This window comes from Candidatus Persebacteraceae bacterium Df01 (assembly GCA_030386295.1).
GTDB lineage: Bacteria > Pseudomonadota > Gammaproteobacteria > Tethybacterales > Persebacteraceae > Doriopsillibacter > Doriopsillibacter californiensis.
The window spans coordinates 287646-345186 of sequence record JANQAO010000003.1; the positions used below are offsets into that span (position 1 = coordinate 287646).

At 44.2% G+C, this 57541-nt stretch carries 65 protein-coding genes, 1 tRNA gene and 1 pseudogene (2 of these 67 only partly in view); 29 read left to right on the top strand and 38 right to left on the bottom strand.

Annotated features, from left to right (window positions below; translation table 11 throughout):
* A protein-coding gene (locus NQX30_06090) for a M48 family metallopeptidase (GenBank protein ID MDM5147937.1) crosses the window boundary here: on the bottom strand, window positions 1-244 show its beginning. The gene continues 1706 nt to the left of window position 1, outside the view; the window shows 244 of its 1950 coding nt (coding positions 1-244); the start codon lies at window positions 242-244; its stop codon lies off the left edge, out of view.
* Between the two features lie 195 nt (window positions 245-439).
* Here NQX30_06090 and iscU point away from each other — a divergent pair, with 195 nt between their 5' ends.
* The 10 genes from iscU (at window position 440) to hisH (ending at window position 6891) form a co-directional block, all read left to right on the top strand.
* The gene (iscU, locus tag NQX30_06095) at window positions 440-838 is read left to right on the top strand and encodes a Fe-S cluster assembly scaffold IscU (protein ID MDM5147938.1); all 399 of its coding nucleotides are present in this window, start codon (window positions 440-442) and stop codon (window positions 836-838) included.
* 12 nt (window positions 839-850) lie between these two features.
* Window positions 851-1177: an iron-sulfur cluster assembly accessory protein gene (locus NQX30_06100; GenBank protein MDM5147939.1), complete on the top strand. Its 327-nt coding sequence runs from the start codon at window positions 851-853 to the stop codon at window positions 1175-1177.
* Between the two features lie 149 nt (window positions 1178-1326).
* Window positions 1327-1836, top strand: coding sequence for a Fe-S protein assembly co-chaperone HscB (gene hscB / locus NQX30_06105; protein MDM5147940.1), 510 nt, complete (start codon window positions 1327-1329; stop codon window positions 1834-1836).
* Window positions 1833-3689, top strand: coding sequence for a Fe-S protein assembly chaperone HscA (hscA, locus tag NQX30_06110; protein MDM5147941.1), 1857 nt, complete (start codon window positions 1833-1835; stop codon window positions 3687-3689). Before hscB ends, hscA begins: the two co-directional genes overlap by 4 nt.
* Before the next feature lie 39 nt (window positions 3690-3728).
* On the top strand, window positions 3729-4067 hold the full coding sequence (gene fdx / locus NQX30_06115) for an ISC system 2Fe-2S type ferredoxin (protein ID MDM5147942.1): 339 nt from the start codon (window positions 3729-3731) through the stop codon (window positions 4065-4067).
* Window positions 4067-4261, top strand: a complete 195-nt coding sequence (gene iscX, locus NQX30_06120; GenBank protein MDM5147943.1) for a Fe-S cluster assembly protein IscX — start codon at window positions 4067-4069, stop codon at window positions 4259-4261. Before fdx ends, iscX begins: the two co-directional genes overlap by 1 nt.
* A gap of 27 nt (window positions 4262-4288) precedes the next feature.
* Window positions 4289-5089: a prepilin peptidase gene (locus tag NQX30_06125; GenBank protein ID MDM5147944.1), complete on the top strand. Its 801-nt coding sequence runs from the start codon at window positions 4289-4291 to the stop codon at window positions 5087-5089.
* Window positions 5090-5102: 13 nt separating this feature from the next.
* A complete protein-coding gene (coaE, locus tag NQX30_06130; GenBank protein MDM5147945.1) occupies window positions 5103-5711 on the top strand; it encodes a dephospho-CoA kinase in 609 nt (202 codons plus the stop codon).
* Window positions 5708-6301, top strand: coding sequence for an imidazoleglycerol-phosphate dehydratase HisB (gene hisB / locus NQX30_06135; protein ID MDM5147946.1), 594 nt, complete (start codon window positions 5708-5710; stop codon window positions 6299-6301). Before coaE ends, hisB begins: the two co-directional genes overlap by 4 nt.
* A complete protein-coding gene (hisH, locus tag NQX30_06140; GenBank protein MDM5147947.1) occupies window positions 6298-6891 on the top strand; it encodes an imidazole glycerol phosphate synthase subunit HisH in 594 nt (197 codons plus the stop codon). The genes hisB and hisH overlap by 4 nt, the downstream gene beginning before the upstream one ends.
* A 113-nt stretch (window positions 6892-7004) precedes the next feature.
* Here hisH and NQX30_06145 read toward each other — a convergent pair whose 3' ends face one another.
* The 3 genes from NQX30_06145 to trxA form a co-directional block, all read right to left on the bottom strand.
* Entirely contained in the window at window positions 7005-8531 is a 1527-nt protein-coding gene (locus NQX30_06145) for a hypothetical protein (GenBank protein MDM5147948.1), read from the bottom strand.
* Window positions 8532-8634: 103 nt separating this feature from the next.
* On the bottom strand, window positions 8635-9903 hold the full coding sequence (gene rho / locus NQX30_06150) for a transcription termination factor Rho (protein MDM5147949.1): 1269 nt from the start codon (window positions 9901-9903) through the stop codon (window positions 8635-8637).
* Between the two features lie 167 nt (window positions 9904-10070).
* The gene (gene trxA / locus NQX30_06155) at window positions 10071-10406 is read right to left on the bottom strand and encodes a thioredoxin (protein ID MDM5147950.1); all 336 of its coding nucleotides are present in this window, start codon (window positions 10404-10406) and stop codon (window positions 10071-10073) included.
* A gap of 180 nt (window positions 10407-10586) precedes the next feature.
* On the opposite strand from trxA, the gene NQX30_06160 reads away from it, so the two are divergent.
* From NQX30_06160 to NQX30_06185, 6 genes are all read left to right on the top strand, one after another.
* Window positions 10587-11051 (top strand): YkgJ family cysteine cluster protein, encoded by a 465-nt coding sequence (locus NQX30_06160; protein MDM5147951.1) that lies wholly within the window; start codon window positions 10587-10589, stop codon window positions 11049-11051.
* Between the two features lie 41 nt (window positions 11052-11092).
* A complete protein-coding gene (locus tag NQX30_06165; GenBank protein ID MDM5147952.1) occupies window positions 11093-11482 on the top strand; it encodes a Rid family detoxifying hydrolase in 390 nt (129 codons plus the stop codon).
* Between the two features lie 10 nt (window positions 11483-11492).
* Entirely contained in the window at window positions 11493-12479 is a 987-nt protein-coding gene (locus NQX30_06170) for a glycosyltransferase family 9 protein (GenBank protein MDM5147953.1), read from the top strand.
* Window positions 12479-13780, top strand: a complete 1302-nt coding sequence (locus NQX30_06175; protein ID MDM5147954.1) for a 3-deoxy-D-manno-octulosonic acid transferase — start codon at window positions 12479-12481, stop codon at window positions 13778-13780. The genes NQX30_06170 and NQX30_06175 overlap by 1 nt, the downstream gene beginning before the upstream one ends.
* A 140-nt stretch (window positions 13781-13920) precedes the next feature.
* Window positions 13921-15162 (top strand): aspartate kinase, encoded by a 1242-nt coding sequence (locus NQX30_06180; GenBank protein MDM5147955.1) that lies wholly within the window; start codon window positions 13921-13923, stop codon window positions 15160-15162.
* Between the two features lie 11 nt (window positions 15163-15173).
* Window positions 15174-15266 (top strand) — tRNA-Ser (locus NQX30_06185).
* A gap of 203 nt (window positions 15267-15469) precedes the next feature.
* Here NQX30_06185 and NQX30_06190 read toward each other — a convergent pair.
* The 7 genes from NQX30_06190 to NQX30_06220 all read right to left on the bottom strand — a co-directional run bounded on the left by NQX30_06190 (window position 15470) and on the right by NQX30_06220 (window position 22029).
* Window positions 15470-15913 carry a hypothetical protein gene (locus NQX30_06190; protein MDM5147956.1) on the bottom strand — a complete coding sequence of 148 codons (444 nt, stop codon included), beginning with the start codon at window positions 15911-15913 and terminating at the stop codon, window positions 15470-15472.
* A gap of 212 nt (window positions 15914-16125) precedes the next feature.
* Window positions 16126-16707, bottom strand: coding sequence for a hypothetical protein (locus NQX30_06195; GenBank protein ID MDM5147957.1), 582 nt, complete (start codon window positions 16705-16707; stop codon window positions 16126-16128).
* A gap of 108 nt (window positions 16708-16815) precedes the next feature.
* Window positions 16816-18087: an aminotransferase class I/II-fold pyridoxal phosphate-dependent enzyme gene (locus NQX30_06200; GenBank protein MDM5147958.1), complete on the bottom strand. Its 1272-nt coding sequence runs from the start codon at window positions 18085-18087 to the stop codon at window positions 16816-16818.
* A gap of 153 nt (window positions 18088-18240) precedes the next feature.
* A complete protein-coding gene (locus NQX30_06205; protein ID MDM5147959.1) occupies window positions 18241-20319 on the bottom strand; it encodes a DUF262 domain-containing protein in 2079 nt (692 codons plus the stop codon).
* 28 nt (window positions 20320-20347) lie between these two features.
* Entirely contained in the window at window positions 20348-21016 is a 669-nt protein-coding gene (locus tag NQX30_06210; GenBank protein MDM5147960.1) for an IS1595 family transposase, read from the bottom strand.
* 377 nt (window positions 21017-21393) lie between these two features.
* A complete protein-coding gene (locus NQX30_06215) occupies window positions 21394-21576 on the bottom strand; it encodes a hypothetical protein (GenBank protein MDM5147961.1) in 183 nt (60 codons plus the stop codon).
* Between the two features lie 123 nt (window positions 21577-21699).
* The gene (locus NQX30_06220; protein MDM5147962.1) at window positions 21700-22029 is read right to left on the bottom strand and encodes a DUF3192 domain-containing protein; all 330 of its coding nucleotides are present in this window, start codon (window positions 22027-22029) and stop codon (window positions 21700-21702) included.
* A gap of 348 nt (window positions 22030-22377) precedes the next feature.
* Between NQX30_06220 and NQX30_06225 the strand changes: the two genes are divergently transcribed.
* The 7 genes and pseudogenes from NQX30_06225 to NQX30_06255 all read left to right on the top strand — a co-directional run bounded on the left by NQX30_06225 (window position 22378) and on the right by NQX30_06255 (window position 28884).
* On the top strand, window positions 22378-23721 hold the full coding sequence (locus NQX30_06225; GenBank protein MDM5147963.1) for an NAD(P)/FAD-dependent oxidoreductase: 1344 nt from the start codon (window positions 22378-22380) through the stop codon (window positions 23719-23721).
* Window positions 23722-23831: 110 nt separating this feature from the next.
* The gene (locus NQX30_06230) at window positions 23832-25097 is read left to right on the top strand and encodes an ABC transporter substrate-binding protein (GenBank protein ID MDM5147964.1); all 1266 of its coding nucleotides are present in this window, start codon (window positions 23832-23834) and stop codon (window positions 25095-25097) included.
* Between the two features lie 189 nt (window positions 25098-25286).
* On the top strand, window positions 25287-26156 hold the full coding sequence (locus NQX30_06235; protein MDM5147965.1) for a branched-chain amino acid ABC transporter permease: 870 nt from the start codon (window positions 25287-25289) through the stop codon (window positions 26154-26156).
* Window positions 26157-26161: 5 nt separating this feature from the next.
* Window positions 26162-27115 (top strand): branched-chain amino acid ABC transporter permease, encoded by a 954-nt coding sequence (locus NQX30_06240; GenBank protein ID MDM5147966.1) that lies wholly within the window; start codon window positions 26162-26164, stop codon window positions 27113-27115.
* Window positions 27105-27872: an ABC transporter ATP-binding protein gene (locus tag NQX30_06245; GenBank protein MDM5147967.1), complete on the top strand. Its 768-nt coding sequence runs from the start codon at window positions 27105-27107 to the stop codon at window positions 27870-27872. Before NQX30_06240 ends, NQX30_06245 begins: the two co-directional genes overlap by 11 nt.
* Window positions 27872-28579, top strand: a complete 708-nt coding sequence (locus NQX30_06250) for an ABC transporter ATP-binding protein (GenBank protein ID MDM5147968.1) — start codon at window positions 27872-27874, stop codon at window positions 28577-28579. The genes NQX30_06245 and NQX30_06250 overlap by 1 nt, the downstream gene beginning before the upstream one ends.
* A 129-nt stretch (window positions 28580-28708) precedes the next feature.
* A pseudogene (locus NQX30_06255) lies at window positions 28709-28884 on the top strand (AIR carboxylase family protein).
* Between the two features lie 21 nt (window positions 28885-28905).
* Here the strand turns inward: NQX30_06255 and NQX30_06260 are convergent.
* The 18 genes from NQX30_06260 to NQX30_06345 form a co-directional block, all read right to left on the bottom strand.
* Window positions 28906-29628 carry an amino acid ABC transporter ATP-binding protein gene (locus NQX30_06260; protein ID MDM5147969.1) on the bottom strand — a complete coding sequence of 241 codons (723 nt, stop codon included), beginning with the start codon at window positions 29626-29628 and terminating at the stop codon, window positions 28906-28908.
* 38 nt (window positions 29629-29666) lie between these two features.
* Window positions 29667-30530, bottom strand: a complete 864-nt coding sequence (locus NQX30_06265; GenBank protein MDM5147970.1) for an amino acid ABC transporter permease — start codon at window positions 30528-30530, stop codon at window positions 29667-29669.
* The gene (locus NQX30_06270) at window positions 30527-31273 is read right to left on the bottom strand and encodes an amino acid ABC transporter permease (protein ID MDM5147971.1); all 747 of its coding nucleotides are present in this window, start codon (window positions 31271-31273) and stop codon (window positions 30527-30529) included. The genes NQX30_06265 and NQX30_06270 overlap by 4 nt, the downstream gene beginning before the upstream one ends.
* 66 nt (window positions 31274-31339) lie before the next feature.
* The gene (locus NQX30_06275; GenBank protein MDM5147972.1) at window positions 31340-32152 is read right to left on the bottom strand and encodes a transporter substrate-binding domain-containing protein; all 813 of its coding nucleotides are present in this window, start codon (window positions 32150-32152) and stop codon (window positions 31340-31342) included.
* Window positions 32153-32472: 320 nt separating this feature from the next.
* Complete coding sequence (locus tag NQX30_06280; GenBank protein ID MDM5147973.1) at window positions 32473-33285, bottom strand: SDR family NAD(P)-dependent oxidoreductase; 813 nt, start codon at window positions 33283-33285, stop codon at window positions 32473-32475.
* A gap of 129 nt (window positions 33286-33414) precedes the next feature.
* Window positions 33415-33675 (bottom strand): MoaD/ThiS family protein, encoded by a 261-nt coding sequence (locus tag NQX30_06285; protein MDM5147974.1) that lies wholly within the window; start codon window positions 33673-33675, stop codon window positions 33415-33417.
* The gene (mobB, locus tag NQX30_06290; GenBank protein MDM5147975.1) at window positions 33668-34177 is read right to left on the bottom strand and encodes a molybdopterin-guanine dinucleotide biosynthesis protein B; all 510 of its coding nucleotides are present in this window, start codon (window positions 34175-34177) and stop codon (window positions 33668-33670) included. The genes NQX30_06285 and mobB overlap by 8 nt, the downstream gene beginning before the upstream one ends.
* Window positions 34174-34641 carry a Smr/MutS family protein gene (locus NQX30_06295; GenBank protein MDM5147976.1) on the bottom strand — a complete coding sequence of 156 codons (468 nt, stop codon included), beginning with the start codon at window positions 34639-34641 and terminating at the stop codon, window positions 34174-34176. Before NQX30_06295 ends, mobB begins: the two co-directional genes overlap by 4 nt.
* Before the next feature lies 1 nt (window position 34642).
* Entirely contained in the window at window positions 34643-35584 is a 942-nt protein-coding gene (gene trxB, locus NQX30_06300) for a thioredoxin-disulfide reductase (GenBank protein ID MDM5147977.1), read from the bottom strand.
* Window positions 35585-35793: 209 nt separating this feature from the next.
* Window positions 35794-36363 (bottom strand): molecular chaperone TorD family protein, encoded by a 570-nt coding sequence (locus NQX30_06305; protein ID MDM5147978.1) that lies wholly within the window; start codon window positions 36361-36363, stop codon window positions 35794-35796.
* Entirely contained in the window at window positions 36363-37880 is a 1518-nt protein-coding gene (locus tag NQX30_06310) for a 4Fe-4S binding protein (protein ID MDM5147979.1), read from the bottom strand. Before NQX30_06310 ends, NQX30_06305 begins: the two co-directional genes overlap by 1 nt.
* On the bottom strand, window positions 37877-38410 hold the full coding sequence (locus NQX30_06315; GenBank protein ID MDM5147980.1) for a DUF3306 domain-containing protein: 534 nt from the start codon (window positions 38408-38410) through the stop codon (window positions 37877-37879). Before NQX30_06315 ends, NQX30_06310 begins: the two co-directional genes overlap by 4 nt.
* On the bottom strand, window positions 38407-38982 hold the full coding sequence (locus tag NQX30_06320; GenBank protein ID MDM5147981.1) for a DUF3305 domain-containing protein: 576 nt from the start codon (window positions 38980-38982) through the stop codon (window positions 38407-38409). Before NQX30_06320 ends, NQX30_06315 begins: the two co-directional genes overlap by 4 nt.
* Window positions 38966-40003, bottom strand: coding sequence for a formate dehydrogenase subunit gamma (locus NQX30_06325; GenBank protein ID MDM5147982.1), 1038 nt, complete (start codon window positions 40001-40003; stop codon window positions 38966-38968). Before NQX30_06325 ends, NQX30_06320 begins: the two co-directional genes overlap by 17 nt.
* Before the next feature lie 12 nt (window positions 40004-40015).
* A complete protein-coding gene (locus NQX30_06330; GenBank protein ID MDM5147983.1) occupies window positions 40016-40222 on the bottom strand; it encodes a hypothetical protein in 207 nt (68 codons plus the stop codon).
* Complete coding sequence (gene fdh3B, locus NQX30_06335; protein ID MDM5147984.1) at window positions 40222-40818, bottom strand: formate dehydrogenase FDH3 subunit beta; 597 nt, start codon at window positions 40816-40818, stop codon at window positions 40222-40224. The genes NQX30_06330 and fdh3B overlap by 1 nt, the downstream gene beginning before the upstream one ends.
* 18 nt (window positions 40819-40836) lie before the next feature.
* Window positions 40837-43710 carry a formate dehydrogenase subunit alpha gene (locus tag NQX30_06340; protein ID MDM5147985.1) on the bottom strand — a complete coding sequence of 958 codons (2874 nt, stop codon included), beginning with the start codon at window positions 43708-43710 and terminating at the stop codon, window positions 40837-40839.
* Between the two features lie 47 nt (window positions 43711-43757).
* Complete coding sequence (locus tag NQX30_06345) at window positions 43758-43979, bottom strand: twin-arginine translocation signal domain-containing protein (GenBank protein MDM5147986.1); 222 nt, start codon at window positions 43977-43979, stop codon at window positions 43758-43760.
* 279 nt (window positions 43980-44258) lie between these two features.
* Here NQX30_06345 and NQX30_06350 point away from each other — a divergent pair, with 279 nt between their 5' ends.
* From NQX30_06350 to NQX30_06360, 3 genes are read left to right on the top strand one after another with little or no spacing between them, the layout of a single operon-like run.
* Window positions 44259-45188: an ABC transporter substrate-binding protein gene (locus NQX30_06350; protein ID MDM5147987.1), complete on the top strand. Its 930-nt coding sequence runs from the start codon at window positions 44259-44261 to the stop codon at window positions 45186-45188.
* 41 nt (window positions 45189-45229) lie between these two features.
* A complete protein-coding gene (locus NQX30_06355) occupies window positions 45230-46297 on the top strand; it encodes a glycine betaine/L-proline ABC transporter ATP-binding protein (protein ID MDM5147988.1) in 1068 nt (355 codons plus the stop codon).
* A gap of 2 nt (window positions 46298-46299) precedes the next feature.
* A complete protein-coding gene (locus NQX30_06360; protein MDM5147989.1) occupies window positions 46300-48240 on the top strand; it encodes an ABC transporter permease subunit in 1941 nt (646 codons plus the stop codon).
* 532 nt (window positions 48241-48772) lie between these two features.
* Here NQX30_06360 and ychF read toward each other — a convergent pair.
* Window positions 48773-49864: a redox-regulated ATPase YchF gene (ychF, locus tag NQX30_06365; protein ID MDM5147990.1), complete on the bottom strand. Its 1092-nt coding sequence runs from the start codon at window positions 49862-49864 to the stop codon at window positions 48773-48775.
* A complete protein-coding gene (gene pth, locus NQX30_06370) occupies window positions 49865-50431 on the bottom strand; it encodes an aminoacyl-tRNA hydrolase (GenBank protein ID MDM5147991.1) in 567 nt (188 codons plus the stop codon).
* Between the two features lie 63 nt (window positions 50432-50494).
* On the opposite strand from pth, the gene NQX30_06375 reads away from it, so the two are divergent.
* The 3 genes from NQX30_06375 to NQX30_06385 all read left to right on the top strand — a co-directional run bounded on the left by NQX30_06375 (window position 50495) and on the right by NQX30_06385 (window position 52417).
* Entirely contained in the window at window positions 50495-50680 is a 186-nt protein-coding gene (locus tag NQX30_06375) for a hypothetical protein (GenBank protein ID MDM5147992.1), read from the top strand.
* A gap of 63 nt (window positions 50681-50743) precedes the next feature.
* Window positions 50744-51670 (top strand): aspartate carbamoyltransferase catalytic subunit, encoded by a 927-nt coding sequence (locus NQX30_06380; GenBank protein MDM5147993.1) that lies wholly within the window; start codon window positions 50744-50746, stop codon window positions 51668-51670.
* A 3-nt stretch (window positions 51671-51673) separates the two neighbouring features.
* Window positions 51674-52417, top strand: coding sequence for an amino acid ABC transporter ATP-binding protein (locus NQX30_06385; GenBank protein MDM5147994.1), 744 nt, complete (start codon window positions 51674-51676; stop codon window positions 52415-52417).
* 83 nt (window positions 52418-52500) lie between these two features.
* Here NQX30_06385 and NQX30_06390 read toward each other — a convergent pair whose 3' ends face one another.
* From NQX30_06390 to NQX30_06420, 7 genes are all read right to left on the bottom strand, one after another.
* A complete protein-coding gene (locus tag NQX30_06390) occupies window positions 52501-53811 on the bottom strand; it encodes a citrate synthase (protein ID MDM5147995.1) in 1311 nt (436 codons plus the stop codon).
* Window positions 53808-54080 (bottom strand): succinate dehydrogenase assembly factor 2, encoded by a 273-nt coding sequence (locus NQX30_06395; GenBank protein MDM5147996.1) that lies wholly within the window; start codon window positions 54078-54080, stop codon window positions 53808-53810. Before NQX30_06395 ends, NQX30_06390 begins: the two co-directional genes overlap by 4 nt.
* 2 nt (window positions 54081-54082) lie before the next feature.
* Window positions 54083-54781 carry a succinate dehydrogenase iron-sulfur subunit gene (locus NQX30_06400; GenBank protein ID MDM5147997.1) on the bottom strand — a complete coding sequence of 233 codons (699 nt, stop codon included), beginning with the start codon at window positions 54779-54781 and terminating at the stop codon, window positions 54083-54085.
* Window positions 54782-54845: 64 nt separating this feature from the next.
* Window positions 54846-56600 carry a succinate dehydrogenase flavoprotein subunit gene (gene sdhA / locus NQX30_06405; protein MDM5147998.1) on the bottom strand — a complete coding sequence of 585 codons (1755 nt, stop codon included), beginning with the start codon at window positions 56598-56600 and terminating at the stop codon, window positions 54846-54848.
* An 11-nt stretch (window positions 56601-56611) separates the two neighbouring features.
* Window positions 56612-56953: a succinate dehydrogenase, hydrophobic membrane anchor protein gene (gene sdhD, locus NQX30_06410; protein ID MDM5147999.1), complete on the bottom strand. Its 342-nt coding sequence runs from the start codon at window positions 56951-56953 to the stop codon at window positions 56612-56614.
* Window positions 56947-57318: a succinate dehydrogenase, cytochrome b556 subunit gene (gene sdhC, locus NQX30_06415; GenBank protein MDM5148000.1), complete on the bottom strand. Its 372-nt coding sequence runs from the start codon at window positions 57316-57318 to the stop codon at window positions 56947-56949. The genes sdhD and sdhC overlap by 7 nt, the downstream gene beginning before the upstream one ends.
* A gap of 3 nt (window positions 57319-57321) precedes the next feature.
* Window positions 57322-57541 carry the final stretch of a malate dehydrogenase gene (locus NQX30_06420; GenBank protein MDM5148001.1) on the bottom strand. It continues 1043 nt past the right edge of the window, so 220 of the gene's 1263 nt are visible here — the last part of the coding sequence; the start codon falls outside the window, past its right edge — the gene reads right to left on this strand; the stop codon is at window positions 57322-57324.

Consider the following 57541-nt stretch of genomic DNA (forward strand, 5'->3'; position numbering starts at 1 on the left):
CGCCACCAGTATTGAGGGCAATAATTTTGTATATGGAACCGATACTCACCAGCGCCAAAACTCCGACGGCAACATCTACCAGTAACGGTTTATCTAACGTCGTCGGCGAAGGTGGCTGCCCTAGCATAAGCCAATGCACACCAGCGTAAAGCAACGTAACAAGCCCCAGCAAAGCGAAAACAAACATCAATACCAGCCAGCTAGTGTTACGTTTAGCTCGATCCTGTGATTCAAAGAAATTCATGAATTTTGTTATTTTACGCCAAATTTTATTTTGCCACCACGAGAAAGTATGGCTTGTCCTATAGCCAAAGGAAGCAAAACTTGCTAAAAACAGCCTGCTTGTTTTTAACTTAATTGTAGATATTTAATGGCATTATTACAGTTATGCGTGTGATACAATAGATTAGATAAAAGTTTCATAAATAGGAGAAACACTATGGCATACAGTCAAAAAGTAATGGATCATTATGAAAACCCGCGTAATGTGGGATCTTTTGGTAAAGACGATAAAAACGTGGGCACTGGTATGGTTGGAGCACCAGCTTGTGGCGATGTAATGAAATTACAAATTAAGGTTAACGAACAAGGCTTGATTGAAGACGCTAAATTCAAAACCTATGGTTGCGGTTCGGCTATTGCTTCATCTTCACTTATCACCGAGTGGGTGCGTGGCAAATCTTTAGACGCTGCCGCCAGCATTAAAAACACCGAAATTGCACAAGAGTTAACCCTACCACCGGTCAAAATTCACTGCTCTATCCTTGCCGAAGACGCCATCAAAGCAGCTGTTGCCGATTACCGCAAAAAGCACCCCGAAACCGCATCTGCTTCATAATTTGCCGCTTACATGGCCATTTCGCTTACCGCCAGTGCAGCTGAGCACGTTCGCCGCTGTCTTGGCGATCGCACCAAACAAGCCGTTGGTATTCGATTGGGTGTCAGATCCTCGGGTTGCTCCGGCTTAGCATACGTAGTGGAATACGCCAATAGTTTACAAGATGGTGACTTAACCTTTGATTCTCACGGCGTAACGGTAGTCACCGACCCCAAATCACTAGTGCACATGGAAGGTATGGAAGTAGATTATGTGCGTGAGGGCTTGCAAGAGGGGTTGAAATTTAACAATCCCAATGTCAAAGACAGTTGCGGTTGCGGGGAAAGTTTTACTACTTAATATCTAAAAGTTAGATTGCCTGTTACGTATCATTACCTTTGATATTTTTAGACAATAAATTTTGACGAATAAAATTAATATTTAATTCAAATATTAAAAAATGTTGCCCGACAGTATCTAAAAAGAAATTATACTTTCTCCAAGCCTATATGATATCGTCCGACGACTTTTTCTCTTGTGATTATTTTTCGCTGTTTGCCTTATCGCAGTCTATAACAGTGGATAATAAACAATTGCAAGAGCGTTACCAATCTCTACAACGCTCCGTGCATCCCGATCGTTTCGCCGCAGCACCAACAGCAGACAAGCGTGCTGCTATGCAGATGGCCAGTCGCGTAAACGAGGCCTACCAAACACTACGCACTCCATTACGTTGTGCTGCTTATTTGCTTTCTTTGCGTGGAATATCGGCGCTGGCCGAAAACAATACTGTTATGCCACCAGATTTTTTAATGCAACAACTGGAATGGCGCGAGGCGCTAGAAGAGGCCGAAAATGATACAGCTGCATTGGCAACGCTGCGGAAAGAGATTGAAACAACAGTAACGACAGTACAATATGATACAACCACTCATTTGGCTAATAATGATAATGAAGCTGCCGCAAACGCCGTGCGTCGCTGGCATTATTTGCAAAAAATGCTGGACGACATAGCATGACAATATTTCAAATTCAGGAGCCAGAAGAGCGCCAGCCCGAAACGATTGAGCGTCGTCTAGCGGTGGGCATTGATTTAGGCACTACCAATTCACTGGTGGCAGTAATCGGTGAAGGCAATATTCCTCAGGTGCTGGATGACGGCGGCGGTGCCATTGTGCCCTCAGTGGTACGCTATGCCGCTGACGGCACTGTAGCAGTGGGACAAGAAGCACTGACGACTTTTATTGATACACCAAAACAAGTAATTGCTTCGGTCAAACGGTTAATGGGTAGAAGCACGGCGGATGTACGCAACAGCTATCAATATGATTATGCCACTGACAAAGACGGTATTGCGCGCATTCAAACTGCCGCTGGAGACAAAACACCGATAGAAATATCAGCGGAAATTTTACGCTGTTTGCGTCGCCGCGCCGAAACAGTATGCGGCGCCAAAGTCGCTGGCGCTGTTATTACAGTGCCGGCGTACTTTGACGACGCTCAACGACAGGCGACCAAAGATGCTGCCCGACTTGCAGGATTAACCGTATACCGGCTGCTAAACGAGCCTACCGCCGCCGCAGTAGCATACGGGTTGGATAACGCCGAAGAAGGCGTATATGTGGTGTACGATTTAGGTGGTGGTACTTTTGATGTGTCGGTATTACGCTTGCAAAAAGGCGTCTTTGAAGTGCTCTCTACTGGGGGCAATACGGCGCTGGGCGGCGATGACTATGACCGCGCGTTGGCAGAATTGGCAGCACATAAAATGGCGCTACCAAAACTAGACGGCAACGATGAGTTACGTTTAGTCGCCGCTGCGCGAACTGCTAAGGAAGAACTATCCGCTGCACCGAAAGTAACATTACGCGCGCAATTATCAGCAAGCGCGGTGCAATGCGAAATAACGGCAGATGAATTTACTGCCGCCACCGAGCCGCTTACCACTGCCACGGTACGCGCATGCCAGGCGGTACTGCGCGATGCCACTCTGTCACCAAAAGAAATAAGCAACGTAGTGCTGGTAGGCGGAGCAACGCGCATGCCAATGATAAAAGCTGCGGTTGCTAATTTTTTTGGGCGCACGCCCTATGACAAACTTAATCCCGATGAAGTCGTAAGTTTAGGCGCAGCAGCGCAGGCAGATGTGCTGGCCGGAAACCGACGTGGTGATGACTGGCTACTGTTGGACATTATTCCACTATCATTAGGGCTAGAAACGATGGGTGGTCTGACAGAAAAAATTATTCGCCGCAACACTGCCGTCCCTATAGAAAAAGCACAAGAATTCACCACCCACCAAGACGGACAAACAGCGATGAAAATTCACGTGGTACAGGGTGAGCGCGAGCTCGTCCGTGACTGTCGATCGTTAGCAACGTTTACCTTGTCGGGTATTCCCCCACTACCTGCGGGTTCGGCGCGAGTGCGAGTTTCATTTCAGGTAGATGCCGACGGATTATTATCGGTTACGGCAGAGGAGCGCGAAACCGGAAAACAATCAAAGGTCACCGTTAAGCCAACGTATGGTTTAGATGAAACCCAAATGTTAAAAATTTTGGAGGATGCATTTTCTCATGCTACCGAAGACGCTAACAGTCGCCGTTTGAGTGAAAAACGGCAGGAAGCAAAAAATTTGTTACGCGCAACGCAAAAAACTTTATCGGACTCTGCTGAATTACTATCTTCCGACGAAAATGCTGCCATCAAAAACGCCATTACCGCCTTGCAGCAAGCTTTGGCCAGCGAAGACGTACAATCCATCTCCAACAATATTAAACGACTAGAAGAAGCGGGTGCCGATTTTGCCTTGCGTCGTATGAATGCAGATATTAAAAAAATATTAACTAACAAAATACCGAATAATATTTGAATTTTTGTCGCAGTTTGGCGCAATGCTAAAATGCGTTGTATGCCCAAAATAACTGTATTACCACATGCTGAATTGTGCCCAAATGGAGCGGAGTTACTTTGCCCTGCTGGCAAGACTATTTGTGATGTGCTGCTTGAGAAGCACATTGATATTGAGCACGCTTGCGAAAAATCCTGTGCCTGCACTACCTGTCATGTAATCGTTCGTAATGGCTATAATTGTTTAAATGAAGCCAGCGAAGAAGAAGAAGATATGCTGGATAAAGCTTGGGGGTTAGAGTCTGAGTCACGATTGTCATGCCAAGCCGTTGTCACCGACATTGATTTAGTAGTGGAAATTCCGAAATATACAATTAATTTAGCTAGGGAAAATAACTAATGAAATGGACAGATACGCTGGATATTGCCATTGCGTTAATTGAAAAACATCCAGATATTGACCCGCTAACCGTGCGCTTTACTGATATGCACCGCTGGATATGTGAACTGGAAGGCTTTGATGATAATCCGGAAGCCTCAAACGAGCGCATTCTAGAAGCCATCCAAATGACGTGGATTAACGAAGCGGACTGAGTTCCCGCATCCCACTGGTTTCCTCCCTTGTACAGCCTTATTATCATTGCCGCCCTATTTGGTTTACTTTGGGGCAGTTTTTTAAATGTAGTAATTTATCGTCTGCCGCGAATGCAAATTTCCGGTATTGTGCGCCGCGGTAAACCGCTCGCCTTTTTAGCATTACCGTTATCTTACTGCCCACACTGCGAAGAGGGGATTAAGCCATATCACAATGTACCGCTCATCAGTTTTCTGTTGTTACTCGGACGCGCAAAATGTTGTGGTGCTCCCATCAGCATTCGTTATCCACTGGTTGAAGCGAGTGGCGCGCTTATAGCCGCCGGTTCTCTTGCGCATTTTGGCTGGAACCTTGACGCATTATTGGCTGGAATATTCTTATCTATACTACTGGTGGCAGCGGTAATTGACCTACAACGCTATTATTTGTTGGATACGCTGACACTACCTTTGCTATGGCTGGGATTACTTGTCAATATTGATTCGCGTTTTACATCGCTAGAGGAAGCGGTACTGGGTGCTACCGGCGGCTATTTACTTATGTTTGGGTTGGCAGCGGCGGCATCTTTTATGCTTAAAAAAACAGCAATGGGAGGCGGTGATTTTAAGTTAATGGCAGCACTTGGCGCCTGGCTTGGTTGGGAAACTTTGTTTGTACTGTTGTTTCTAGCGGCACTTTTCGGGTTGTTGTTAGCCGGAATGCGCTATTTAGCTCGAGGGCGAGCACATCGCATCCCCTTCGGACCAGCACTGGCCTTAGCCGGCGCTGTTATGCTATTTTGGGGCGATAAAATGATCCTTACCTATTTGTCTTATATCGGAGGATAAAGCAGTTTTTTGCGTGGGATTAACCGGCGGCTTAGCAAGTGGCAAAAGCGAGGCAACATCTATTTTTTCCGCACTAGGCGCGACAGTAATAGATGCCGATGAAACCGGTCGTCGCCTAACCACCAACGGCGGTTCAGCCCTGCCGGCTTTGCGCCACACCTTAGGGGCATGGGCTTTTGATAATACCGGCAACTTACGAAGACATGAAGTAAGGCAACGAGTGTTTTCCGACCTCGCTATGCGTACGGCACTACAAAAAACTTTGCATCCACTAATTGAAAAAGATATGCGCCGACAAATGGCTGCGGTGGATAGCAGTTACTATCTAATATTGTCAGTACCCTTGCTTTTTGAAACTGATATGTTTACCGCTGATTGCCATCGTGTCGCGGTGACAGATTGTGAACCTACTACACAAATCGCCCGTGCTTGCCGGCGCGACAAGATTTCCGAATTAGAGGCAAAATCCATTATAGCGACACAATTACCGCGTGGTGAGCGATTAGCACGCGCAGATGATATTATTCACAATGATGCAGACTTGGCTGCGTTACGGCAAGCAGTAGAAAATTGCCATCACCAGTATATAAAAATAGCGCCCAAAGAAAGAATACCAACATGACCGAATTAACTCCCCGCCGCGCTGAAATAAAGCGACACACGGCAGAAACTAAGATAGAAGCATCTTTGTTGCTAGACGGCGACGGCACGTCAGAAATTAGTACCTGTCTGCCGTTTCTGGATCACATGTTGGCACAAACGACACGACACGGGCATTTGAAATTGCAACTGTCTGCCCAAGGTGACTTGCATATTGACGCGCATCACACAGTGGAAGATTGCGGCATTGTATTTGGTGAGGCGCTGTTGCAAGCGCTTGGTAATAAAGCTGGCATCGCCCGTTTTGGTTATGCTTACGCACCACTGGATGAGTCACTAGCACGCGTAGTGGTGGATTTTTCAGGACGCTCATCATTGACATATCAAGTTACGCTAGCTCAAACCGTCGTCGGTGGCATGGAGGCTGATTTGTTGCGTGAATTTTTTCAGGCATTAAGCAACAATGCCAAGCTTACGTTACATGTGGATTTGTTACGCGGTATCAACGCGCACCATCAAGCGGAAAGCGTGTTTAAAGCCTTTGGATTAGCATTACGCATGGCGGTAATGCGCATTGGCAATGAACTACCCAGCACTAAAGGCGTTTTATGATTGCAATTGTGGATTACGGCATGGGCAATTTGTATTCTGTTGAAGCAGGTCTGCGCCGTGCCGGCGCTAGCTCAAAAATGGTACAAACCGCTGCTGATATTGATTCTGCCGACAAAGTGGTGTTTCCCGGAGATGGCCATTTTTTAGCCTGCATGAACGCACTAAACAAACGCGGCTTACGGGACGCAGTGTTACGAGCAGCAGCAAAAAAACCATTTTTCGGAATTTGCGTCGGCATGCAAGTGCTGTATGAAAGTAGTGAAGAGGCGCCTGATACACCTGGGCTAGCCGTATTACCGGGACACATTCGCCACTTACCGGAAGTAGCTGGAAAAATCCCTCACATGGGATGGAACACTGTACAGCATACACGCGCCCACCCTATGCTTAATGGCGTGCCTGAAAATTCACGTTTTTATTTTATTCATTCTTACTATGCCGAACCCAACGCATGCACCATCGGCATCGCTGAATATAGCACCGCCATGACGGCTATTGCCGAACATTGCAATGTGTGGGCAACACAATTCCACCCTGAAAAAAGCGGCCGCTGGGGAGCTCAATTACTAAAAAACTTTGTCGCCGCTTAATCGTTGTCAGCAACTCACAAATATTTAACTCCGTGTTCGGTTAATAATGATATTACTTATGGCTAGCGGGATAATTACCCAAAAGGATAACCACTTACAATCGTACTTTTTGATTATATCTGCCAAGTATGTACTGGCGTACCGCCTTCTTGCAATTGCCAATAAGCTTCGGTCATTTTTCGCATTGTATTTTCGCCATCATTGTTATTAGCGACATAGTGACGTTGCCAAACGCTACCGTTTTGCCCCGTGAGAACTCTAGCCATAATGATTTCATCTAGCCATTTCTTACACTCACCCTCTGACACGCCGCATGAGCGTAGACCACGCCATGCGTATTTAATAATTTCATCTAACATTAGTTGTTTTAGTTTTACCCGCCGCCCTCCCAGCCAGACAATATCCGCATCCATTCCATCACGCGCGGCTTGATAAAAATTGTTCCGCACCATTTCGAATGGTAACTGTTCGTTAACGCTGGCAGCCCCGTCCTTAAAGGCATTTTTAAGATAATGTACCAATCCGACAAACAATGCCATATTAGCCACCATATCAACCACTGTGGGCCCCGAAGACATAGCACGGTGTTCAATACGCAAAAATGGCTTACCTTGATAAAAGCCAGCAACAGGGCGGTTCCATCGCAAAATATCGCGGTTATGTAAAATCAAATGCTTCATTTCCTCGGGCTTATGTTCCCGTACTATTGGCAGTACCGCGCGCATCTTCTGGTGGTTATCAGCAATAAGTTCCAGTATCGTCTTATCCAAATATTGCTCGCCAAAAATATGATCACAACGGCGACCAAAACTCAGCACTTCATCGGGAGCGTCACTAATAAACCGCTCATACATAATCTGCTCGAACAGCGGCACTCGTGTCTCTGCCCACAATTGCCGTCCCATAAGAAACGGTGCATTAGCCCCTACTCCGACTGTAATTGCTGATGCCACTTGTGCGGCATTGTAAACTGCCGCCGATTCATTTTCGTTCACAGTTAAGTGCACCTGTAAAGATGTTGATGCGCCTTCAATACTAAGATTATCGGCATCAAAAACAATACCGTCGCCGTGACCAATATTAATACGGAATGCTTTATTTTTATTCATTTTAGACAACTGTTCTGCCAGTGTACGAAAGTGTAACCGGTCAGTAATCATGTCTTCGCCAAAATGCTCCATCATGAGTGTTGGCAAAATACCAATAGTAATGACCCGCCCACCTGTCAAATCAGCACAGCGAGAAGTGTGTCGATGATTATTTTCTAGAGAATCATAAAACTGTGAGAAGACATCTTCTTCCATTTTTCTGGGATCAATTTCAAATTCGGCATTAAATTTTGCCATTTTGTAGTAACCGTTATCACCAGAAAAATATTCCAGAAAATTCGCCGCCTCCGGAAGTGGCATCCCATTATCATCAATCAAAAAGCTTTCTATCTCACATCCTATCATCGGTGGTACCATTTTTTGATAGCGTTGTGCAGTACCCCAGTGAAGGGCTATTTCTGTTTCATATCGGAGCTTAGCGTCAAAGTCCTCATACTCTTCAGGAGTGAAGGCAGATTGTTTAGGTATATTGCCAGGCAATTTCCCCGATGCGCTCGTGGCGCTAAGTCCTTTTATTTTTAGCTCAGCCATAATATTTACTGCCTGATATTATAATCCACAATCTCGCATCTCGCTATTAGTATATCCAAAATTGCTATTTTGTGATAGTAACGATAGTCTGACTTGGCGCAAGCTAGATGCCACGCTTCATTAAATTGAAAAATTCTTCGTTTGTTTTGGTCTGACGCATACGGTCCAACAAAAACTCGCAAGCTTTATCATCATCCATAGTCGCCAACGCTTTGCGTAATACCCAAACATTTTTGAGAACCTCTGAATCTAATAGTAATTCTTCGCGGCGAGTACTGGAGCGAGCGATTTGCAACGCCGGGTATACCCGCTTTTCAGCAATACGGCGATCCAAATGAATTTCCATATTGCCGGTACCCTTGAACTCTTCATAGATTACCTCATCCATTTTGGATCCAGTTTCTACCAGCGCCGTGGCGATAATGGTGAGCGATCCTCCTTCTTCAATATTGCGCGCGGCGCCAAAAAATCGCTTTGGTCGTTGCAATGCTTGTGCATCCACTCCGCCTGACAGCACTCGTCCGGATGACGGCTGCACCGAGTTATATGCCCGCGCCAGCCGCGTGATGGAATCCAGTAAGATCACCACATCTTTGCGTGCTTCTACCAAACGCTTAGCACGCTCAATTACCATTTCTGCCACCTGTACGTGACGTGTCGCCGCCTCGTCAAAAGTAGAAGAAATTACGTCGCCACGCACGGAGCGAGTCATCTCAGTGACTTCTTCAGGGCGCTCGTCTATTAACAATACAATAAGACAAACATCGGGGTAATTTTCTTCAATTGCCTTAGCAATGTGTTGCAATATCACGGTTTTTCCGCTTTTGGGCGACGCAACCAGCAAACCGCGCTGTCCTTTACCTATAGGAGCAATGATATCAACCATACGTCCGGTAATGTTTTCTTCGGCACGCAAATCACGCTCCAAACGAAAAGGCTCATTTGGAAATAACGGTGTGAGATTTTCAAATAAAATTTTTCGCTGATTGGCGGCATCATTGACGCTAACACCGTTAACAGTATCTGGGTGCAATAATGAAAAATAACGCTCGTTGTCGCGTGGCGTGCGCACCAAACCTGCTACCGAATCGCCACTACTAAGATTCAAACGCCGAATCTGTTGCGGGCTGACATAAATATCTCCCAGTCCAGCAACGTAAGACTGGTCAGCATAACGCAAAAAACCATAACCGTCAGGCAAAGCTTCCAGCGTTCCCTCACCATAAATACGCACACCGTTTTTAGCGCGTAATTTAAGCATGGCAAAAAGCAATTCTTGTTTGCGTAGGCGAGCAGATTTTTCTACACCGGCCTCTTGTGCCATAGTAACTAAATCGCTAATGTGCATGGCGCGCAATTCGCTAAGATGCACCAGTTCTCCTGTTGCTTGATCATTTTTTTGTGCAGCAGCTTCGGCATTACCTGCTTCCAGATGAGCAATTTCACCCGGCATTTTTTTATTAACGTATCGCCGACGCGGATAACGATTTTGATATGGAGGAGGCATAAATTAAAGACGTCAAGCGTCGAATAAAAAAATTAACTAATAGACTCGTCTATAAAAGACAGCAGAACAGGTTTATCGACTACACCCACTTTGGTTCCCGCTACACCACCTTCTTTAAAGAGCAGCAGTGTGGGAATAGCGCGAACGCCAAATTTGGCTGCCATTTCGGTATTTTCATCAACATTGACTTTGACCACTCGCACATCATCGCGCATAGCAGCAATTTCTTCCAGCACCGGAGCAATGGATTTACAAGGTCCGCACCAAGGTGCCCAAAAATCTACCAGCACAGGTGTGGACGCATTGAGCACATCAGCTTCAAAGCTGTCATCGGTCACCTGCGTGACATTAGCGGACGATTCAGTCATAAAAAATCTCCAAAATTATAGGTTTAAGGAGCGCAAAGCGCAAAGGTAGTAGAAATAAAATAGTTAGTAAAAATTCATCTAGATGCGGAAGAACGATTAGAAATCGCCTTAAAAATAAAATGCCGCATAAGTTACTTGCATATGATACTGGAAAAAAAGATTAAAATCAACATATTAACCATGACAGCAAAACTATATGATTGTGATTCTTGCCCTGCTTATTGTTGTGGCTATCCGGTTATCGCCGCAACTAAAACCGACATCCGCCGGCTAGCACGCCATTTTAAATTAAGTGAAGAAGAAGCCCGAGACCGCTTTACCGAAAAAGAAAATAATCGCGTACGCAAACTTCGGCAACGTCCGGACAAGAAGCTCGGCACACCGGCATGTGTTTTTCTCAATCAAAAAACGCGCGGTTGCTCAATATATAAAGCACGGCCACAAATCTGTCGCGACCATCCGGGCGATCGCTGTGAATGGAATGACCGGCGTTTGTTGGAAAGTATTGCAAATGGCAAAAAGGTTATTCGCTTAAAAGTTATGCCATGGCAAACTGACGGCGATTATCCGCTGTACACCGCAAAAAAACTACCGGCATTGCTAAATGCCTATGTTTCAAATAACGGCAAAATGCCAAGTAACTAAAGTATCTGTCGCTGTGGGAAAATGCGGTAAAGGAGATTTTTATGAATAACAAAACCATCATTCAAACCAACACCGCGCCACAAGCAATTGGCGCTTATTCGCAAGCCGTGAGCCATGGCGGATTGGTGTTTATTTCCGGTCAAATTCCACTTGACCCTTCTACCGGCGCGCTGGTAGAAGGCGGTGCGGAAGCGCAAGTAGAATGCGTATTTGACAACCTTGCTGCCGTTTGTGAAGCCGCTGGCGGAAAGCTAGACGATATTATAAAACTTAATGTCTATCTTATTGATTTAACAGATTTTTCTGTTGTTAACGCCACTATGGAATCACGCTTTAGTCGTCCATTTCCAGCACGCGCAGCGGTCGGTGTAGCGGCACTGCCCAAAGGCGCCCGCGTAGAAGCCGAAGCCATTATGGCGACGTCCATCTAGCTACATTCTGATGACGGATTATTTGCTTATCCGCGGCGGCGACGGCGAACGGATACTAGATGCATTAGCCGTTGCTGTCGACTTATCTACAAATGCCAACATTCAAATAGATATCGCCGTTCCGGCAGCATTAGTGCCAATCGCACAATTGAGCGAAGTGGTGCGACGAGTTATTCCCATTACCGCACCCACGCCCCCCAAATTTTCTGAAGCGGTTAGCAAAGGAGATTGGAAAAACAAATTAATTGCTGCCACCAAAACCGTTGCCAGTGCGGCTAATCGTAACATGCGTGATTATCTGGCGGTTGCTGAAAAATTGAGATTAGTGCGTTATGCCGCCGTTTATGATTTTGATGCCTCCGGTTTTAGTCTTGCTGTAGCACGAGCCGCTAAAACGCAAAAAATTATTGGCTTTGCTCCCGAATGCGCACCCAACGCCGTATCGGGCGCAGCACTGATGTATCACGATACGAGGCTGGTTCCTCAAAAATTAAGTGAAGTTGAACGCTGTCGCTACTTGGTCGCACGTCATTTAAATTATCCACCTGACCTTCCCATCGGGTGGAAGCTACGCACTACCGTACCGCCAACATGGATGCCTAAAACGCCATTTATGTTGGTAGGCGGCAACATTCCAGCGCCATTTATTGATGTATTAACGGCGGCGGGAATCACTGTCGTTGGCGATTTTGAAAAAGCTGATGTTTGCGCTCCGGAACCCTTGTCTCCAGAAATTCTAGCGGCATTATCGTCCGCCGCTACTGTCGTGGTCGGCAACGGTCTACTTACCTCCATAGCCATCGCAAAAGGCACAAAAACGCTTTATATTGGCGCTGCTAAGGCATTACCATATCGGGCAACGCTGATTGATACGCCAACTGCACTCAATGAAGCATTGAAAAAATGCGCTACTCCTAGCGCGGCATCGCGGCCGGTTGATACGCCACCCACGCCACCGGTCTCGGTTTCTGATAGTGGACTGCACTTAAAAAAATAGTGTCACCAGCACGTTTGCTGTATTCCGCCGTTGTTTACGCTGCCGTGCCTTATGCTTTGTGGCGGTTAGCACGGCGCGGCGGTAGTTGGCGACAACTTTTTGGCTGGGCGCCGCCGTCATTAACTAACGCTCCCGTTGTTTGGCTACACGCTGTATCGGTAGGTGAAGCCACCGCTGCCGCCGGACTAATTGACGAACTAAAAAAAACGGGTTGTAACTTAACACTTACTCACACTACGGCTGCCGGCGGTGATTGGTTACGCCGCCACCACGGTGACAGCGCCACAATATGCGCATTACCGCTGGATTTACCTGGTGCAACGACGCGTTTTATACGCCGCATTCGCCCACAGTTAGCGATTATCATGGAAGCTGAATATTGGCCTAACCTACTGACGGCTGCACAACACAGTGGAGCGCGCTTGTTATTAGCCAATGCGCGGCTGGGACACACTAACGCCCGCCGCTACACCTTTCCTCTTATTAAGCAATTAATGTATGAAATGGTGGCACGTTTTGACACCATTGCCGCTCAGACTTGTGCTGACGCTCGGCGTCTTATTTTTTTCGGTGGACGATGTGTTCATACACTAGGCAATCTAAAATTTGACCGCACGATTGACGCCAAACAAACACAAGTCGGGAAAAACTGGAAGCAACAACAATCCTGCGGAAAATCTATTTTACTTATCGCCGGCACTCGTGCGGGTGAAGAGAAACTATTACTAGACGCGATGACTGATGATTTTCTTGCCAATTATTATATTATTTGGGCACCGCGCCATCCGCCACGCGGTGATGAAATTGCCGCTTTGTTGCGTACCCGAAAGCTGTCTTTGGGGCGTCGCACAACGGGAGACGAACCAGATGCTACTCAACAGATCTATCTAGCAGATACGCTTGGTGAAATGGACACTTGGTATGCTTGTTGCGATGTAGCACTTATCGGTGGAAGCTTTTTACCGTTTGGTGGGCAAAATCCCATAGAAGCTATGGCTGCTGGCGTTGCCGCTATTGTTGGTCCTCACACTGACAACTACACGATTTTAGTACGACAAGCCGTACGGCAAGAGGCATTACATCAAGTTGCCACTCCCGCCGCCGCTGTACAACAGGCGCAGCGCTTACTAACAAATAATGTCATTCGGCAACGTAGCGCACAAATGTCACAAGCACTATGCGCTCGCCACCGTGGCGCACTACAAAAACATATTACGCTAGCACTAGATTTATTGAACCCCTACCCTATCCCAAAATTTGACGATGAGAAATACTCAACAAACAAAAAACATGATGCTTAACTTTTTTAAATTAATTGCAGATAACTTCTATCTTAGAAAAAAGCCACTTTTTTCTTTATCTAATATCTGATAAACGATGTGTACAGGCTATTTCCAGCCAAGTGAATTTGATAGAATCATCTTTTTGTCTAAATTTGCTCATGCCTTTATACGTTCACAAATATGGTGGTACTTCGGTCGGCTCAATTGAGCGGATTCGCCACATTTCGGCACAAATCAAAGTCGCGAAAGAGGCAGGAGATAATATTATTGTTGTCGTATCGGCAATGGTCGGTGAAACCAACCGGCTTGTTTCTTTGTGTAATTCTTTTGAACTTAATGACGATTTAGCAATGCGAGAGCAAGATGCCGTGCTTGCCAGTGGTGAACAAGCAGCAGCGGGGCTGACTACTTTGGCCTTGGCTGAGATCGGAGTACGCGCACGCAGTTTTACTGGCTTGCAAGCGGGCATTATTACCGACAGCACTCACGGCAAAGCTCGCATTGTGGATATTGATACGTCTCCCCTGCGCACCGCCTTGGGTGCTGGTGATGTTCCGGTAGTAGCCGGATTTCAAGGCGCTACTGCTAGCGGCAGCATTGCCACACTCGGGCGTGGCGGCTCTGATACTACCGCCGTAGCTTTAGCAGCGGCTATGGCTGCCGACGAATGCCGTATTTTTACCGATGTAGACGGCATTTACACGACCGACCCACGCATTTGCGACAAAGCTCGCTTGCTACCATCGATAACGCTTGAAGAAATGTTAGAAATGGCGTCATTGGGCTCCAAAGTACTACAAACTCGCGCCGTTGAATTTGCTGGCAAATATCGCGTACCCTTACGGGTGCTGTCTTCCATGCATGCCAACAGTTGTGGCACTCTGGTACACTACAAGGAAAACATCATGGAACAACCTATTGTCACCGGCATCGCTTTTAATCGCGATGAAGCCAAAATCACTCTTATCGGCGTACCTGACCGTCCGGGTATTGCCCGCTGCATTTTGCGTGCTGTTGCTGACGTAAACATAAATGTGGATATGATTGTGCAAAATATTGGTAGCGACGGATACACCGATTTTTCTTTTACTGTGCACCGTAGCGATTATGAAACAGCCATGCGCGTTATGCAACACACTGCGACAGACATTAGTGCTGGCAGTGTGGTTGGAAACGCCAACATTGTCAAAGTGTCAGTAGTGGGTATCGGCATGAAATCTCATACAGGCGTTGCCTCTACCATGTTTCAGGCACTGGCAGAAAAAGATATTAATATTCAAATGATTTCTACTTCGGAGGTTAAAATCTCCACCGTTATTGATGAACAATATCTAGAAACTGCTGTGCGTGTATTACATGACGCTTTTGAGCTTGATAAAGGAGTGCACGAAGATAAATAAATTGTTTTTGTGGAGAGATGGCCGAGTGGCTGAAGGCGCTCCCCTGCTAAGGGAGTATGGGGTCAAAAACTCCATCGTGGGTTCGAATCCCACTCTCTCCGCCACTATTATTCTTCTCTATTAAATCAATAAATTATATAACTTTTTATTAGGAGAACCCCCCGCAGGTGTCGGGGATTTGGATGTTTCACCTACTTTTGAGATGCGCTTGTCTATCAATATTTTTGCCTGAAAACACACCCAAATCTCAAAATGCTTTTTAGCGAGTGTGAGGAATTACAAGTCGTATTATTTTTACTAGATGTGTCTAAATATCTAGATATTGATGCTGCTTATCCCAGCTTAAATACTTACCTGCTTTATACAGATTTTTAAGAGATATCAGTGGCGATAAAGTATTTGCCGTTATTTGCTTTAGAATTGTTGGCGACAAATTAAGTAGTTGGAATCTTTTGTAGACAAAGTTATAACGGTTATCTATCTTATCAGCCAACTCATTAATTGTTAAATTATTTTGATTTAGTTCATCCTTCCAAAAATAAACCTGCGCTATCCCGTCGAGTATTTGACTATTATTACTGCTTAATTCATTATCGCTATTTAACGAGTTGTTTATTAATGATTTGCCATCTCTAGACAGAATATAGCGCTTGCCATCATGACGTTTGATATTGATATCAACTTTAATTGTTAAAGTATCTTTAGTATTTTGTATTTGTGCTTGGTAAATTGGCTTGAATGAGTCAATCAAATTTTGTTTATGCTTAGACGCTTGGTTTTGTCGTTAATAAATATGTCATATATTTGATTTGTATTAGCTAACTCCAAAAAAGCATCTATAAACTTACGATCTAACCCATGATCCTGATTTGGATTTAATAAATAAACAAGCATTGCCGACATACTTGGTTCATGCAGATTTGATTGCCAGTACTCAACACATTAAAAATATTCATATCTTAATTAGTATTTATTTGGAAAATATTTTTTACCGGCCAACCACAAATAAATGTCAATCTCTTTAAGGGTAAACTTTTGTAGATTATAAAATTCACTAAAATATTTAATCGCATCCATAAATACTTGATAATTACTCAAATCATCTCTTTTAAAATCATAAAATTTATCCAGCTTTTTAAAATGCCATAACATTTTTTCAACATAAGAATCATAAATTGCGTATTGAGTAGGTTGATGATGTGCGCAATATTTTGATGCAAAAAAATAAAAATTACGCGTTTTATCTTTAATTTTTACTAACGCAATTTTATTAACTAAATCGATATTGCCCACTAATAATTCTTGATCAATATTGCAATCAAATATATGTTTTGCAACTGTATAGGTGTCAAAAATATTAGTGCTATAAAAATCATTCAAAATGCTGACTTTTAATAAAATATCTTCTATTGATTTATTATCAGAACATAGATTGTTAAAAAGCAAATTTAAAGATTTTTCTTGTAAAGCGTAATTTTCTAATGTTGTCCACTGGCTTAAATAACTATTAACTATTTTATTATTTGGTTGCTCTGGTTGCGTCAATTCATACTCCTCACGCCCATGTTGTTTAACATAGTCAGACGCAAGGACGTATGTAACGCCTAACGCCTGAATTCAGCCGATGCGTTAGCGGTCGGCTGGAATGATTTGTTATGCTTTATCCAATGCTTGACTAACATCAGCAATAATATCGTCTATATGTTCAATACCTACTGATATTCTCACTAAGTCTGCATTTACCCCAGCAAAAAGCAACTCTTTGTTATTAAGTTGTCGGTGTGTTGTAGAAGCTGGGTGACATGCCAAAGTCTTTGCATCGCCAATATTAACAAGACGTAATATCATATCCAATGCATCAATAAATTTAGTACCAGCTTCCAGACCATTGGCAAGATTAAAACTTAGAATTCCAGACGCTTTGCCACCAGTAATTTTTTTGCAGTTGGAATAATACGGACTTTCAGGTAAACCAGCATAGTTGACTGATTTTATCTTAGGATGCTGTTGTAAATAATAAGCTAGTTTTTCAGCATTTTCACAATGGCGTTCCATTCGTAGCCCCAGCGTTTCCAATCCTTGTAATATCTGAAAAGCATTCATCGGTGAAAGTGCTGCGCCCATGTTTCTTAAAGGTACCACACGGCTTCTACCAATATATGCAGCTTCCCCTAAAGCTTCTGTATATACCACACCGTGATAGGAAGGGTCTGGTTCATTGAGCATGGGGAAACGTGATTTATGAGCAGACCAATCAAATTTTCCAGAATCCACGATTACACCACCAATGCTTGTACCATGACCGCCTATGTATTTGGTCAGTGAATGCACAACAATATCGGCACCTAAATCAAAAGGGCGACATAGATAAGGTGTAGCCACCGTATTATCAACAATCAAGGGTACTCCAGATTTATGGGCTATTTTAGCTAATCGTTCTATATCCACAACATTGCCCGCTGGGTTACCAATAGACTCACAGAAAATTGCTTTCGTTTTTGCATCAATCGCATTTTCAAATCCTTCAAAATCGTCAGCTGAAAGCATGCGAACTTCAATGCCTTGTTTAGGAAAAGTATGAGCAAAAAGATTATAAGTTCCACCATACAATTGAGCTGTGCTCACAATATTATCGCCAGCTTCGCAAATGCACTGAATTGCATAGGTAATTGCAGCCATACCAGAGGCTACGCATAACGCCCCAATGCCACCTTCCATTGCTGTAAGACGCTGTTCCAATACATCAGTAGTTGGATTCATGATGCGCGTATAAATGTTTCCTTGCACTTTAAGATCAAATAAATCTGCTCCGTGTTGGGTATTATCAAATGTATAAGAGCTGGTTTGATAAATAGGCACTGCAGCAGCTTTAGTGCTCTCTTCAGATTTATACCCTTGATGTAGGGCTATCGATTCTAATTTCATATATTTCTCCTGTTAGTTAACAACTCCTTAATTGTCTTTTATTTGAAAGCATAACGGCGTGGAGATAACCAGCCTATCTATTATCGCCACGTCGCTAGAGTCGACCGCTCTGCGCCCGCATCTAACGACCAAACTCAGCGGCGCTTTTCACGGTCAGCTGGGGTGCCTTGATGTGTTTTCTGCATATTTGATAGTCAATTCGTCTTCTAAATCGAATATTGTTAAAGCGTGTTTTATTTTTTCGAATTTTCCAATACTGTCTATACATCCTTCAATGTAGTATGTGTCATTTATTGCAATAGCCTGTCTGGGGCACCCTTCTTTTGGGTTTTTAGTCAATGTAATTTTTTCAGCCAAGTCAGTAGTGAAGAATGTTTTTGGTTGCAAGTCAAAAAGTTGCTTAAAAACTTCTACATATAACTTTGTAACTTGAGTGACTTCTATTTTTTGGTCGAAGAAAATCGCATATTCCAATTTCTTATGTTTAGGGTCCCCTGCTTCAAAAATATTTACTTCATTATTTTCGTCTCTTTCTTCGATTTCAATCTCTGGAAATTGCCAAATTTTTAAAAAGCGTTCAGCGAGCAGGGAAAATCGTCTTTCGATTTCTGCATTATCCCACTTTTCGGCTATTGAAAGGTATTTATTAAGCCATAAACGACTGTCTTTGTAGCCTGCATTTTCTAAATCTCTTTTAATTACAAACGGCTTATTCCCAAGTTTTCCATTGTTACCTGATAATGTTAAGTTTCCGATTGTGTTTAAGAATGTTTCTTTTATGGAATTATATTCATCAGTTCCTAAATCAATTTTCCATTTTGGGTCAGGATTTTGAGGGAAAATATGTTCAATTGTTATATCAGTATTGCCTTCAATAATTACTGGTTCTTTATTTTCAAAATTTTCAAGACGCTCTAGCAGATAAGTTCTGTTTTTAGATTTTATGTTGTATACGTCTTTGAGTTTAAGGCTTTCAATAACTTCTTTGTTTTTGGGAAAACGTTGCGAGCCTGATCTTTTGAGTAACCATTTCTGCAATGACAACAAATAATCATCTTTATTCACTTTTTCATAAAGTGTCATAAATATTTTGCTGATTACACTTGTTGGTAATCCAACTATAAATCTTCTCCAAGAAAATGATTGCATAAAATTCAAAATATCTATGAAAGTGGATTTTTCAATTATATTTTCAGAATAATCTTCATAGACTTTCATTAAGAATGGATAAGCCACATTTATTTCAAGTCGATTTATGTATTCAAGCTGTAATCTTATATCTTTATCAGGTTCGTTCTTGGGATTTAGTAGTTTGTTATAAAACTTAACAAGCGATTTTATTGGCAAAATATTTTTTTCCAATTCTTGTAAATCAGCCACAGGAAATTTTGCTTTGAACTCTAAATAAACTTTATTTTTATTCGGTATTTTATTGTTTACCAAAATCAAATAATCTCTAATATAATCCGAAACTTTGCTTATATTCTGAGTTTCATCTTTTGCGAGTTTTTCAATGATTTCCCAATAGTTGTTGTAAATTTTATTTTGGTCTCTGCGATTAAGACCCATTAAAATATAGTTTCTAATTAAGTCTGCTTGTGAAAGTTCAAGTCCTGTAGAATTTAAACTTTCAAATATTCTTTGTGGGTCGTCTTTTTCTCGGTCAAGTGAAATTTCTACGAACATTAACTTTGAAAGCCCCTTGAGAACATAATAAAAACTTTCTTCAGTAATCCGACTTTTAAAGTAATTGTAGTTGTCTATAACCTTTGAAAAGTCACTAAACTCTTCGTCTTTATCGCTTCTCAAAAGGTATTTAATTGCCTTGTCGTTGTTTTCAGTAGGTCGAAGTTTTAGTTTTTCTTCTTCGGGTGCAAATTTGTTGATCAGATAAGTTTCGCTTATTTCATTTACAAGTGCTTCGTTATTTATTTCAATTGCCAAACGATAGAGTACTAAATAAATTAAAGTCAATGTTGTTAGTCGTTGCTGCCCGTCAATTACAGTCAACTCTTTAATTCTTGAGGACGTGTAAACACCATCATGAACGTAAACGATACTACCAATGAAATGAGCGTTCATTATATTACTTTTGCCAACTTCCAAAATATCGTCTAAAAGTTGTTTGCATTGACTTGTTGACCAATCATAATTTCGCTGATAAACGGGAATTACGAATTGAGTTTTATTTGAAGATAAAAAGTCTTCTACTTTCGTTTCGTTTGCTTTCATTCGCTATTTCCTGTGGGTCTAGTAAACTTTAGAGTTTGTTTTTTCTTAAAAAATTTAACGTTATATCATACAGATTATTAAACCTAAATTCACTTTCCTTTAAGTGTAGATAAAAAGTCTTGTCACTCAATCCATTGAATTGAGATAATCTTCTTTTTGTAAAACTCCAAAAAGATTCTATCCCGTTTACATGAGCTTTGCCTCTAGCAAACTCATCTTTTGAGTGAAATACTCTATAGTGGTCGTATCCATTTAACACCAATCCACCATAAGCTTTCCAGCCATCTGTATGGATGGTACTTCCTTCTAGTATTTTCCCTTGTATGATAGGTATTAATTGCTCTTTAGAGCAGTTTTTAACTATTTGTACATACACATTACCATTTCTTTTTAATAATCCAAACACGGGTGTTTTCCCAGCTGCACCCCGTCCTCTTTTGCCTCTTACTCTCTTTGCACCAAAATAAGACTCGTCTAATTCAAACTCTCCTTTAGAACTATTGTTTTCCAAAAGATTTTTTACTATATAAACTCTTAGTTTGTTGAATATTTTTTTACAACTTACATGAGATATATTGGTAATTTGTGAAGTTTCATAGGCGTTTAAATCCATTGAAAAACATTTAATCAATTGCCTAAATTTTGCTTCAGAAATATGTGAACGATTGTAATACTTGTTTTTAGCTTTTGATTTCATACTTTAAGAAACCTTTTTGGCTCTTAAAGTTTACCAGAACCTAATCTATTATCGCCACGCCGTTAGAGCCGACCGCTAGAGTGCTTTGTTAGGTAACCCATGTAACTACTTGATTGATACATACCAAACATCTATTTCTGGCCATTCTCCGCCATATTCATCTATAAAGACAATTTTTTCTGGGATTTTACTAACACCAGGGACTTCGTATATGATAGTTTGTCCACCTAGACCATCTGTTGCCCAATTCATATGAGCACATGGAATAAATTCTGTCTTCTTTTCCTCTTATGCCTATTATCGCCTTGCCACAAGGAGTATGCAATTTAATCTTTTTCATAATCTATTCACACCATACATTGCCAACATACGTTTTATTACCATTTAGTTGGTTTTTTTATATGACAGAGTTCTTTAATTTCTTTACCACACGGACAATTATCCCAGTTCTCTTGAATTTCAACATCTACTAATTTCCACTCATCTTTAGCATAGTAAAATTCGTTTGCATTTGATAAAGTTAAAATATGCTTCTTTAAATTTTCAAAATTGCTAGCCACTTTACCATTTTAAGATAGTATGTAACTTCAAATCAAGAAACTTTAGCTAAATAGAGTCATATTTTAAAAATTTGCTAAGAGGTTATTTTTTAGCGAACTCTAATTTCATATTTTTCTACTAAATTATTTCAATATGACCATATCCCAATATGACCAGCCCCAGCCATCAAGTTTTCCATCAATGATTACAAGTGGTGTAAGCTCATCATCAGTAATTGCTCCGTCAGATTTTTTTGTATCTGTGTAGTAAAGCATTAACTCGAAAGTTTTATCATTAGAGCGATACATTTCAGTTCGGTATGGATTTGTGATGACAGTTCCATCTGAAGATGTTTGTGTTTTTGTTCCCATTGTTTTAAGGACGTCAATCTTTGACATACCCGCTGAAAGACTAAGAAGTTTATTTCTGTTGTCTGCACGTATTTGGTTAGTGCTTGCACAGCTAGTAACCATTAAGCATACTGAAACTATGACGAAGATGTTCTTTAGCATTTGTTCTCCTGATTTACACATAACGGCGTGGCGATAACCAGCCTATCTACCTATTCAAATTATACTCTAAATAGGCAGATAGGTCGGGTTGATTAGCTTTTTGCCATACCGAGATAACATAAAAAATTCTATTATTTTAGTCAGCATTAAAATAAACATAGCTCGATATTTTTTGTGATAGAATAAAATGAACCGTACCAGGAATTTTTATTAACTAATAAGAATTTTTTATAAATCCTACTATTTGGTTGGCGATTTGAGCCAAACAAACGTGGGTTTGTGTTTTTTTATTTTAAGGAGACATAAAAAATGGCAAAAGGGATAGCAATTATTGGCGCAGGTCCAAGTGGTATGGCACAACTTCGCGCATTTCAATCAGCGCAACAAAAAGGCGCAGATATTCCCGAAATTGTTTGTTTTGAAAAACAAAACGATTGGGGTGGTTTGTGGAATTACACATGGCGCACAGGGCTTGATGCCAACGGTGAGCCTGTGCACGGCAGTATGTATCGCTATCTTTGGTCAAATGGCCCAAAAGAGGGACTTGAATTTGCTGATTACACTTTTGAGGCGCATTTTGGTCATCCGATTGCATCTTATCCACCGCGTGCTGTGCTTTGGGATTATATCAAAGGACGGGTTGAAACGGCCGATGTGCGCAAATGGATTCGCTTTAACACTGCCGCACGCAGGATAACTTTTGATGATGCGACCGAGACTTTTTCGGTAACAGTCGAAGATTACAACAAGCACGAGGAATACACCGAAGAATTTGATTATGTCGTGGTGGCATCGGGACACTTTTCTATCCCCAGTGTGCCTTATTTTTCAGGCTTTGAAACCTTTAACGGACGGGTGTTACACGCGCATGATTTTCGTGATGCGCTAGAGTTTAAAGACAGAGATTTGCTGTTGATTGGCACATCGTATTCAGCAGAAGACATCGGTTCGCAATGTTGGAAATACGGCGCGAAATCGCTCACTGTATCGCACCGCACCGCACCGATGGGTTTTGATTGGCCTGATAATTGGCAAGAAGTGCCATTGCTCACCAAGGTCGAAAACAACACCTGTACTTTTGCCGATGGCACGACGAAAAAAGTTGATGCGATTATCCTTTGCACAGGCTATCAGCACCATTTTCCATTTATGGAAGAAAAGCTCAAACTACGCACCAACAACCGCTTATACCCCGTTGATTTGTACAACGGCGTGGTGTGGGTCGAAAATACCAAATGCTTGTATCTCGGTATGCAAGACCAATGGTACACATTCAATATGTTTGATGCACAGGCATGGTATGCCCGCGATGTGATTTTGGGCAAACAAGACCTGCCGAGCAAAAATGAGATGTATGCCGACATTGAAACATGGCGTGCCGAAGAAGACGCGGCGCCTGATGATTATGCCTCGATTGAATTTCAAGGCAAATATATACAGCACTTGATTGATAAAACCGATTATCCAAGTTTTGATATCCCAAGTTCTAACGAGGCTTTTTTCCAATGGAAGAAGCACAAGAAAAAGGGCATCATGACTTTCCGTGATAATGGCTATAAATCTGTAATGACAGGCACGATGGCACCCAACCACCACACGCCTTGGACAGATGCGTTGGATGATTCGTTAGAGAGCTATTTGAAGAAAAAATAATATATCAGAAAACATATATCTGCCAACCTATGTTTTTTGTATCATGTGGTACGGTGCTGGCAGAATGGGTGTTTTTTAATAAAATTTGAAACCTAACAAGGAGAGAATATATGACTATGAAGCGAAGAGATTTTCTTAAAATGTCGGTCACTGGTGCGGTTGTTGCAGGTACATCAACCTTGCCGACCAATGTATTTGCTGCCAACAAAACCGTCAAAATCGGTATGAATATTCCGATGACAGGCGACTATGCCCCGTGGGGATTGCCCGGCTTGTATGGTTGTCAGATTGTGGCAAACGACATTAATAAAGCAGGTGGTATTAAAATCGATAGCAAAAAATACAACATTGAGATTGTCGCCTATGATCACGGTTATGACACCGAAAAAGCGGTACAAGGCTATAAAAAATTGGTGTTACAAGACCACGTGAAAATGGTAATGATGCTTGGTGGTTCAACGGTGGCCTCTGTTTTGCCATGGGCACAGCGAAAGAAAATGCTAACTACCACTTTGTTGCCAAGCGATATTACCCCAAAATCAGACTATCTAATCGCGACTTGCGAAACACATCCTGTTTACAATGTTACTGGCGTGGAGTGGTTAGCAGAAAACCATCCTGATGCAAAAACAGCGGTGATTGTAACCAACAACGATGCCGAATACGGTTTGCAGTCGGCCGCGACCTACAAAGCCGCGTTTGAAGTGGCGGGTATCAAGGTCGTCGATGTTAATCTGCACGGTTTTGATGTAACGGATTTTGCACCAATCGTAAGCTCGGTATTGGCGAAAAAACCAGATATATTCTGCATGGCGACCAGCTTTTATGTAACGCCATTGATGGAGCAGCTTTATCATCAGGGCTTTAATGGAAAAATTATCTCTTGCACCCTTGATTATTACGATGAAATTATCGCTAAAACCAGCAAAGAATTCGTCAACGGTACGATTTTCCAATTCCCAGATTTTGATGACCCCGCGCTTCAGCAAAAAGGTATTAACTTCCCAGACCCAGCAGGCTTTGATGCCAAATTCCGCAAATCACATCCAAACGATTGGTCAGCGGTGGCCTGGGAATATCCAGCGGTACTTTACAACTGGATTCAGGGCGCGAAAAATGCGGGCAGTGTTGAGCCTACCGCAGTACTCAAGGCTATTAAAGGCGCAAAAAATCCAGAGTTTATCTTTGGTGGCGGTCGTTGGTGGGGTAGCCAGCTTTGGGGTCAAGACAACGCTTTGGTTGGCCGCTGGCCTGTGGTGGTTATCGAAAACGGTAAAGCACGCATCAAAGAATACCGCGATGTGCCAGCTTGGCTTGACAAGAACCAAAAAGTGCTTGTCAAACACATGAAGGCGATGAAATTGCGTACGATTTAACTCCAAGCACGCTATTTCTTAATTGGCTTGACAAGAACCAAAAAGTGCTTGTCAAGCACATGAAGGCTATGAAATTGCGTACGATTTAACTCCAAGCACGCTATTTATTAACCAAACTTCTGTGCAATTGATAGAGAGGTTTAGCGTATTGAAATCACGCCATATAGTTATTTTGAGAGGCGAAAGTCTATGGAATTAGTCATACAATCAGTCATAAATGGTTTGATTCAAGGAGGTTTTTTCGCCCTGTTTGCGGTCGGGCTTGTGCTTATTTTCGGCGTGATGGGCGTGGTGAATTTCGCCCATGGTGAGTTGGTGATGGTCGGGGCATACACCGTTTGGTTTGTACATGCCCAGTCTGATTTGCCGTATATTCCAACGATTATTTTAGCAATCTTAATCGCTACTGTTATCGGGCTTTTGATGGAGCGGTTTTTATTCCGCGCCACCCGCGATAACCCGCTTGCGGGCTTGATTTGTTCAATTGGTGTGTTGTTTGTTTTGCAGGTGTTTGCGACGCTGATTGGCGGTGATGGACCATCAAAACAAGTCGCACCACCTTTTCACGGCACTTTGGTATTGTTTGATTTCTTGCGCATTCCATATCAGCGAATTTTCAGCTTTGGGATCTCTGTCGCAACCCTTGCCGCTCTTTGGTATTTTTTGGTGCGCACCAAACTCGGTTGGGCATTACGCGCCGTGGCACTTGACCGCGAGGCATCCGCTCTGCAAGGGATAAATATCAACATGATTTCGATGATTGCCATCGGTGTTGGTGCCGCGCTTGCTGGGCTTGCAGGTGCACTAATGGCGCCGCTTGTTAATATCAACCCACATATGGGACACAATGTGATTATCACCGCCTTTATCGTGGCGATTGTCGGTGGTGTCGGTAGCTTGTCTGGCTCAATTCTTGCAGCGATTCTCTATGCGTTATTGCACACATTTATTACGGTCTATTACGGCGCTACCATTGCAACCATCTGTGGATTGCTGTTGATGGTGGTGGTGCTGATTGTCAAGCCAACGGGTTTGATGGGCATTCGGGTGAGCGAGTGATGGCTGTGAGTGCGAAACTTCGACAGACAATTTTATTCTTAGCACTTGGTGCAGGTTTGTTGATTTTGCCGCATTTGTTGCCGTTTCATTACCAAGACTTATTGATTTTTCTGACCATTAATGTGCTTGTGGTTTGTAGCTATCGATTGGTGACGCTTACAGGCGAATGGTCATTGATACACGCGGTGATGATGGGTGTGGGTGGTTACACCGCAGCATTATTGTTCAAGAATTTTGAACTATCAATGTGGCTTACCGTACCGCTTGCAGGCAGCGTGGCAGGACTGGCCGCCGCCTTGCTTTGCTTTCCGCTTTTTCGTATGACCCAGTTCTATTTTCTCATCGGCTCATTTGCTGCAGGTGAGGCGATTCGTCTGCTGTGGATTGAGTTTGTGCACCCATTCGGTGGCACAGGTGGTTTGAGCGGCGTTGAGCCACCGTTGGTTGGCAGCATTGATTTTATCGAACCGATTCCATATTTTTATTTGGCACTTTCGGTGGTGTCTTTTTGTGTTTTTATTTTGTATCGCATCGAAAAATCACGCATCGGACTGACCTTGCACGCGGTACATTGGAAAGCACCATTGGCGGAATCTGTCGGCGTGAATACATGGAATTATCGCGCATTGGCTTTTATTATTGGTTCGTTTTTTGTCGGTATCGCAGGCGGACTTAAGGTGCATTATCTGGGCACTATCACTCCGAATCAATTCGGTATTGGTTTTATGGTGTTTATTTTAATTTGGGTAATTGTTGGTGGATACAACACGCTATACGGCCCTATTATTGGCGTGATTTTGCTCACCGTGTTTGATGAATTTATCCGCCAATTTGATGAAATTCGCCCTGCAATTTATGGCACAGTGTTGGTGTTGTCGATTTTATTTTTGCCAAAGGGTCTTGAGCGTATCGTGGCGAAAATACAGATAAAATTTAATGGCAAAACCGATGAACATTAACGCACCGATGCTTGAAGTTAGAAAGGTTACCAAACAATTTGGTGGTTTGACTGCTTTAAACCAAGTCAGTTTTAGCATCAAAAAAGGTGAAATCCGTGGATTAATCGGTCCGAATGGTGCGGGCAAAAGTACGATGTTCAAAAATATCGCAGGTTTTTATAAGCCCACCAGCGGCGACATTTTATACCAAGGGCAAAGCATAGTCGGCAATAGTCCGTATGCGATTGCAGAGTCTGGCATCGTGCGCACCTTCCAAGAAACCACGCTTTTTTCTGAACTAACCGTGCATGAAAACACGATGATTGGTTGCCATAAATACGCCAAAATTAATCTGCTTGAGGCTATCTTTAGACTTAACAAAGACAAGCAAAAAACAGCACGCGAGCGGGTGACAGAAATTTTGAATTTTATGGGGCTTGAAGAGCGACAGCACCAGCTTGCATCCGAGTTGCCACTTGGCTCACAACGGGCATTGGCATTATCGATTGCGCTTGTCAGTAAGCCAGAAATTATTTTGATGGATGAGCCATTTGCAGGTATGAATCCAGAGGAAACCAGTCAAATGATGATGCTAACCCGCAAGGTACAGCAATCAGGTGTGACCATCGTGCTTGTCGAACACGACATGAAAGCGGTGATGGGGCTGTGTGATTCGCTAACTGTACTTAATTTCGGACAACTTTTGGCGGAGGGTTCGCCCGAGGAAATCTGCAACAATGAAAAAGTTATTGAAGCCTATTTGGGTGGGGCAAAATAATGCTATTGCAAGTTAACGATATTCATCTGCACTATGGACAGGTTGCCGCTTTGCAGGGTGTATCTTTTGCTGTAGAAGAGGGTGGTTTTATCACGCTTTTTGGCGCAAACGGTGCAGGTAAAAGCACTTCGTTGCGCGCGATTTCTGGGTTAAATCACCCAAGTGCTGGCGAGATTATTTTTGACGGGCAGCGGATTGACACACTTTTGCCTGATAAAATTGTCAAACTTGGCATCGCCCATGTGCCCGAAGGTAGGCGGGTGTTTAAAGATTTAAGTGTAACCGAGAATTTATTACTCGGCGCATTCACTCGTAACGATAAAGAGGCGATTACCAAAGATTTGGAACAAGTGTTTAAGCGATTCCCACGTTTGTGCGAGCGGCAAAATCAGCTCGCCCGAACCATGAGTGGAGGCGAACAGCAGATGGTGGCGATTGGTCGTGCGCTGATGTCGCGCCCGCGGCTTTTGCTTTTGGATGAGCCGTCACTTGGGCTTGCACCTGTGATTGTGCAGGAGATTGCGCAGATTTTGATTGAAACCAACAAACAAGGCATGTCGATTATTTTGGTCGAGCAAAACGCTGAGATGGCACTTGAAACTGCCAAGCACGGTTATGTTTTAGAGACAGGCAAGACCACTTTAGACGGCGAATCATCAAGCCTTATGAACAATGATCACATTCGTAAGGCTTATCTCGGTATTTAATCCATTTGGCGCATCGCCCTGATTGATTAACCCTGCTTATTTTAATAAGTTTCCTGTCCCACAAATCACCGCGTGTTTTGCTATCGGTTGATTGTGGCAGTATAACCCGTGTTTTTTTGGATAAGTGAAATGAGCAATAATTTTGTTGCAGTTTTGATGGGATCTGATTCTGATTTACCAACGATGCAAGCATGTTTGTATTTGTTGTCTAAACTTGGAATTACTATGAGGTAAAAATCACCTCCGCACACCGCACACCCGATACCACTAGCGCCTATGTTAAAGACGCTGATAAACGTAGTTGTAGTTAGATTAGCAGAAGATAATTACAAAATCTGACTTAAAAACTGTTTAGTGCGTGGGTCTGTTGCATTTTCAAAAAATATTTTTGGTGAGCCGTGTTCTACGATAACGCCCTTGTCTGTAAAATAAATGTGATCGGCGATTTCCCGAGCAAAGCCCATCTCGTGAGTTACCAAAATACAAGTCATTCCCTCTGCTGCCAAGTCCTTAATAGCTTGTAGCACCTCGCCAACCGTTTCAGGATCCAAAGCAGCGGTAACTTCATCAAATAATATTACATCTGGGTTCATGGCAAGCGACCTTGCAATCGCCACTCTTTGTTGTTGTCCACCAGAAAGCTCTCCGGGATAACTGTTTTCTTTACCGTCAAGTCGTACTTTTTTGATCAATGCACGAGCTCTTTTTTCTGCTTCTGCCTTGTTTTGCTTTAGCACTTTAATAGGCGCCATCATGACATTTTCAAGTGCAGTCTTATGCGGAAATAAATTATATTGTTGAAATACCATACCAACTTTTTTACGCAAAGCTAATTTATCAAGGTCTGGTGTATTGACTTCCTGTCCTTCAACCTTAATTGAACCGCTTTGAATATCATTGAGGGCGTTCACACAGCGTATCAATGTTGATTTACCAGAACCAGACGGTCCAATAATACAAATCACCTCTCCTTTCATGATATCCATAGATACACCTTTTAGCACTTCAAAATCTCCAAAAGATTTATAAACATCTTTTATTGACACCATCGGTTCTGCATCAGTCCAGCCCATAAAAACCCACCTTCTTAAGTAACTACTAAAAACTTGCGTTCAAGATACCGCGTCCATCGCCCAATCGGATAACAGTAAATATAGAATAATAGCAACACAAATGAATAAAATGGAATCAATAAATCAGGGCGCCCTCCTTCTGCTGCTAAAGCGCGCCCGGCAAGAGTCATGACCTCCCCTACTCCCACAATAGATGCCAACACAGTAGCCATGGTGAGAATTGAATACAAATTCATCCAAGGAGGAAGCATGCGCTTAACGCACTGTGGCAAGATAACCAACCACATAGTTTGTTGACGAGTGTAACCAAGACTCTCTGCAGCCTCCCACTGTCCACTGGGCAACGATCGTACCGCTCCGCGTACAATCTCCGATACATTTGCCATAACCGGCAATGACAGACCGACAATCGCCTTAAACCAGTCTGGCAAAGGCACAACGACAAAACCCAGATCCAGCTTAAACGGCAACAGATACATTGCAAAAAATAACAAAACTAACCATGGCGCGTTGCGAAAAAATTGAGTAACAAACCAAGAAGTCGGCCGAACCGCTGGCATAAGCGATAACTGCCCCAATCCCAACATCATGCCAACAACTGTTCCCAATGCCATAGCCAGAAAGGAAATTACTAAATTAAAGATAAATCCAGACAGTAACAACGGCATCCACTTCACCAATAGTGTGAAAGGTGAGGCAGCCTGCCCGTCTGTCTCGGCAACACCGAAGCCCGTGAAAAATAGACATATCGCTATAAGCAATAAGGCGTGCCACAATTTCAGTGAAAGTGTAAATTGAGAAGGAACATATGGTTTTGGTGGTAGCATCACCGCCATTGCATATTTGGGAGAAACAGTCTGTATGAGTTTATCGTTCATCGACCAAATCCCGGAATTTGTAATTTTCGCTCACATTTGCTCATACCCCAAACGAGAACTCCAACGAGCAGAAAATAAGCAAGTAAGAGAAATACCATCATTTCCTTAACATTCACATTATCAGACCAAATTTGATTTGCCTCATACAGCATTTCTGGAACCGCTATCGCATAGGCAAGAGTCGTAGTTTTCACCAAATTAACCAGATTGTTATTTAATGCTGGAAGCACCACACGAATGGCGAGAGGTAATGTAACCTCTTTATAAATTTGTAAGCGAGAGAAACCCAGCGCCTCTGCAGCTTCAGTAGTAGATTTTGGCACGGCTTCTATACCAGAACGAAATATCTCAACATTAAAAGCGCCTGCAAAAAAGGATAAGGAGATAGCCGCCCAAGCAAAACTGCCTAATAATGGAGCCTGCCCACCCCAATCGGTTTCAACTTTTGGCAGCAATGTCCCGATAGCAAAATAAAAAAAGTATAGCTGCACAAGCGGAGGGGTATTACGGAATATCTCAATGTATCCATTGACTAGCCGCCGCGTCCACTTAAACGGAGAGCCTTGTAGCCAAGCTCCTACTAACCCGATGATGATAGAAAAAAACAAACACACAATTGATAACCATATAGTCATCAAAAATCCATCAAACATCCGTTTCCGATCAAAGCTATCGTACAAAAATGGAAGATTTATTCCCGTTTCTTGGTAAAAAACCCTAAACCATTCATAGAATGCTTCCATCAAAAAATCTCATGTAGTCAGGTAAAAAGCCGGCAGAGCAAAATAGCCCTGCCAACCCTAAATTATTTATTTGTATTTGTCATACATTGCTTTCGCAAAAGGTGTGTTTGTAACCCCCCACTTCATTTCCAGCTCAAGAATACGACCAGATTTATGCCATTCAATAACCATATCGCTCATAAGTTTGTAGAAAGCATCTTCACCAAGCTGAACGGCAAGCCCCCAAGGAGCATCATCAATGGTCGGAAGAGGCATCTCATAATCTGCCCACTCTGGTTCAGCAGTCAAAGCAACGATAGCAGAATCATCATAGACATAGGCTGCACAGTTACCTGCTTGTAAAGCAGAAAGCGCTTCTGCTGTTCCCTTAAAAGCAATGATTTCTGCACCATATTTGGCCTTAGTTCGTTTATTATAAAAAGCACCTTGAATACCGCAAACCGGTATGCCATCAAGATCAGTCCATTCTTTAAAGCCATTTGATTTGAGGGATAAAATATTGGTACCAGAAGAATAATAATTTGGATCTACGATATAAACCTTCTTACGACGATCTGGTTTGTCGGTCATGGTCGCTATCATCAAATCAATTTTTCCTTGCTCCAAAAATTCCATTCTGTTAGAGCTAACTACTGGAACAAATTCAACATCAACGCCGAGTTTGGCTGCCACCTCTTGAGCGAGTTCTGGCTCAATACCAACAACATTACCCGATTCATCAAGAAAGCCATAAGGTTTGTAGTCAGCTTTTACGCCAACTTTCAAAACTCCTCGTTCTTTAACATCATCAAGCACATCTGCAGAAGCAACTGTAGACGCCAGCATAACTGTTGCTAAAGCTGCCAATCCGGCCAATGGTTTCAAGGTGTTTTTCAACATACATTTCTCCTCATATAAGTTAGATGAACAATGTATTTATTATATGCATATTAACCATCTTCGTAAAAATAATAGCTACAAACTCAAACTCGGAAATAATATTGCATTATTACAAGGTAAATATCTGCACCAAAAATCTATCCGCAATATCCGCCAGCAATTTTTATTTCTAGCGATACTTCTGCACCTCGCTCAAATATGAGCATTATTCAGGCGACATACGTTATTTCATTGCGAGTAAAATATTCAACCGTTCTGTTATTCTGATTACCCACTCATAAAATTTTGTTATGTGGAGATTTTTAGCGGATTATGTATTTTTATTTGTTAAGCAATTTAGCCAAAATTGTCTCAATAACACGCACAATCTCTTGAGATTTTTTGGGATTGAGCGCATCAGGATGAGGCGAAGCAAATTGCCCCGAATCGTTGTCAAAATACTGACCAGAAGCAACTGCGAATTCGTCTGACAAAGCCGCGCGAGTTAGTATTTCCGAACCTATGCGGATATCGCCGCCAGCTACTCCAAATGCCTGCTTCACCATTTTGCTACCAAGCATTGAACCAGGATTAACTGCGACAATAGCCGGACCGCCATCCTTTAGAGCAAGCGCCATACTGTAAGACCACATTGTGATCGCTAGTTTGCTTTGTGCATAGGCAGTACTGTCGGATAGCTTGACCTGTCCGATTAACGCTTCTATATCAACAGCAGACTGAGCAGCCGAAGAAACATTAATGACTCGTCCCGATATCCCGAGAAGTGGTAAAAGTCGTTGCGTAAGCAAATAAGGTGCTATCGTATTGACAGCAAATCGTATGTCAAGGCCATCTTGAGTAACAGCATTAGGTGTTTTATAAACGCCTGCATTGTTAATTAACGCATCAAGTTTAACGTCCTTTTCTGCTATCGTTTTCGCAAGTGTCTCCACATCAGCTATGCACGACACGTCAGCGACATAGCTTTCAACGAGACCACTTCCCGGTAGGGTAAGGAGCGTTTTTTTCACTTCCTCTAGTTTTGTATGGTTGCGCCCATGCAATAAAACGTGGTGTCCCATAGAGACTAACACCTTTGCCGCCTCCAACCCAATGCCGTCGGTTGAGCCCGTAATTAAAATAGTTTTTTGCATGGTTTTATTCCTTTTTTATACTTCACTTACGCATTTTTCTATGACAACAAAATTATGTCTCCATTTTATTTAGTTAAGCACAATGGTGATTGTGTTTCATGATAGAAAATAAAATTACTCTATCTCTTTTTAACCACCAGTGATCGGCGGAAAAATCGCTACTTCTGCACCATCATAAACAGCATCAACCAACTTGGCAAAACGCCGATCAATAGCATAAGCCAGCGCCCGATTACCACTCAACTCTTCCGCCCACACACCGCCACGAGCTGTTAATACAGAGATAACGTCTACTAGCGTCGCCGATGGCACATTCAATTGCAACGTTTCACCTTCGCTTTGCAATACCTCACGCAGCCGACCAAAAAATAATAACTGAATATTAATCATTGGTCGCTATTTGTCCGATAATAAAATCGGCTACCACGTCGATGTCGTTAAGTGGCAACAAAGGGCAAGCAAATTGCGGCAGCTCATCATCGTCCGTCGCCACTGCCACCACATGTGCATTATTAGCTGCAATGGGCACCCCACCTCCCTGCCGCCGCCAAACTTCCAACTTGGGCAGCGGCGCATCTTTGTAGCCTTCAACCAAAATCAGATTGCACTTCGAGTCAAAACGTGCACACATGGCAAACACATCCGGTTCGGTGTCGCCATCATCATGTTCGTGCATCAACGCCCAGCGGCGTGAAGAAGAAATAGCAACTTCAAAACATCCCGCTTGGCGAAAACGCCACGAGTCTTTCCCCTCGGTATCAATATCAAAATTGTGGTGTGCGTGTTTGAGCACGCCAACAACAAAACCGCGCTGTCGTAACACCGGCACCAGTCGCTCAATCAAGGTTGTTTTACCGCTACCAGACCAGCCGGTAATACCAAATAACTTCATCTTTCGCTATACCTTAACAACACGCGCACTGCACCGGCATTATCGTTTGGTGAAGCGTATCCCAATATATGCGGCGTTTTACACAGCCACTTACGTACTTTGTCTCGCAACACTGCCCGCCCTTCGGCATTGTGCAAGCCACGCCCGTGTATGATTTCCAAATGTCGCTCACCAGTATTTAACGCAGTCGTTATAAAAAGGTCCAGCGCTTCATGCGCTTCTTTTGCCGTTTTACCGTGCAAGTCAATTACCATCGTTGGCGCTTGGCGCAATAATTTTCGCAACCGGCGAGCATCAACACCATTGCGCAAAAATTCGTGTTTATCAACATAAGCATCTTCGTTGCCAGCGTCAGGCGCCAACACGGAGGACAATGTATTTTTCTGAACCGGTAATGTGTCGTGAATAAGCGGTAATGGCGCAATGCCTTCCTTGCGTACAATGTCAGCAAATTTTTCTGCCACGTTAACCTTCTAAAAAGCGCTGTGCGTCCAATGCCGCCATGCAACCAGTGCCGGCACTGGTTACCGCCTGCCGATAAATGCTATCTTGCACGTCACCAGCAGCAAAAACCCCGTCAACACTGGTGGCAGTAGCCATACCATCAGAACCACTGCGAGTACGAATATAACCATCACGCATGTCTAGCACACCCTCAAACAAAGACGTATTAGGCGTATGTCCGATAGCAATAAAAACACCGTCTATCGCCATATCGTGAGCGACACCGACGGTGGTGCACAGGCGGGCGCCATTGACACCGCGTTCATCGCCCAATATTTCTTCCAGTCTCTGTTCAAACAAAATATTTATATTGCCATCTTTAGCGCGCGCGAATAATTTATCTTGCAGAATTTTTTCGGCACGTAATGAGTCGCGCCGATGCACCAACGTTACTTCAGCGGCAATATTAGCCAGATACAACGCTTCTTCCACGGCTGTATTGCCTCCGCCGACTACCAACACTTTTTGCCCTTTAAAGAAAAAACCATCACAAGTGGCACACGCCGAAACTCCACGCCCCAAAAAGCGGCGCTCAGATTCCAATCCCAAATATTTTGCCGCCGCGCCGGTAGTGATAATTAGCGAATCGCATTCATATGTCGTCGAGTTACCGACAAGCCGCAATGGCCGGCAGGAAAAATCTACCGATTGAATATGGTCTTGAACCAATTGCGCACCAAAGTGTAGTGCGTGTTTTTGAAAACGATCCATCAGTTCTGGACCTTGCACTCCCTCGGCATCTGCTGGCCAGTTGTCTACATCGGTGGTGGTGGTAAGTTGACCACCAGGCTGAATACCAGCGACAACAAGAGGCTCCAAATTTGCCCGTGCCGCATACAGAGCTGCTGTCCAACCTGCAGGACCAGAGCCCAAAATTAATAATTGTGTGCGTGTAATATCCATTAATAAGTACTGTTCTCCATTAATTTTAAAAAATCTTCTAATTAATTTTATCAAACAGCATATATTTCAGCTCTATGATTAATGAAAAATAGTGTTTCAGATGCAATAAAAAAATCATTATCACCAAATTTTAAAAGTGATTTTAGGTACATTAATGTTAAATTATTTTATTAGATTATATTTTTATCTATTTATAAATTCATCTTTTTTTATATTGGCATAGAAAAATATCGTTTTTCAAAGTGCATTAACGCAGTGCCAAAATTGCCAGCGGCACGATAAAAGTCGCTTGCTGCCTGCGCGCTCACATCTTCAAAAAATATTTCTATCCATTTAGATAAGTGCGCGTCAAATATTTTTTTTTGTCGCGCAAAAGCATCAGGACGAGACTCGGCACATAATAGTGCCATCAGCTCACACAGTACCGCAGCATGATCTTCCGGTTCAACAACATTTTTTTGCCTAGTAATTCCCAACATATCTAGATCATTTCGCAGCAGTACCAACGGTTTTTCCATCATACTGCCAGTTATGTGCCAAGAGCCATATGGCACCACTTTACCGCGTCCTAACCCGATAAATAATTCATGATAGTCATCTGCCAAATTTTCGTCAGTAGTAGCAGCAACGATTAATGCTGATAATGTTTTTGCGCAATCATCATTAGCCTCCGGCTTAGGAAGAGTAGCTATATCGTTTAATAAGCTCAAATCCGGAGGCGCCCGCAGCACAGCAGCCAGTAAAGCATAACTATTTGCGCGAGCCCCCTCTTCCGACATTAACCGCCCTTACCGTCAAACATATCGCGCACTCGGCACTCCTCACACAAACGCAATCGACGCTGAGATTTTTCGTCTTGAAACATCCAATGAGATTTTAATTTTTCTTCAATCCGCCCAACAATACGCTCAGTGGCAAAAGGCTTACTGCATTCCAGACACAGTAACGGCTTGTCTTCGTTAAGCAAGCGTGCCTGCCGCCGCAAACCAGAATCAACAAGCAAGCGAGGCTTGAGTGTGATAGCATTTTCCGGACACGCTACCTCACATAGACCACACTGTACGCAATTTTCTTCTACAAATAGCAACCGTGGCGTGGTCCCACCAGCGCGAACTGCTGACACCGGACATGCTCCAGCACAGGCCATACACAGCGTACATTTTTTGGCATTTACGGTGATTTCACCAAACATTGCCCCCATCGGCAGATCAATGGGCAAATCTACGACTGCCGGAGCGGCGGTTAACAAATGATTAAATGCCATAAAAAACATACGTCGTTTTTCATTATCAGGAGCGAAACTTGCAGGTGCCGCTAATGCAGTATGCGCTTCCGCCGTTATGTCAGAAACGTTTTCTAACACGGTAACCGCACAACGATAGCCCAAAGCGTCCAATATTATTTTCACAATGTGTTGTTGCTCCTGAGCCAGTGCCGCCAGCCTTGTGTTATCGGCATACAGAAAAACATGCGCTGCACCATAAGCCAGTGCGCACAGCCATATTTCCAACCCAATGGCACCGACTTCTTCCACTGCAATAGGTAACACCTCTGGCGCCAGTTTTGCAGCACGAATATCGGCAGCACAGTCTGCCGCATAAAACAACAATGTCGGCGCTCCACTATCATGTTTGCCGTAGGCAGTAATAGCTGCTCGCAATGCCTGCAGCGTGTCTTGCGGTGGCGGATAAGCATAGCGCATAGCACCACTGGGACAAGTCATCACGCAGCCGCCACAACCTTGGCATAAATAAGAATTAACTTCTACTTTATCGCCTACCGATACAATTGCTCCCGTAGGACAAGCGTCAAGACAGCGAGTGCACCCCGTTTTACCATTTGCTCCGTGCGCACACAATGACTTCTGATATTGAAAATATCGCGGCTTATGAAAAGTTCCGCGCATATCAAGCACCTGCTGTAGCGCCTCTTGACCCGATTGTGCCATGGAAAAATACCCCAAAGGCAGCGTGGTCAGCGTCGGATTAACCATCTGCACAAGTGGTGGTGAGAAAAAATCCAACACCGAGTCGACGGTTATGTTTTGTTCTCCCTGCTGAATAACAAAAGCACCTAAATGACCGTTAATCGAACGAATTTCGCTATCAGTGTTACCAATAATTACAGTTGACGATAATTCTGGTGGTAGATTGGAAGCGGCGTTCTCGGCTTCCTCTACCGCCTCTGCCGGCGCGACAATACCAATACGCCCGCGCGATACGAATTCCACTAAATCGGTGGGAGCCGGACGAACCAACGCTAAAGCATCCATCGCGGCGCGATAGGCAGCAGTCATATTGTTCGCTCGCTTTCATTTGTCTCACTGGTTGTCTCATCTACCTCGCCGACATCAATCGTCTCAACATCATCGCTCGTATCGTCTTCAAAATCCAGGTTAGCGTCACTACTTGTTGGCGACGCCTCCTCTTTCGCTTGCATCTCGTCATAACGCGCCCTCCAACGGCGATATTCGGCAGTAATCACATCACCAAGCGGTTGAAAAGCTGTGAAATCATCATCATAATCATCTAGTCCATCACGCACGTTAAAACGCTCGGACAGAAAAATTTTGCGAAAAGCTTTACGCTTAAGTGCATCACTAACTCCAGAAGACATAAACGGGCTGATATTGCTATCCGATTGCAGTGACTCTACTAACGGCATATCATCATCGGTCAGCGGCGGTATTTCGTTCACCTCCGTTGCTTCTGCACTCTCAGCCGTTAACGGAACCTGTTCTGCTTCACGTTTGCGACGCGACCAGCGAGAAAAAACACTTTCTTCTTTCAGCTCCTCCGGCGACGCGATTTTATTTTCACTTGTCATATGCGTCGCCGCACTTTTTTGGGTTGAGGTTGGTAATATTTGACGACAAATTGCTCCAATATTGTACCCAGCCAAACCGGCAAAGGAGTGGCAAAAACCCTGTCATCGACTTCACCATGTCCTGCCGCCTCTTCTCCAGAAGCAGTGACACGTATAGGCTCCGTACCACTTCCCTCCTCCTCACGGCAAATTACAAATAGCTGCGGGTGAGGGCTACTTAAATTTGCCCAGTAGCTTTCAGCTGATTCTTTTTGCAATACCAGTGGTATTCCATGCCAAACAGCTATTCGTTGATTATCGTCACTCTGCTGTAATACTTCGTGGCGTACTATTAGCGACGGCGAGCGCGCTAAACCGATTAATTCCGCTTTTTCATATTGCCACCCATTCATCGTTGCTGGACAAAACGCCAATGTCACTGACAAAGGAATAGTTTCACCAAGAGACGGCATCATTTTTTTGTCGTCAAGGTCAAACTCACTATCATAAAACCATTTTGTAGATGCTCCAGAAAAATTTAGTGGTTGACAATAAAAATTGTCGTTTAACAACACATTAATTTTTTTCAGCAACCGGTTCTTCAGCAACCGAAGATGAAGACGACTCATTGCCTCCTTGTTTCATTTCTTCCAACCACAAGTCATGATGTTGCTCAGCCCATTCTTCACTCACGTAGCCAGTTGTCATACCTTCTAACGCGCCTTCAGTACCTAATGTGCCAATATAAATATGTCCTAGAGCAACGGCTATCCAACCGATAGACAAAACTGCATGAATAATATTGGCGATTTGCATAGTCTCTCGCCCTTGTTGAAAATTCGTAAAATCCATTATCAAACCACTCGCACACGCGGCAACGCCAACAGTGCTGATAAGCCAAAACCAAATTTTTTCGCCACCATTCATACGACCGGCATGAGGGTGTGCGCCGTCGCCAAATAAACCACCCCATTTTTTGAGCCATTCCCAATCTTCCGGCTTAAATATATTGTGGCGCATCCACAATACAATCAATACAGCTAACAATACCGAAAACAGTGGCCCTAGATAATTGTGCACATCTTTGGCTAACGAGGCATAGGCAGCAAAGGCATCTTTACCCACAATAGGAATTAGTAACGCTCGACCAAACAGTAAGCTAAGACCAGTAATCGCCAATACAATAAACAAAAATGCTACCGAAAAATGCAACGCTCGCTCATAAGCTTTCCAGCGCAATACTTTGCGTCCAGAAAGCGGCTTAGTAACCTTTTTTTTTCCCTTCAAGAAATGAAACAGCACCAACATAGAAAAAACAACTAATAATAGCCATGGCATAAAATTTGCCACCCAACCATTACGAATACGCCGCCAATCTTGACCTCCGTCATTGATTAATACTCCCGCTTCGCGCCCTTGCGCAGTGGTGTAGCCCTCGTTGCTTTGTCGCACTTCACGCCAATAATCAGCGCGAGGATTATTATCTGTAAATTCTGCCGCCGTTGCCGCACCATCAGTTAGCAATAAACCAGAAAATGGCACCAACAACGATAGCGAAAAGATAAAAACTAATGAATAAACGGCAATGCGCTGCCGGCGTTTTATTGATGACATAACGAATTTTCCTTATCGGTCGGTTTGCACTGTTTTAAACCGCTCTCGTAATGCTGCCAGTTGATCATCATTGGGTTGCATAACAGCAGTAGAGTCAGTTTTTCCTTTGTATTGACCGGGCTCGTGAATTTTTACATCAGAAGACTCGTAACACCCTGAAAGCAACAAGGCAAACGACAACATAAAAATATTACGCCAAGCGACCATGACCAGTCTCATTAGCTTTGATTGTCGCCATAAGCTTTATCCCAACCCCAAGTTTGTGGGCGACCGCTGCGCTTTAAACTACGTTGGCGAAAAATATCAGCTACTTCGTCACCATCACCAGCAAGTAAAGCCTTGGTTGCACACATTTCAGCGCACAATGGTAATTTACCCTCTGCTAGACGATTACGTCCGTATTTTTCCACTTCAGCTGCTGAATGATCATCTTCAGGCCCGCCTGCACAAAAAGTGCATTTGTCCATTTTGCCGCGCACACCAAAAGCCTCTTCCTGCGGATATTGTGGTGCGCCAAAAGGACAGGCGTACAAGCAATATCCACAACCGATACATTGGTCTTTGTCGTGCAGCACAACGCCATCGGCAGTTGTATAAAAACAATCTACCGGACACACCGCCGCGCAAGGAGCGTCTGTGCAATGCATACAGGCGACCGAAACGGATTTTTCCTTTTCTTCCTCGCCATCAGCAATCGTTACCACTCGGCGACGATTGACTCCCCACGGCACGTCGTGCTCGTTTTTACAAGCTGTTACGCAACCGTTGCATTCTATGCACCGCTCAGAATCACATAAAAATTTCATTCTTGCCATGATGTTCTCCTTTGACGATTACGCCGCATCAATACGGCACAAAGATGCTTTGGTTTCTTGCATCTGTGTGACCGAATCGTAACCATAAGTAAAAATTGTGTTGCATGCTTCGCCACGCACATAGGGGGCAGCGCCTTCGGGATATTTATCCAACAAATCTTTACCCTGAAACCAGCCGCCAAAATGGAACGGCGTGAACACTACATTGCGTTCCACCCGTGGTGTGATAAAAGCCGCCACCTTAATACGGGCACCTTCTGGACCTTCCATCCACACCATTTGTCCGTTTTTGATTCCCAAGTCATTGGCATTTGCAGGATTAATTTCCACAAACATTTGCTGTTGTAGCTCTGCCAGCCAGCGGTTGGAGCGAGATTCTTCACCACCTCCTTCATATTCCACCAATCGCCCACTGGTGTGTACCAATGGATAACGAGCAGCATGGTCGGTGCTTTGTACAGACTGGTAGCGCGTCGGCAACCGATAAAACGAACGCCGATCTTCGTAAGTGGGATATTTTTGCACCAAATCACGACGCGGCGAATATAACGGCTCACGGTGAATCGGTACCGGATCAGGAAACGTCCACACCACAGCTCGTGCCTTAGCATTACCAAACGGTGGCGCACCATGATTAATTGAAACCCGCTGAATACCGCCAGATAAATCTGTCTTCCAATTTTTTCCCTCAGCAGCAACTTTTTCGTCAGGTGTTAGCTCGTCCCACCACCCCAGTTGCTTGAGCATGTCAGCGGTAAATTCGGGATGACCGTCGCGGATTTCTGATCCGAGCGGATAAGAATCTTCAGCCAGTAAGTTAACGCCTTCACGTTCAACACCAAAACGTGCACGAAATGCCAAACCGCCTTCCGCCACCTTTTTACTAGTATCGTAAAGAATAGGCGTTCCCGGATGTTTATTTTCTGGCGTTCCCCAGCAGGGCCAAGGCATACCATAGTATTCACCATCCAATGGACCGCCTTCCGCACGCAAAGTGGTTTTGTTAAATGTACCGCGATTCTCGGCGTGTTCACGCAAGCGCTCTGGACTTTGACCGGTATAACCTATCGTCCACATGCCGCGATTAAATTCACGCGTAATGTCTTCAATTAACGGCTCTTCATCATTAACTTTAATATTGACAAAAAGCTCTTTATCAAAGCCTAATTTTTTAGCAAATTTTTGCATGATGATTTGGTCAGGTTTTGACTCAAATAACGGCTCTATTACCTTGTCACGCCATTGTATGGAGCGGTTGGACGCTGTTACTGAACCGTAAGTTTCAAACTGCGTACACGCCGGTAGCAAATAAGTATTGTCAGTGCGATCATTCATCACCGCCGCATGAGTCGGATAAGGATCAACGATGACCAACGTATCCAATTTTTCCATCGCTTCTTTCATATCTAAGCCGCGAGTTTGGCTGTTAACAGCGTGTCCCCACAGTACCACAGCGCGGAAATTATCTTTTTGAGCAATATTTTCCTTATCTTCCAAAATTCCATCAACCCACCGCGATACCGGAATACCCTTAGTATTCATTGGTGATTTATCACCTTCGTACGGAGTGGAATCAAAACGCTTTTGCAACCACTCATAATCTACATCCCACACGCGAGCCCAATGCTTCCATGCCCCCACCGACAAACCATAGTAGCCGGGTAATGTATGTGACAATATACCCAAGTCGGTGGCACCTTGCACATTGTCGTGACCGCGAAAAATATTAGCACCACCACCAGAAACACCAATATTGCCCAGTGCAAGCTGCAACACACAGTAAGCACGAGTGTTATTGTTACCGACAGTGTGTTGGGTACCACCCATGCACCAGACAATAGTACCGGGACGATTTTCTGCCAAAATCTTAGCTGCCTCTCGTACGGCGGCTTCAGAGGCACCGGTAACATTTTCCACCTCATCCGGCGTCCACTTAGCAACTTCATTGCGAATGTCATCCATGCCATACACACGCTGCTGAATGTAACTAGAGTCTTCCCATTTATTTTCAAAAATATGCCACAGCATGCCCCATATCAAAGGCACATCAGTGCCCGGGCGTAACCGCACATATAAATCAGAATGCGCTGCCGTTCGAGTATAGCGCGGATCACAAACGATTATTTTGGCGCCGTTTTCTTTACCTCGCAAAATGTGTTGCATAGCGACAGGATGAGCCTCGGCAGCATTAGAACCAATAAAAAATATTGCCTTGGCGTTATGCATATCATTGTACGAATTAGTCATAGCACCATAGCCCCATGTGTTGGCAACGCCAGCAACTGTAGTGGAATGACAAATCCGCGCCTGATGGTCTACATTATTAGTTCCCCAAAACGCGGCAAATTTACGAAACAGATAAGCTTGCTCATTGCTAAATTTTGCCGAGCCCAGCCAAAATACTGAATCCGGACCAGATTCTTCGCGTATCTGCAACATTTTGTCGCCGATTTCATTTATCGCTTCATCCCACGACAACCGTTTCCATTTACCGCCTTCCAACTTCATCGGGTATTTAAGCCGCCGTTCACCGTGACCATGTTCGCGCACCGATGCACCTTTAGCGCAGTGTCCACCTAAATTAAAAGGAGAATCATAGTCCGGTTCCTGTCCGGTCCAGATACCATTTTGCACTTCGGCGATAACTCCACACCCGACAGAACAGTGCGTGCAAACTGAACGACGAATTTCGACCGGCGCGCCAAGATTTTCAATTCGGGCGTCAGCACGTGCTTCCAACATTTTGGGAGTCACCGCTAATGCCGCACCACCGAGCGCCGTTAAACCGGAGCGATGCAAAAATTCACGGCGGGTAATTGCATCTCCGACCAGTGCGTGGATTGCAGATGTGGTTGTTTTAGGATTAGCGTCCGTTTTTGTTAGTTTAGCCATTTGATATGCTCCATTTAAGTGCAGTTTGTATTGGACTATAAATAAAATTAAACGCGCCGCGCACTGTCATAGTAACGGCGGATATGTTCAGTCTCGCGATATCCTTGATGCTTTTTGGCCTCTGGCAATGTAGACAATCGTCCCGCCGCTACTGCCTCTCCGGAGACTACAGACGCAGCCCCACCGGAAAGCAATGCTGCCTTTAAAAAGCCTCGCCTTGATATCGCCTCCTTATCGGTTTCGCTTGTCTGGCGAATATTTTTTTTCATGATACTTCCTCTCTCTGAATTCATGATAGTTTCCCATAAACTAATTTCGGAAGTTATAACATAATTTTCATATGCAAACAAATCTTTAACTCGGCAATATATATTTCCATTAGCAGAAAGACAAAAAGAACGGTACAAATAAAAAAATAGCGTCACCGGAATTTCACTTTATCTACCCTACTCTGCCGAAATTTGTTTGCATGTTTATGTTTTTTTTCTGCTAGACTTGAAACTTCTTTTTTATTATCTATTATATTTATCTACCATAGGACAAAAAAAATGAAAAAACTACTCACTATTGCGGTGCTGTCGTGTGCCTTATCAACTGTCGCACATGCCGATTCCGATGACCCCATCAAAATACCTATTCACAATTGGTCAAGCCAGATTGTTGGCGCCTACATCGTCGGCAAAATTCTCAACGAGAACGGTCGCGAAGTGGAATTTGTACCTGCCGATAGCCAAGCAGTGTATCAATCCATGTGCGAAGGCGACATAGACTTAGTGCACGAAGTATGGGAAGGTGCATTTGGCGAAAACTTTGAAAAAGTTGTCGCCGAAGGTTGCGTAGTTGATGTTGCTACTCACGATGCTAAAACTCGTGAAGAGTGGTGGTATCCAGATTACGTAGAAGAGCAATGCCCGGGTCTACCCGACTGGGAAGCACTCAACGCCTGTGCAGAAATATTTTCCACACCAGAAACTGCACCCAAAGGACGTTTTTTGGCAGGTCCTGCTGATTGGCTTAAAAACGATGACAAGCGAGTAAAAGGTCTCGGTATCAATTTTGAAGTCGTTAATGCCGGACAAGCCGCTGCGTTGTGGGCAGAACTCAAGTCTGCTTCCGATGCCAAACGTCCGATTGTGCTTTTCAACTGGACACCTAACTTCGTGGAAGCGCTCTATAAAGGTAAATTTATTGAGTTTCCAGAACATGGCGAAGGATGCACCACCGACCCATCTTGGGGCATTAACCCGAATGAGGTTTACGACTGTGGCAACCCCAAAGGTGGCTACCTCAAAATCGGAGTATGGCAAGGCTTTGCCGACAAGTACCCCGAAGCCTATAAAGTGGTACAAAAAATCAACTTCAACAATTTGGACGTAGCAGTGATGGCCAAATTGGTGGATATTGATGAAATGGAGCCGGAAGCTGCTGCCGAGATGTGGTTGCAAGAAAACGCCGGTAAGTGGAAGTCTTGGCTGTAAGCCACTTCACTATTAAATTTGTCTAAAAAAAAGGCGGCTTTATGCCGCCTTTTTTCAATCAAAAAATGACTGATACACAAACACCTATTATGTCATGTCGCCATGTATGGAAGCTTTATGGCGATGATCCAGCAGCCTTTATGCTTCAACACAATACGACTCCCTCTGCCGACGCCATTAAGCAAGCCGGTTATATTGCCGCCGTACGTGATGTATCACTAGACGTACAAGCAGGAGAGATCCTTGTTATTATGGGGCTATCGGGGTCGGGCAAGTCCACTTTGGTACGCTGCTTGTCGCGATTGATTGAACCAACTGGCGGTGACATTTTTTTTGAAAATAGCAATTTATTACAAGCTACAGCAGCAGAGCTAACTAAATTACGGCGCCACCGGATGGGCATGGTTTTTCAAAATTTTGCTCTTTTTCCACACCGCACTGTCTTGCAAAATATCGCCTTTCCACTAGAAGTACAAGGCGTTGAATACCGGCAGCGGACTGCGGCAGCCATGGCGATGTTAGAACTCGTTGGTCTACACGGACGCGAAAATTATTATCCACGCGAATTATCTGGTGGACAACAGCAGCGCGTAGGCATTGCTCGTTCACTAGCAGTCAAACCTGATTTGTGGTTTTTAGATGAACCCTTTTCAGCACTGGACCCGTTGATTCGTCGCGAAATGCAAAATGAATTTTTACGTCTGCAATCAATGCTGCACAAATCCATTGTTTTTATCACTCACGATTTTGACGAGGCAATTCGCCTAGCCGACCGCATTGCCATCATGTATGAAGGTAGCGTGGTTCAAATCGGAACGCCAGAAGAGCTAACGCTACGTCCACGCACCGATTATGTGCGTGAGTTTATTAAAGATATTGCGCGCGAACAAATTATTACTGTCGGCAGTCTGATGGAATCAGCAAACGGAATAGACACTGCGGACACTTCCGTTGCCGCTACCGATACTTTGGCAGCAGCAGCCAAAACAATAATAACCGCGAATAAGCCAACACGGGTAACGGATAGCGACAACAACACTGTCGGCGTAATATACCGAGAAAAAGTGCTGACAGCACTGTTTGAACCAGCAGCAACTTCATCGGATTGAACGTGCTGCCGCCAGCATTTCAAGCAGTGCGCCCACTGTTGATATTGTTACCTTTTGCCGCCCTACTAGCGTTAAAGCCGTGGCTTCCGGAATGGGCAATTGTGTGGCCAGAAAATCTTGTTCCGCCCCTCATTGATTGGATTAATGCGGTAACAGATTTTTTGCGAAAGGAAAAACTCGTCGCCGGACTCACTTTTAAAGACATGACACGTGCTACGGCAAAAACCATTGAATGGCCGCTAAATGCAACCAACTATTTATTTGTCAAAGGTTTTGGCGAAGTGCCGCCACTGCCGTGGCTTACGGTAGTAGGCTTAGCGGCGGTACTGGGTTGGTGGCTCAAGGGCTGGAAAATTGCACTACTGGGCGGCTTTTGTATTTTTTATTTTGCGCTGTTTGGTAAATGGAAACTTTCCATGACTACTTTATCCGCCGTGCTCGTAGCAGCAACTCTAGCAGGCATCATCGGACTTGCACTGGGTATTATCGCGGCGCGACGACGGCGATTTGAACTGACGTTGTTACCAATACTCAATGTCATGCAAACATTACCTCATTTTTCTTACCTAATTCCAATCGCCGTTTTTATCGGCATTTCTCACAAAGCAGGCGTTATCGCTACCATTCTTTTTGCTATTCCTCCCATGACAAGGCTCACGCTACTAGGAATGCGAAGCGTACCAGCGGAAGTGCGAGAAGCCGGACTCATGGCCGGTTGCACACCTCGGCAAATGTTGTGGAAAGTAGAGCTGCCAGCTGCACGCGATTCGTTGATGGTCGGCGTTAATCAAGTTATCATGCAATGTTTGGCAATGGTAGTCATTGCCTCTTTTGTCGGCACCAAAGGGTTGGGACAAGATTTACTGTTTCGCCTGCAGTCATTACGCATCGGTCAAGCACTAGAAAACGGTATCGCCATTGTTTTTATGGCAATAACACTGGATCGGATGAGCATGGCACTGGCACACAAACAGCCGACATATTTACCTGCTGGCCCGTTTTGGAAAAAGCATCCGGCACTCACAGCAGCGGGAATAGTTATTGCCGTCACTTTTGCCTTAGCAGCACTCACTCCGTATGCTCAAGCGTTTCCCAAATCACTCACTATCACCACTGCCCCATTTTGGGACGGCCTAGTAGATTATGTCACGCAGAATTTTTTTGAAGCACTATCGTTTTATCGAGATGGATTTTTGGTGTATGTGTTAATTCCACTCCGCTCGGCATTTCAATGGCTGCCATGGTTAGCGGTACTAGCACTCGTAGCAGGAGTCAGTTGGAAACTTATCGGCCCGCGAAAAGCAATCATTCCTTGTCTGCTACTGCTGTTTATCGCTTTTTCTGGATTTTGGCCACGCGCTCTTATCACCGCCTACACAGTAACATTCGCCGTTATCGTGTGCGTATTTTTTGGCGTGCCGCTGGGCGTGTGGGCAGCATCTTCAGCACGGCGAGCAAAAATTGCCAATTTTTTGTGCGACACTTTTCAAACTTTTCCATCGTTCATTTACTTAATTCCGGTTATCATGCTCTTTCGTGTCGGTGATGTCGCTGTTATTACTGCCATTGTCATCTATGCGATTATTCCCGCGGTACGCTACACCGTATTTGGGTTGAGCAAGGTGCCTCCACAAACAATTGAAGCAGCACAGATGTCTGGTTGCACACCAACCCAAATGCTATGGAAAGTGCGCCTACCGCTGGCGTTTCCAGAAATCATGCTGGGTGTTAATCAAACGATTATGTTCAGCCTCTTTATGGCCATTATTGCGGCTTTCATCGGCACCAACGACTTGGGACAAGAAATGTTTCGCGCCATGGCGTTTAGCGACATTGGTAAGGCATTAGTTATCGGTTTGTGCGTGTCGTGTATGGGGCTGATAGCCGACCGACTCATCACTGGCTGGGCAGCAGAACGAAAACAACAATTGGGACTTACCTAATTACTAAATAAAGTACTCACATACAATCCTTGAGTCTTACTTACAGACAATAGAAACACCTTATGTATGGACTTTGACTACAAATAAAAATACGCTTGGAAAAGAAAAGTTATATTTGTGACCATTTTGACGCGTGGTAATCCGACTTTCACAGTAACCCACTAACGATGATAGCAGAAGTGCAAAGTGTATTGAAAATAATTCCAAAAATAAATTCAAGGCAGCTAGTAAAAAATTGATTAAAATATTTACCTCAAATTTTAATTAAGTCGTCAATTGCCAAAATTCTTAGCGAACCCGCCGCCAATGATTTGAAAGCTGCTTTTGACAAACCCAATAATATTAAAAATTTCCTCGTTATATAAAAAGTTTGTTTTTTCACCATAACGACAGTGCAAAGTAATTGCAAGACATGTAAGTCATTGTTGCTGGGATTTAATATTCATTATTTAAAAGCGCTAAAATCCTTGCCATCCCTAAGTATCCGCATCAATCCCGACTCTCGTTAATTTTGACGGTTAACAGCTACGCACTAAACGTTAAATCGAAAATTCATAACGTCACCGTCTTGCACAACGTACTCTTTCCCTTCTAATCGCATTTTTCCTGCTGCACGAGCACCGACTTCACCATTCAAATTCACAAAATCCTCCCAACCGCAAACTTCAGCGCGAATAAAACCACGCATAAAATCGGTGTGAATAACACCGGCTGCTTCCGGTGCTGTCATGCCACGGCGAATCGTCCACGCTCGTGCCTCCTTAACGCCAGCAGTAAAATAAGTTGCCAACCCTAGCATATCAAATGCCGTCTGTGCCAGACGCGCCAATGCCGTTTTTTGCAAACCATAATCTTGCAGCAGTTCAGTTTTTTCATCTTCAGACAAACCGGCAGTATCGGCTTCCAACTGTGCGCAAATGGGTATCACCGACGCGCCTTCAGCTTGCGCCAGTTCTTCAACTGCTTGCAAACGTGGATTATTTTCAAAACCATCTTCATTGACATTTGCCACATAAATAATCGGCTTGGCAGTAAGTAAAAATAACGATTGTGCCAGCAAAGCTTCCGTTTCATTCAATGTTAAAGTCCGCGCCATGCTACCACTATCTAAATGTTTAACAAATCTATCACACAGGACACTCATGGCGGCGGCGTCTTTGTCACCAAGGCGAGCGTTTTTAACGGCTTTTTGGCGGATTTTTTCAACCGTGTCCAAATCTGCCAGCGCCAGTTCGGTATTAATCGCAGAAATATCGTCGGTCGGTTTCACATCACCGGATACATGTGTAATATCATCCGATTCAAAACAGCGCACTACATGAGCAATGCCATCAGCTTCTCGAATATGAGCAAGAAAACGATTACCTAAACCGGCATTTTGAGCAGCTCCTTCTACCAGCCCCGCAATGTCAACAAATTCCACCACAGCAGGAATAGTTTTTTGTGCTTTTGCCGTTACCGCCAACTGCTGCAACCGCTCATCGGCAAGCTCAGCAATACCGACATTAGGTTCAATAGTGCAAAACGGATAATTCGCCGCCGCCGCTTCGCCAGCAGTGAGTGCATTAAATAATGTGGATTTTCCTACATTAGGCAAGCCGACAATACCGCATTTAAGTCCCATTTATTTCTCCTGAGTGTGTAGCCATAACATGGCGTTTTCATAATCTCCCACCGCTATCGAGGGCCATATCGATAAAACACGGTCAATAGCGGCATCAACAGCTTCCCGCTCTACTGCTGGGGGGCAGCGCAATACATAATCTGCCAGTGTGTCACCCACAGGTGGAGCGCCGACACCTAATCGAAGCCGCCAATAATCACGGCTGTCCAGTGCCTTACTAATATCGGCTAGTCCATTGTGGCCAGCGTGTCCTCCACCGAATTTTAACCGCGCTGTACCAGCTGGCAGTGCCACTTCATCGTGAACGACAAGTATTGCTGCCGGTGGGATTTTAAAATAATTTGCAACTGCTGCAGTAGCGCAACCGCTGTGATTCATAAATGTCGCAGGACGCAGCAAGCGACAACCAGCGGTAACAGCAAGGTCGCCGTGCAGGGAACTTTTGACGCTAAATGGGGCTCCATCCGCTAGCATATGCATAAACCAAAAACCAGCATTGTGGCGGGTAGCGGCATATTGTGCGCCGGGATTGCCCAAGCCGACAACAAGAGCGGGAGAGAAATGCATGACTGGAACGAATTATACGGTGGCGACGCGTGGTACAATTCATTTTAATAGGAGTTCCAATTTATGGCAGGCAAAACCCACCCTTACCTTGAAGCCGCAAAAATTAGCGCCTTCGTTTTTTTCACCTCGGTACTAATTATCTTTTTTTTAGCACTCTATGTGGGCGAAACAATTTATGAAAACACGTCCATTACCTCAGAACGAGTGGAAAAAAATATGACACCACCCGGCAAACTTTATTCACGCTAAACGCGTCATTACGTTGCTGGCAACGCACCATCATCACATGCGGCACTTCCCTTTCGCCGACCTATGCAGTTAACCTCCGACGGGCGATTGCGCCACTTAATTACCTTAGATGGGCTATCCAAAAGCTTACTGTGTGATATTTTTTCTGATGCCGATATTTGGGCGCGCGGTAATAGTAGCCGCCCACTAGCCGAAAAATTATTTATCAATATCTTTTTTGAAACTAGCACTCGCACTCGCACAGCTTTTGAGGCAGCGGCAAAACAATTGGGCGCCGATGTGGTGAATCTTAATCAGGCAACAATGGCGGGAGATATTAAACAAGAATCGCTAGAAGATACCGTACGCACCGTCGCCGCCATGGGAGCAGTGGGCATTGCTCTACGTCATCCGGATGCCGGTGCGCCACAGGCAGCCGTGGCAGCAGCCGCACCCGGCATTGCCGTTATTAACGGCGGTAACAATTGCGAATCACATCCCACTCAAGGTCTAACCGATGCGTACACAATACGCGAGCGGGTGGGCGATGATTTTTCTGGCTTGTCGGTGGCCATTGTTGGTGATGTGTTGCACTCGCGGGTAGCGCGTTCCAATCTACACATGTTGCGCATTATGGGAGCAACAGATATTCGTTTAGTCGGTCCTCCAGAACTGTGTCCGCAAATCTTGCAAAACGATTTAGGGGCGTCTGTCTTTTCCGATTTAGAAGAAGCAATAAACAGTGTGGATATAGTCATCTTATTGCGGGTACAGCGCGAGCGATTGCGAGCAATGCCACAAGAGTCAGATTATTTTAGAAATTATGGATTGACCGCAGCGCGCTTAGCGATGCTTAAAAAAGATGTGATGATATTGCACCCTGGACCGATTAATCGCGGCGTAGAAATTTCCGACTCAGTAGCAGACGGCCCACAATCCATGATTTTGCGACAAGTAACCAACGGCATGGCTATTCGCAAGGCGGTCCTGTCACGCCTCTGCTCCACCTAAGCCATGACAGCCGCAGTTGATATTTGCGGGCTGGTTAAGCGTTTTGGCGACACCCTTGTACTAAATGGTGTAGATTTTCAAGCCAACGAAGGAGAAGTAGTAAGCTTACTAGGCTCATCTGGATCCGGCAAAAGCACCCTTTTACGCTGCATTAATTTATTAGAAACACCGGATGCGGGTACTCTACAAGTATGCGGCGAAAACATTATTCCCGCAACTGCAACCTCTGAACAATTACGGCGGCTACGCACACAAGTGCCAATGGTATTTCAACATTTTAATTTGTGGTCGCACATGACGGCACTTGCCAACGTGGCAGAAGCACCTCAACAAATGCTGGGAATGACGAAACGGCAAGCGCGGGAATTAGCGCTGGCGATGCTGGACAAAGTTGGACTGGCCGCACGCGCTGATTATTTCCCTACCCATCTATCAGGCGGACAACAGCAACGAGTAGGTATTGCCCGGGCGCTGGCAATGTCTCCACGGATAATTTTGTTTGACGAACCAACATCGGCACTGGACCCAGAGCTTATTGGCGAAGTGCTTACTGTCATGCGTAAGCTAGCCGAAGAGCAAGTGACAATGATTGTAGTTACGCACGAAATTAATTTTGCCCGTGAATTATCCAATCGAGTGGTATTTTTAGACAAAGGTGTGGTATGCGCAGAAGGCACCCCAGAAATTTTAGTAACGCCTGATAATCCGCGATTGCAGCTATTTTTATCGCACGGACGACAATACTAAATATCTAAAACATCCGTCATTTTTGTAGTCCAATAAAAGCTATTTTTAACTAACTTGGTAACCATTAGTTAAGAGGGACGCTTCTATTTCAAATCACGCTTTTTGCTTCCTAAATACAATTGTCGTGGGCGTCCAATACGAAATTCTGGATCCGTGTGCTGCTCGTTCCAGTGCGATACCCAGCCGATGGTACGCGCAATGGCAAAAATAGCAGTGAACATTGTCGTGGGAATGTTTAACGCTCGCAACACAATCCCGGAATAAAAATCTACATTAGGATATAACTTACGCTCTACAAAATATTCATCTTCTAAGGCAATTTTTTCCAACTCCAAAGCAATCCGAAATAATTCATCATCTTCCAATTTCAAATGTTCCAACACTTGATGGCAGGTATTGCGCATAACGTGAGCACGTGGATCAAAGTTTTTATATACGCGGTGGCCAAAACCCATCAGCCGCCGCCCCGATTTACCTGATTTAATTTCTTCAATAAACGCAGTGATATTATCAGGAGAACCAATTTCATTAAGCATTTTGAGCACTGCCTCATTAGCGCCACCGTGTGCCGGTCCCCACAATGACGCAATACCTGCCGACACGCAGGCGAAAGGATTAGCATTAGTAGAACCGGACAATCGCACCGTGGAAGTAGAAGCATTTTGCTCATGGTCAGCGTGCAAAATAAAAATGCGATTGAGTGCTTTGACTAATATCGGATCAGGACGGTAAGGCTCGCACGGCGTGGCAAACATCATATAAAGAAAATTTTCTGCAAAGCCGTAGCTGTTCTGCGGATACATAAACGGATGGCCAATGCTATATTTGTAGGACATAGCGGCAATAGTTGGCATTTTTGCCACCAGTAAGGCAGCTGACTTCTGGCGGCTGCGAGAACTTTTAACATTTGTCCATTCATGATTAAAAGCAGCTAAAGCTCCCACTACCGCAATCATTACCGCCATAGGATGTGCAGCCGAGTCAAACCCTTTCATAAAATCGGCCATTCGTTGCGTAACCATTGTATGGCGCGTTATTTCAGCGCGATAGGTCTGAAATTCCGCTTCCGTAGGCATTTCACCGTTATAAAGCAGATAGCAAGTTTGCAAAAATGTGGTTTTTTCAGCAAGTTGTTCAATAGGATAGCCACGATACAATAATTCTCCCTTGTTGCCATCAATATAAGTGACAGCGGAAGAGCAACTAGCAGTGGCGACAAAACCGGGATCATAGGTGAACAAATCCGCTTTTTTTAATGGCGAAATATCAATCACATCAGGCCCGAGACTCCCTGAATACATGGGAAATTGTATCGTCTCACCATTAGGAAGCGTGAGTGTAGCGAATTTGTCAGAAGTACGATTGTCGTACAATTTTTTGAGGGAGGCAATCATGCGGGTTCTCCTTTTTGATGATACGTGTTTTTTAACTGTTGAATGATAGTATCTTTTTCGGTTATTGCCACATTATCAATAGTATTTTGATTAATATTAGTGTGCAATAAATGCCATAACCTATCGTCTTCCAACGCTAGTAACTGAGAAAAAGCAAGCAATTCAGAATCGGATAATTCATCAGCTCGCTGCTGCCAAAAATTATTTAATAATAGTTCTAATTCTAACAGCCCACGACGCAATTGCCATTGCAGACGTTTTTTTGACACATTCAAACCGCACGCCTCACCATAATATCTTTGATTTTTCCGATGGCACGGGTTGGATTAAGTCCTTTAGGGCATACGTCTACACAGTTCATAATTGAGTGACAGCGAAACAAGCGATATGGATCCTCTAAATTATCCAGCCGCTCGTTAGTCGCTGTGTCGCGGCTGTCCGCAATAAAGCGATACGCCTGCAATAATCCTGCTGGGCCAACGAATTTGTCTGGATTCCACCAAAATGACGGACACGAAGTAGAGCAACACGCACACAAAATACACTCATATAAGCCATCTAATTCGGCACGTTCTGCTGGCGATTGTAAAATTTCTTTTTCCGGCTCCGGCTCGTCATTAATCAACCACGGCTTGATAGAGCGATATTGTTTGTAAAATTGACTCATGTCTACAATGAGATCGCGAATAATTGGCAACCCAGGTAAAGGTCGTACTTCTATCGGTTCTTTGAGGTCAGCCAACTGCGTGACACAAGCTAGTCCATTTTTACCGTTAATATTCATGCCGTCTGAACCGCACACACCCTCGCGGCAAGAACGCCGTAACGTAAGCGAATCGTCTATGTGCGACTTAATGTGCACCAACGCATCTAAAAGCATTTTGGCATTTTCTGGCAGTTGCACGTCAAAATCCTGCATATACGGCTTAGCGTCTTTTTCGGGGTTGTAGCGATAGATAGAAAATTTCATAAAATCCCCTTTTCCTCATCGTTTATTCGTTGTTGAATATTGCTCATACCTATTTTATTGTCGCTCAATACGTCCGCTTTTTGGGTGGAAAGCTCTCCACCGTGAGTGGCTGCATTTGTACTGGACGGTAATCTAGCCGGTCGTCATCAGCAAAATAGAGTGTGTGCTTTATCCATTCGGCATCATTGCGATCAGGATAATCATCACGAGCGTGCGCGCCCCGACTTTCTTTGCGTGCCGCCGCCGAATGCACCGTCGCCGCCGCTACCAGTAGCAAATTTTCTAATTCCAACGCTTCTATGCGTGCCGTATTATAAATTTTGCTGTGGTCGCTAATTGCCGTCGTTGCCATTTGTGGCAACAGCTTGGCAAATTTTTTCAATCCCGCCTGCATATTGTCTTCGGTACGAAACACACCAAAATAATTTTGTACTACATCCAACATTCCTTCACGTATGGTATCGGGACTTTCTCCGCCTGCACTATCCCAGCGGGCAATACGAGATAGCGCCATGTCTGTCGCATTATCAGCCAAATCGTCCACCCGAAAATCGCCATGATGTTCAATAATATGCTTGCCTGCAGCACGTCCAAAGATAACCAAATCCAACAGCGAATTACTACCCAAACGGTTAGAACCGTGTACCGACACGCTAGCACATTCACCTACCGCATACAAACCAGCGATAATTTCATCCGTGCCATTTTTGTGAGTAATAACCTGCGCAAAACGATTAGTGGGAATACCGCCCATCATGTAATGTACAGTTGGTACTACCGGTATTGGTGTTTCAACCGGATCTACGTTGGCAAATTTAATCGCGATTTCGCGAATAGAAGGCAGTCGCTCTTCAATAATCTCCTCGCCCAAGTGATCTAACTTTAATTCAACATAATCTTTTTTGGGACCGCAGCCGCGCCCTTCCAAAATCTCCAACGCCATAGCACGTGCCACCACATCACGCCCCGCCAAATCTTTGGCGTTAGGGGCATAACGCTCCATAAAGCGCTCACCACTACCGTTTAACAAATAACCACCTTCCCCTCTTGAACCTTCGGTAATCAATACGCCAGCGTTGGCCACACCGGTAGGATGAAATTGCCAAAATTCCATGTCTTGCAGAGGTAAGCCCGCACGCAATATCATACCCAGTCCGTCGCCAGTATTGGAAAAAGCGTTGGTGGTATGGCGATAAATGCGCCCTCCACCGCCGGTTGCAAGTACCACCGCACCCGCTTGAATAAGTAGTGGCTCACCACTTTCTATTTCAATAACGACACAACCAGCGGCAGTACCGTCTTTGTTAAAAACTAAATCAACGGCAAAATACTCATCAAAAAAATGCACCCCTGCTTTGAGACTTTGTTGATAAAGCGTGTGCAACATCGCGTGTCCGGTGCGGTCAGCAGCAGCACAAGTACGAGAAGCTTGCGGTCCGCCGTAATTTTGTGACATACCACCAAAGGGGCGCTGATAGATGCGTCCATCATCCAAACGAGAAAATGGCAAGCCCATGTGTTCTAGTTCAAAAATTGCTTCCGGTGCCTGCCGGCACATGTATTCAATGCTATCTTGGTCACCTAGGTAATCCGATCCTTTAACTGTGTCATACATGTGCCAATGCCAGTTGTCGGGAGTAACGTTACCTAATGCAGCGCTAATGCCTCCCTGTGCCGCCACAGTGTGTGAACGAGTAGGAAATAGTTTAGACACCACCGCCGCTCGTAAGCCGCCACGCGCTAACTCCACAACCGCTCGTAAGCCGGCGCCGCCACCACCGATAACAATAGCGTCAAATTGTCGTTTGGCTAAATCCATTTGTACTTTTTCTACAGTAAAATAACCGCAGCCCACACTACGCAAACGACAAGATAAACAATAGTAGTGATAACTTTGAGCAGGCGAAACCAATCAATCTTAATGTAATCCATGAGAATATCGCGAGCACCAATAAAAGCATGCCATGCCAGGGACAGTACCGTAAGAAACAGTAAAATTCTTACCCAGCCAGTAAAAACAAATTCACGCCACGATTCAAAATCTGCGGGGCGGCAGACAATCAATGCCAATCCCAAAATCACAATCGCAATCGTCATCACCACAGCAGTAACGCGTTGCGCAAGCCAGTCGCGCAAGCCGTAACGTGCCCCCACTGGTATGCGCTTTACCATAGCCAAAACCCAAAAACAGTGGTGAGAAAAAGACTCACAACAAACGCCACCGCCGCCGAACGACGTGCTACCTCTAATGTTGTCCCGATATGGCAGTCTAAAAGCAAAAAGCGAATGCCTGCACACAAATGATGAAAAAGTGCCCACGCCGCTCCCCATATCGCCAATTTAGCGACCGGATGAGAAGCAACAGAAATAACTTGTGCGTACCCAGTTTTATCTGCAGTGCTAAATTGCAATGCTGCCAACGCAAAAGGCAGTACATAAATCAGAATTACCCCACTAATACGATGAAAAATAGAAAGAACCCCAGGCAACGGTAGATGAATTTTTAATAAATTCAAATGCTTGGGACGCTTATCCATGAATCAAATACTCACTTCAAACGAAAGTAGCGGCTCTGAGGGCGGATTGCGTACCACTTCAGAAATTGCTGGAACCACAGTATCAAGCAGGCGTGGATCAAACTGCATCGGCAAAATATAATCGGGACCAAATTCCAGCCGCTTTCGTCCAGATGCCGCCAACACCTCTTTCGGCACTGGTTCGCGCGCCAACTTAGCTATCGCATGGGCAGCCGTAGAAAAC

What these genes read in the sequence shown, in the direction of transcription:
- ychF (MDM5147990.1), bottom strand. Translation starts at nt 49,864, where the DNA reads ATGGGACTTAAATGCGGTATTGTCGGCTTGCCTAATGTAGGAAAATCC.
- trxB (MDM5147977.1), bottom strand. Translation starts at nt 35,584, where the DNA reads ATGGATATTACACGCACACAATTATTAATTTTGGGCTCTGGTCCTGCA.
- NQX30_06145 (MDM5147948.1), bottom strand. Translation starts at nt 8,531, where the DNA reads ATGGCTGAGCTAAAAATAAAAGGACTTAGCGCCACGAGCGCATCGGGG.
- NQX30_06160 (MDM5147951.1), top strand. Translation starts at nt 10,587, where the DNA reads ATGACAGCAAAACTATATGATTGTGATTCTTGCCCTGCTTATTGTTGT.
- sdhC (MDM5148000.1), bottom strand. Translation starts at nt 57,318, where the DNA reads ATGGATAAGCGTCCCAAGCATTTGAATTTATTAAAAATTCATCTACCG.
- trxA (MDM5147950.1), bottom strand. Translation starts at nt 10,406, where the DNA reads ATGACTGAATCGTCCGCTAATGTCACGCAGGTGACCGATGACAGCTTT.
- sdhD (MDM5147999.1), bottom strand. Translation starts at nt 56,953, where the DNA reads ATGGTAAAGCGCATACCAGTGGGGGCACGTTACGGCTTGCGCGACTGG.
- NQX30_06165 (MDM5147952.1), top strand. Translation starts at nt 11,093, where the DNA reads ATGAATAACAAAACCATCATTCAAACCAACACCGCGCCACAAGCAATT.
- NQX30_06170 (MDM5147953.1), top strand. Translation starts at nt 11,493, where the DNA reads ATGACGGATTATTTGCTTATCCGCGGCGGCGACGGCGAACGGATACTA.
- mobB (MDM5147975.1), bottom strand. Translation starts at nt 34,177, where the DNA reads ATGAAGTTATTTGGTATTACCGGCTGGTCTGGTAGCGGTAAAACAACC.
- NQX30_06180 (MDM5147955.1), top strand. Translation starts at nt 13,921, where the DNA reads ATGCCTTTATACGTTCACAAATATGGTGGTACTTCGGTCGGCTCAATT.
- NQX30_06305 (MDM5147978.1), bottom strand. Translation starts at nt 36,363, where the DNA reads ATGTCGGAAGAGGGGGCTCGCGCAAATAGTTATGCTTTACTGGCTGCT.
- NQX30_06345 (MDM5147986.1), bottom strand. Translation starts at nt 43,979, where the DNA reads ATGAAAAAAAATATTCGCCAGACAAGCGAAACCGATAAGGAGGCGATA.
- iscX (MDM5147943.1), top strand. Translation starts at nt 4,067, where the DNA reads ATGAAATGGACAGATACGCTGGATATTGCCATTGCGTTAATTGAAAAA.
- NQX30_06285 (MDM5147974.1), bottom strand. Translation starts at nt 33,675, where the DNA reads ATGATTAATATTCAGTTATTATTTTTTGGTCGGCTGCGTGAGGTATTG.
- NQX30_06225 (MDM5147963.1), top strand. Translation starts at nt 22,378, where the DNA reads ATGGCAAAAGGGATAGCAATTATTGGCGCAGGTCCAAGTGGTATGGCA.
- NQX30_06275 (MDM5147972.1), bottom strand. Translation starts at nt 32,152, where the DNA reads ATGTTGAAAAACACCTTGAAACCATTGGCCGGATTGGCAGCTTTAGCA.
- NQX30_06310 (MDM5147979.1), bottom strand. Translation starts at nt 37,880, where the DNA reads ATGACTGCTGCCTATCGCGCCGCGATGGATGCTTTAGCGTTGGTTCGT.
- NQX30_06250 (MDM5147968.1), top strand. Translation starts at nt 27,872, where the DNA reads ATGCTATTGCAAGTTAACGATATTCATCTGCACTATGGACAGGTTGCC.
- iscU (MDM5147938.1), top strand. Translation starts at nt 440, where the DNA reads ATGGCATACAGTCAAAAAGTAATGGATCATTATGAAAACCCGCGTAAT.
- NQX30_06230 (MDM5147964.1), top strand. Translation starts at nt 23,832, where the DNA reads ATGACTATGAAGCGAAGAGATTTTCTTAAAATGTCGGTCACTGGTGCG.
- NQX30_06350 (MDM5147987.1), top strand. Translation starts at nt 44,259, where the DNA reads ATGAAAAAACTACTCACTATTGCGGTGCTGTCGTGTGCCTTATCAACT.
- NQX30_06315 (MDM5147980.1), bottom strand. Translation starts at nt 38,410, where the DNA reads ATGACAAGTGAAAATAAAATCGCGTCGCCGGAGGAGCTGAAAGAAGAA.
- NQX30_06220 (MDM5147962.1), bottom strand. Translation starts at nt 22,029, where the DNA reads ATGGTTACTAGCTGTGCAAGCACTAACCAAATACGTGCAGACAACAGA.
- NQX30_06390 (MDM5147995.1), bottom strand. Translation starts at nt 53,811, where the DNA reads ATGATTGCCTCCCTCAAAAAATTGTACGACAATCGTACTTCTGACAAA.
- NQX30_06260 (MDM5147969.1), bottom strand. Translation starts at nt 29,628, where the DNA reads ATGGTGTCAATAAAAGATGTTTATAAATCTTTTGGAGATTTTGAAGTG.
- NQX30_06210 (MDM5147960.1), bottom strand. Translation starts at nt 21,016, where the DNA reads ATGAAATCAAAAGCTAAAAACAAGTATTACAATCGTTCACATATTTCT.
- hscA (MDM5147941.1), top strand. Translation starts at nt 1,833, where the DNA reads ATGACAATATTTCAAATTCAGGAGCCAGAAGAGCGCCAGCCCGAAACG.
- fdh3B (MDM5147984.1), bottom strand. Translation starts at nt 40,818, where the DNA reads ATGGCAAGAATGAAATTTTTATGTGATTCTGAGCGGTGCATAGAATGC.
- NQX30_06355 (MDM5147988.1), top strand. Translation starts at nt 45,230, where the DNA reads ATGCCGCCTTTTTTCAATCAAAAAATGACTGATACACAAACACCTATT.
- NQX30_06205 (MDM5147959.1), bottom strand. Translation starts at nt 20,319, where the DNA reads ATGAAAGCAAACGAAACGAAAGTAGAAGACTTTTTATCTTCAAATAAA.
- hisH (MDM5147947.1), top strand. Translation starts at nt 6,298, where the DNA reads ATGATTGCAATTGTGGATTACGGCATGGGCAATTTGTATTCTGTTGAA.
- NQX30_06270 (MDM5147971.1), bottom strand. Translation starts at nt 31,273, where the DNA reads ATGGAAGCATTCTATGAATGGTTTAGGGTTTTTTACCAAGAAACGGGA.
- NQX30_06400 (MDM5147997.1), bottom strand. Translation starts at nt 54,781, where the DNA reads ATGAAATTTTCTATCTATCGCTACAACCCCGAAAAAGACGCTAAGCCG.
- NQX30_06340 (MDM5147985.1), bottom strand. Translation starts at nt 43,710, where the DNA reads ATGGCTAAACTAACAAAAACGGACGCTAATCCTAAAACAACCACATCT.
- NQX30_06200 (MDM5147958.1), bottom strand. Translation starts at nt 18,087, where the DNA reads ATGAAATTAGAATCGATAGCCCTACATCAAGGGTATAAATCTGAAGAG.
- sdhA (MDM5147998.1), bottom strand. Translation starts at nt 56,600, where the DNA reads ATGGATTTAGCCAAACGACAATTTGACGCTATTGTTATCGGTGGTGGC.
- NQX30_06380 (MDM5147993.1), top strand. Translation starts at nt 50,744, where the DNA reads ATGCAGTTAACCTCCGACGGGCGATTGCGCCACTTAATTACCTTAGAT.
- NQX30_06100 (MDM5147939.1), top strand. Translation starts at nt 851, where the DNA reads ATGGCCATTTCGCTTACCGCCAGTGCAGCTGAGCACGTTCGCCGCTGT.
- pth (MDM5147991.1), bottom strand. Translation starts at nt 50,431, where the DNA reads ATGCATTTCTCTCCCGCTCTTGTTGTCGGCTTGGGCAATCCCGGCGCA.
- hisB (MDM5147946.1), top strand. Translation starts at nt 5,708, where the DNA reads ATGACCGAATTAACTCCCCGCCGCGCTGAAATAAAGCGACACACGGCA.
- NQX30_06330 (MDM5147983.1), bottom strand. Translation starts at nt 40,222, where the DNA reads ATGAGACTGGTCATGGTCGCTTGGCGTAATATTTTTATGTTGTCGTTT.
- NQX30_06265 (MDM5147970.1), bottom strand. Translation starts at nt 30,530, where the DNA reads ATGAACGATAAACTCATACAGACTGTTTCTCCCAAATATGCAATGGCG.
- NQX30_06235 (MDM5147965.1), top strand. Translation starts at nt 25,287, where the DNA reads ATGGAATTAGTCATACAATCAGTCATAAATGGTTTGATTCAAGGAGGT.
- NQX30_06325 (MDM5147982.1), bottom strand. Translation starts at nt 40,003, where the DNA reads ATGTCATCAATAAAACGCCGGCAGCGCATTGCCGTTTATTCATTAGTT.
- NQX30_06245 (MDM5147967.1), top strand. Translation starts at nt 27,105, where the DNA reads ATGAACATTAACGCACCGATGCTTGAAGTTAGAAAGGTTACCAAACAA.
- NQX30_06280 (MDM5147973.1), bottom strand. Translation starts at nt 33,285, where the DNA reads ATGCAAAAAACTATTTTAATTACGGGCTCAACCGACGGCATTGGGTTG.
- NQX30_06375 (MDM5147992.1), top strand. Translation starts at nt 50,495, where the DNA reads ATGGCAGGCAAAACCCACCCTTACCTTGAAGCCGCAAAAATTAGCGCC.
- fdx (MDM5147942.1), top strand. Translation starts at nt 3,729, where the DNA reads ATGCCCAAAATAACTGTATTACCACATGCTGAATTGTGCCCAAATGGA.
- NQX30_06385 (MDM5147994.1), top strand. Translation starts at nt 51,674, where the DNA reads ATGACAGCCGCAGTTGATATTTGCGGGCTGGTTAAGCGTTTTGGCGAC.
- hscB (MDM5147940.1), top strand. Translation starts at nt 1,327, where the DNA reads ATGATATCGTCCGACGACTTTTTCTCTTGTGATTATTTTTCGCTGTTT.